The 43,168-nt window shown below is 61.7% G+C and carries 44 protein-coding genes and 1 other RNA gene (1 of these 45 cut by a window edge); 22 read left to right on the top strand and 23 right to left on the bottom strand.

The window, feature by feature from the left end; all coding sequences use genetic code 11:
* Positions 1-345: hypothetical protein (locus BM416_RS30640; protein ID WP_175539099.1), on the top strand; the 345-nt coding region annotated here is incomplete at its 5' end.
* Here BM416_RS30640 and BM416_RS25280 read toward each other — a convergent pair.
* Positions 342-806, bottom strand: a complete 465-nt coding sequence (locus tag BM416_RS25280) for a TIGR02444 family protein (RefSeq protein ID WP_092489848.1) — start codon at positions 804-806, stop codon at positions 342-344. The two genes, BM416_RS30640 and BM416_RS25280, sit on opposite strands and share 4 nt — an antisense overlap.
* A gap of 50 nt (positions 807-856) precedes the next feature.
* On the opposite strand from BM416_RS25280, the gene BM416_RS25275 reads away from it, so the two are divergent.
* The 3 genes from BM416_RS25275 (at position 857) to BM416_RS25265 (ending at position 4,063) form a co-directional block, all read left to right on the top strand.
* On the top strand, positions 857-2,767 hold the full coding sequence (locus tag BM416_RS25275; RefSeq protein WP_065926670.1) for an ATP-binding cassette domain-containing protein: 1,911 nt from the start codon (positions 857-859) through the stop codon (positions 2,765-2,767).
* Positions 2,767-3,339: a mechanosensitive ion channel family protein gene (locus BM416_RS25270; RefSeq protein WP_003176850.1), complete on the top strand. Its 573-nt coding sequence runs from the start codon at positions 2,767-2,769 to the stop codon at positions 3,337-3,339. Before BM416_RS25275 ends, BM416_RS25270 begins: the two co-directional genes overlap by 1 nt.
* Before the next feature lie 91 nt (positions 3,340-3,430).
* A complete protein-coding gene (locus BM416_RS25265) occupies positions 3,431-4,063 on the top strand; it encodes a LysE family transporter (RefSeq protein ID WP_027608340.1) in 633 nt (210 codons plus the stop codon).
* Between the two features lie 135 nt (positions 4,064-4,198).
* Here the strand turns inward: BM416_RS25265 and BM416_RS25260 are convergent, their stop codons facing one another.
* The 4 genes from BM416_RS25260 to BM416_RS25245 are packed head-to-tail and all read right to left on the bottom strand — an operon-like array spanning position 4,199 to position 7,342.
* The gene (locus tag BM416_RS25260) at positions 4,199-4,939 is read right to left on the bottom strand and encodes a penicillin-binding protein activator LpoB (protein ID WP_092489847.1); all 741 of its coding nucleotides are present in this window, start codon (positions 4,937-4,939) and stop codon (positions 4,199-4,201) included.
* A gap of 3 nt (positions 4,940-4,942) precedes the next feature.
* On the bottom strand, positions 4,943-5,530 hold the full coding sequence (lpoB, locus tag BM416_RS25255; protein ID WP_027608342.1) for a penicillin-binding protein activator LpoB: 588 nt from the start codon (positions 5,528-5,530) through the stop codon (positions 4,943-4,945).
* 35 nt (positions 5,531-5,565) lie between these two features.
* A complete protein-coding gene (locus BM416_RS25250) occupies positions 5,566-5,937 on the bottom strand; it encodes a YcfL family putative periplasmic lipoprotein (RefSeq protein WP_092489846.1) in 372 nt (123 codons plus the stop codon).
* 10 nt (positions 5,938-5,947) lie between these two features.
* Positions 5,948-7,342, bottom strand: coding sequence for a COG3014 family protein (locus tag BM416_RS25245; RefSeq protein ID WP_065926668.1), 1,395 nt, complete (start codon positions 7,340-7,342; stop codon positions 5,948-5,950).
* 267 nt (positions 7,343-7,609) lie between these two features.
* On the opposite strand from BM416_RS25245, the gene BM416_RS25240 reads away from it, so the two are divergent.
* Together BM416_RS25240 and BM416_RS25235 are read left to right on the top strand one after the other, a co-directional pair.
* Positions 7,610-9,505, top strand: a complete 1,896-nt coding sequence (locus BM416_RS25240; protein ID WP_092489845.1) for an FTR1 family protein — start codon at positions 7,610-7,612, stop codon at positions 9,503-9,505.
* 1 nt (position 9,506) lies between these two features.
* A complete protein-coding gene (locus BM416_RS25235; protein WP_092489844.1) occupies positions 9,507-9,962 on the top strand; it encodes a YaiI/YqxD family protein in 456 nt (151 codons plus the stop codon).
* A 29-nt stretch (positions 9,963-9,991) separates the two neighbouring features.
* Here the strand turns inward: BM416_RS25235 and elbB are convergent, their stop codons facing one another.
* Positions 9,992-10,657 carry an isoprenoid biosynthesis glyoxalase ElbB gene (gene elbB / locus BM416_RS25230; protein ID WP_027608347.1) on the bottom strand — a complete coding sequence of 222 codons (666 nt, stop codon included), beginning with the start codon at positions 10,655-10,657 and terminating at the stop codon, positions 9,992-9,994.
* Between the two features lie 116 nt (positions 10,658-10,773).
* Between elbB and BM416_RS25225 the strand changes: the two genes are divergently transcribed.
* On the top strand, positions 10,774-12,009 hold the full coding sequence (locus BM416_RS25225) for a sterol desaturase family protein (protein ID WP_092489843.1): 1,236 nt from the start codon (positions 10,774-10,776) through the stop codon (positions 12,007-12,009).
* On the opposite strand, the gene BM416_RS25220 is transcribed toward BM416_RS25225, so the two are convergent.
* Entirely contained in the window at positions 11,990-12,628 is a 639-nt protein-coding gene (locus BM416_RS25220) for a DedA family protein (protein ID WP_092489842.1), read from the bottom strand. The genes BM416_RS25225 and BM416_RS25220 overlap by 20 nt on opposite strands.
* Before the next feature lie 208 nt (positions 12,629-12,836).
* On the opposite strand from BM416_RS25220, the gene hemB reads away from it, so the two are divergent.
* Positions 12,837-13,850, top strand: a complete 1,014-nt coding sequence (gene hemB / locus BM416_RS25215) for a porphobilinogen synthase (protein WP_092489841.1) — start codon at positions 12,837-12,839, stop codon at positions 13,848-13,850.
* Between the two features lie 18 nt (positions 13,851-13,868).
* Positions 13,869-16,094: a polyphosphate kinase 1 gene (gene ppk1, locus BM416_RS25210; RefSeq protein ID WP_027608351.1), complete on the top strand. Its 2,226-nt coding sequence runs from the start codon at positions 13,869-13,871 to the stop codon at positions 16,092-16,094.
* Positions 16,095-16,232: 138 nt separating this feature from the next.
* Here the strand turns inward: ppk1 and ppx are convergent, their stop codons facing one another.
* On the bottom strand, positions 16,233-17,735 hold the full coding sequence (gene ppx / locus BM416_RS25205; RefSeq protein ID WP_027608352.1) for an exopolyphosphatase: 1,503 nt from the start codon (positions 17,733-17,735) through the stop codon (positions 16,233-16,235).
* A gap of 282 nt (positions 17,736-18,017) precedes the next feature.
* Here ppx and BM416_RS25200 point away from each other — a divergent pair, with 282 nt between their 5' ends.
* Positions 18,018-19,199 carry a fimbria/pilus outer membrane usher protein gene (locus BM416_RS25200; protein WP_092489840.1) on the top strand — a complete coding sequence of 394 codons (1,182 nt, stop codon included), beginning with the start codon at positions 18,018-18,020 and terminating at the stop codon, positions 19,197-19,199.
* A complete protein-coding gene (locus BM416_RS25195; RefSeq protein ID WP_139237777.1) occupies positions 19,171-19,716 on the top strand; it encodes a DUF1120 domain-containing protein in 546 nt (181 codons plus the stop codon). The genes BM416_RS25200 and BM416_RS25195 overlap by 29 nt, the downstream gene beginning before the upstream one ends.
* Before the next feature lie 4 nt (positions 19,717-19,720).
* On the opposite strand, the gene BM416_RS25190 is transcribed toward BM416_RS25195, so the two are convergent.
* The 4 genes from BM416_RS25190 to BM416_RS25175 are packed head-to-tail and all read right to left on the bottom strand — an operon-like array spanning position 19,721 to position 22,560.
* On the bottom strand, positions 19,721-20,458 hold the full coding sequence (locus BM416_RS25190) for an amino acid ABC transporter ATP-binding protein (RefSeq protein WP_027608358.1): 738 nt from the start codon (positions 20,456-20,458) through the stop codon (positions 19,721-19,723).
* Positions 20,445-21,095, bottom strand: coding sequence for an amino acid ABC transporter permease (locus BM416_RS25185; protein ID WP_065938033.1), 651 nt, complete (start codon positions 21,093-21,095; stop codon positions 20,445-20,447). Before BM416_RS25185 ends, BM416_RS25190 begins: the two co-directional genes overlap by 14 nt.
* Positions 21,092-21,760 carry an amino acid ABC transporter permease gene (locus BM416_RS25180; RefSeq protein ID WP_092489838.1) on the bottom strand — a complete coding sequence of 223 codons (669 nt, stop codon included), beginning with the start codon at positions 21,758-21,760 and terminating at the stop codon, positions 21,092-21,094. Before BM416_RS25180 ends, BM416_RS25185 begins: the two co-directional genes overlap by 4 nt.
* A 14-nt stretch (positions 21,761-21,774) precedes the next feature.
* Positions 21,775-22,560 (bottom strand): transporter substrate-binding domain-containing protein, encoded by a 786-nt coding sequence (locus tag BM416_RS25175; RefSeq protein ID WP_027608360.1) that lies wholly within the window; start codon positions 22,558-22,560, stop codon positions 21,775-21,777.
* A gap of 255 nt (positions 22,561-22,815) precedes the next feature.
* On the opposite strand from BM416_RS25175, the gene BM416_RS25170 reads away from it, so the two are divergent.
* The 5 genes from BM416_RS25170 to BM416_RS25150 all read left to right on the top strand — a co-directional run bounded on the left by BM416_RS25170 (position 22,816) and on the right by BM416_RS25150 (position 28,047).
* Positions 22,816-23,511, top strand: a complete 696-nt coding sequence (locus BM416_RS25170) for a FadR/GntR family transcriptional regulator (protein ID WP_092489837.1) — start codon at positions 22,816-22,818, stop codon at positions 23,509-23,511.
* Positions 23,512-23,631: 120 nt separating this feature from the next.
* Entirely contained in the window at positions 23,632-23,961 is a 330-nt protein-coding gene (gene trxA, locus BM416_RS25165) for a thioredoxin TrxA (protein WP_015886460.1), read from the top strand.
* A 234-nt stretch (positions 23,962-24,195) separates the two neighbouring features.
* A complete protein-coding gene (gene rho / locus BM416_RS25160) occupies positions 24,196-25,455 on the top strand; it encodes a transcription termination factor Rho (protein ID WP_003176825.1) in 1,260 nt (419 codons plus the stop codon).
* A 157-nt stretch (positions 25,456-25,612) separates the two neighbouring features.
* Entirely contained in the window at positions 25,613-27,079 is a 1,467-nt protein-coding gene (gene ubiD / locus BM416_RS25155) for a 4-hydroxy-3-polyprenylbenzoate decarboxylase (protein ID WP_027608362.1), read from the top strand.
* The gene (locus BM416_RS25150; RefSeq protein WP_092489836.1) at positions 27,079-28,047 is read left to right on the top strand and encodes a CDP-6-deoxy-delta-3,4-glucoseen reductase; all 969 of its coding nucleotides are present in this window, start codon (positions 27,079-27,081) and stop codon (positions 28,045-28,047) included. The genes ubiD and BM416_RS25150 overlap by 1 nt, the downstream gene beginning before the upstream one ends.
* Positions 28,048-28,081: 34 nt before the next feature.
* Here the strand turns inward: BM416_RS25150 and BM416_RS25145 are convergent, their stop codons facing one another.
* Positions 28,082-28,564: a sn-glycerol-3-phosphate transporter gene (locus BM416_RS25145; RefSeq protein ID WP_092489835.1), complete on the bottom strand. Its 483-nt coding sequence runs from the start codon at positions 28,562-28,564 to the stop codon at positions 28,082-28,084.
* A gap of 330 nt (positions 28,565-28,894) precedes the next feature.
* Here BM416_RS25145 and BM416_RS25140 point away from each other — a divergent pair, with 330 nt between their 5' ends.
* The gene (locus BM416_RS25140; protein ID WP_092489834.1) at positions 28,895-31,282 is read left to right on the top strand and encodes a TonB-dependent receptor plug domain-containing protein; all 2,388 of its coding nucleotides are present in this window, start codon (positions 28,895-28,897) and stop codon (positions 31,280-31,282) included.
* Positions 31,283-31,309: 27 nt separating this feature from the next.
* Positions 31,310-31,963, top strand: a complete 654-nt coding sequence (locus BM416_RS25135; protein WP_065926652.1) for a gamma-glutamylcyclotransferase — start codon at positions 31,310-31,312, stop codon at positions 31,961-31,963.
* Here the strand turns inward: BM416_RS25135 and glpT are convergent.
* Complete coding sequence (glpT, locus tag BM416_RS25130) at positions 31,960-33,297, bottom strand: glycerol-3-phosphate transporter (RefSeq protein WP_092489833.1); 1,338 nt, start codon at positions 33,295-33,297, stop codon at positions 31,960-31,962. The genes BM416_RS25135 and glpT overlap by 4 nt on opposite strands.
* A 247-nt stretch (positions 33,298-33,544) precedes the next feature.
* Complete coding sequence (locus tag BM416_RS25125) at positions 33,545-34,522, bottom strand: NADPH:quinone oxidoreductase family protein (RefSeq protein ID WP_092489832.1); 978 nt, start codon at positions 34,520-34,522, stop codon at positions 33,545-33,547.
* Positions 34,523-34,672: 150 nt separating this feature from the next.
* On the opposite strand from BM416_RS25125, the gene BM416_RS25120 reads away from it, so the two are divergent.
* The gene (locus BM416_RS25120) at positions 34,673-35,080 is read left to right on the top strand and encodes a flagellar basal body-associated protein FliL (protein ID WP_027608369.1); all 408 of its coding nucleotides are present in this window, start codon (positions 34,673-34,675) and stop codon (positions 35,078-35,080) included.
* 17 nt (positions 35,081-35,097) lie between these two features.
* On the opposite strand, the gene BM416_RS25115 is transcribed toward BM416_RS25120, so the two are convergent.
* From BM416_RS25115 to BM416_RS25100, 4 genes are all read right to left on the bottom strand, one after another.
* Positions 35,098-36,216, bottom strand: a complete 1,119-nt coding sequence (locus BM416_RS25115; protein WP_092489831.1) for an ABC transporter permease — start codon at positions 36,214-36,216, stop codon at positions 35,098-35,100.
* On the bottom strand, positions 36,216-38,933 hold the full coding sequence (gene rbbA / locus BM416_RS25110; RefSeq protein ID WP_092489830.1) for a ribosome-associated ATPase/putative transporter RbbA: 2,718 nt from the start codon (positions 38,931-38,933) through the stop codon (positions 36,216-36,218). The genes BM416_RS25115 and rbbA overlap by 1 nt, the downstream gene beginning before the upstream one ends.
* Positions 38,930-39,895 carry an HlyD family secretion protein gene (locus BM416_RS25105; protein ID WP_027608372.1) on the bottom strand — a complete coding sequence of 322 codons (966 nt, stop codon included), beginning with the start codon at positions 39,893-39,895 and terminating at the stop codon, positions 38,930-38,932. Before BM416_RS25105 ends, rbbA begins: the two co-directional genes overlap by 4 nt.
* A gap of 136 nt (positions 39,896-40,031) precedes the next feature.
* A complete protein-coding gene (locus BM416_RS25100) occupies positions 40,032-40,481 on the bottom strand; it encodes an EVE domain-containing protein (RefSeq protein WP_027608373.1) in 450 nt (149 codons plus the stop codon).
* 194 nt (positions 40,482-40,675) lie between these two features.
* On the opposite strand from BM416_RS25100, the gene BM416_RS25095 reads away from it, so the two are divergent.
* Positions 40,676-40,825 carry a hypothetical protein gene (locus tag BM416_RS25095; protein WP_092355790.1) on the top strand — a complete coding sequence of 50 codons (150 nt, stop codon included), beginning with the start codon at positions 40,676-40,678 and terminating at the stop codon, positions 40,823-40,825.
* 7 nt (positions 40,826-40,832) lie between these two features.
* Here the strand turns inward: BM416_RS25095 and BM416_RS25090 are convergent, their stop codons facing one another.
* From BM416_RS25090 to BM416_RS25075, 4 genes are all read right to left on the bottom strand, one after another.
* Complete coding sequence (locus tag BM416_RS25090; protein ID WP_092489829.1) at positions 40,833-41,462, bottom strand: 5-formyltetrahydrofolate cyclo-ligase; 630 nt, start codon at positions 41,460-41,462, stop codon at positions 40,833-40,835.
* A gap of 58 nt (positions 41,463-41,520) precedes the next feature.
* Positions 41,521-41,699: non-coding RNA, 6S RNA (gene ssrS / locus BM416_RS25085), on the bottom strand.
* 30 nt (positions 41,700-41,729) lie between these two features.
* Positions 41,730-42,047, bottom strand: a complete 318-nt coding sequence (locus BM416_RS25080; protein WP_027608375.1) for a cell division protein ZapA — start codon at positions 42,045-42,047, stop codon at positions 41,730-41,732.
* Positions 42,044-42,253 carry a TIGR02449 family protein gene (locus BM416_RS25075; protein ID WP_007982902.1) on the bottom strand — a complete coding sequence of 70 codons (210 nt, stop codon included), beginning with the start codon at positions 42,251-42,253 and terminating at the stop codon, positions 42,044-42,046. The genes BM416_RS25080 and BM416_RS25075 overlap by 4 nt, the downstream gene beginning before the upstream one ends.
* A gap of 138 nt (positions 42,254-42,391) precedes the next feature.
* On the opposite strand from BM416_RS25075, the gene BM416_RS25070 reads away from it, so the two are divergent.
* The gene (locus tag BM416_RS25070; RefSeq protein ID WP_092489828.1) at positions 42,392-42,949 is read left to right on the top strand and encodes a YecA/YgfB family protein; all 558 of its coding nucleotides are present in this window, start codon (positions 42,392-42,394) and stop codon (positions 42,947-42,949) included.
* A gap of 21 nt (positions 42,950-42,970) precedes the next feature.
* Positions 42,971-43,168: the beginning of a Xaa-Pro aminopeptidase gene (pepP, locus tag BM416_RS25065; protein ID WP_065938044.1), read on the top strand. The gene runs 1,125 nt beyond the window's last position; the window shows 198 of its 1,323 coding nt (coding positions 1-198); its start codon is at positions 42,971-42,973; its stop codon lies beyond the right edge, outside the window.

Here is a 43,168-nt window from a genome sequence, read left to right as displayed (position 1 = left end):
CCAGCCGCGAAGCCAGTTGCTAAAACCGCTGCTGCGAAACCAGCCGCCAAGCCAGCGGCTAAAACCGTTGCTGCAAAGCCAGCCGCTAAAACCGCTGCTAAAACCACTGCCGCCAAACCAGCCGCCAAACCTACTGCTGCAAAACCGGCCGCCAAGCCAGCTGCAAAGCCTGCTGCTGCAAAGCCAGCCGCCAAGCCAGTTGCAAAGCCTGCTGCTGCGAAACCAGCACCGGCCAAGCCAGCAGCACCTGCTGCTACCCCGGCAGCGACCACCGCTCCAACCGCATCGGCCAGCAGCACCCCTGCACCGGTAGCGCCAAGCACCACCCCAACCAGCGCTTCCTAAGTGCCGGTGATCATGACGCGCAGCTGCTGCAGCGCGTCATGGTCAAGGTTGGCGGCATCCTCAGCCACCAGTCCTTCCAGCCACCTCTGTTGAGTCATCTCCCCTTTCGGCCATGCCTGCGTCAACGCTTCCAGGCGCGTCAGCAATTGCCGTTCGGCATCCAGTTCCAGGGCTTTGACCCGTTCGCGCAGCGCCGCCAGTTGCTCATCCTGCTGCACCATGGCACGCCATTGCACACGCAACTGCCGCAAGGGTTCGATCACCTGCGCCTGCCACGGTCGCGCCAGCTGTTGCAGGGTGCGCATACGCTCCGGCTCAAGTGCCACGCCCCGCTGTTCCAGCCATGCGCCGCAGAGCAACAGGCACACGTCGGCCCCTTGCTCCTGCAAGCGCAGGCAGGCGGCTTCGACGCCCGGGCGGGCGTAAGTCGAGAGAGCAAAGCTCCACAGGTCAGCGTTCATATTCACACCCAAGCCAGCGGCCAACGAAGCTGGTAGACTCCGCCGCCATTATGATCCGACTTCAAAGCCTAACATTACAGCGTGGCCCGCAACGTCTTCTCGAAGACGCCGAGCTGACCCTGCACGCCGGTCACAAAGCCGGCCTGATCGGTGCCAACGGCGCCGGCAAATCCACGTTGTTCGCCCTGTTGCTGGGTGAGCTGACCCCGGATTCCGGGGACTGCTTGCTGCCGGCCGACTGGCGCATCGCCCATATGCGCCAGGAGATCGACACCCTGGACCGCATCGCGATCGACTACGTGCTCGATGGCGACCTGCGCCTGCGCCAGGTGCAACACGACCTGGCCGAGGCCGAGAAAGCCCAGGATGGCGCCGCCCAGGCCCGCCTGCACGCGGAACTCGACAGTGCCGACGGCTACACCGCCGACGCCCGCGCTCGCAAGATGCTCGCCGGCCTTGGCTTCACCAACGAACAGATGGATCGGCCGGTCGCCGACTTCTCCGGTGGCTGGCGCATGCGCCTTAATCTGGCCCAGGCGCTGATGTGCCCCTCGGACCTGCTGCTGCTCGACGAACCGACCAACCACTTGGACCTCGATGCGATCCTGTGGCTGGAGGACTTCCTCAAGAGCTATCAGGGCACCTTGCTGCTGATTTCCCACGACCGGGACTTCCTCGACGCCGTGGTCGACAACATTGCCCACGTCGAACAGAAGAAGATCACCCTCTACCGTGGCGGCTACACCGCGTTCGAACGGGCGCGTGCCGAGCGCCTGGCCCAGCAGCAGCAGGCGTTCGAGAAGCAGCAGGCGCAGCGCGCGCACATGGAAAGCTACATCGCCCGGTTCAAGGCCCAGGCCACCAAGGCCCGCCAGGCCCAGAGCCGGATCAAGGCGCTGGAGCGCATGGAAGAACTGTCGGCGGCCCACGTCGATTCGCCGTTCGACTTTGTGTTCCGCGAATCGGTGAAAATCTCCAGCCCGTTGCTGGACCTCTCGGATGCACGCCTGGGGTATGGCGAGAAAACCATCCTGGAGAAGGTCAAGCTGCAGCTCACCCCAGGTGCGCGCATCGGTTTGCTCGGCCCGAACGGCGCGGGCAAGTCGACGCTGATCAAGAACCTGTCGGGCGAGCTGCAACCCCTGGCCGGTCGTTTGACCCGTGGCGAGAACCTGGTGGTGGGCTACTTCGCCCAGCATCAGTTGGACTCCCTCGACGCCAAGGCCAGCCCGCTGCTGCACCTGCAGCGCCTGGCGCCGACCGAGCGCGAGCAAACCCTGCGCGACTTCCTCGGTGGCTTTGACTTCCGTGGCGCGCGCATCGATGAGCCGGTGCTGAACTTCTCCGGTGGCGAAAAAGCCCGCCTGGCCCTGGCGTTGATCGCCTGGGACCGCCCGAACCTGCTGCTGCTCGACGAACCGACCAACCACCTCGACCTGGAAATGCGCCTGGCGCTGACCATGGCCTTGCAGGAGTTCAGCGGTGCGGTCCTGGTGGTGTCTCACGATCGCCACTTGCTCAAGAGCACCACCGACAACTTCCTGCTGGTAGCGGATGGCAAGGTCGAAGAGTTCGACGGCGACCTGGACGACTACGCACGCTGGCTCACGGATTACCGCCTGCGCAATGCGCCGGTCAGCAACACCCCGGTCAACCCGGACAAGACCGACAAGAAAGCCCAGCGCCAGGCCGCTGCCGCCCTGCGCCAGCAGTTGGCGCCGCACAAGCGCGAAGCCGACAAGCTTGAGGCCGAGTTGGGCAAGGTCCACGAGCGCCTGGCCAAGATCGAAGCCAGCCTGGGCGACAGCGCCGTGTACGAGGCTGCGCGCAAGGATGAGCTGCGCGACCTGCTGGCCGAACAGGCCAGGCTCAAGGTGCGCGAAGGGCAATTGGAGGAAACCTGGATGGAAGCCCTCGAACTGCTGGAAACCCTGCAAGCGGAGCTGGAGGCGCTGTCTTGATGGAAGCCTTGCAACTGCCGTTGCCTGCGCAATGGATCGAGCCTGTATGGATCGGCGTGCAAATCCTGCTGATCCTGCTGGCCGGCTACCTCGCCCAGCGGTTTGTCGCCAAGGGCCTGACGCGCCTGGGTGAGCGCTACCCGTTCCCACCGCAACTGCTGATGCCCCTGCGTGGCGGATTGCGCTGGCTGATCATGGGCAGTGCGTTGATCTTTGTGCTGGGCCGGCTGGGTGTGTCCGCCACGGTGTTGTGGACCGCGCTGTCGGGGTTTGTCGCAGTGGCGGCAGTGGCGTTCTTCGCCATGTGGTCGGTGTTGTCCAACCTGCTGTGCGCGATCCTGATCTTTACCGTCGGACCGTTTCGCCTCGGTGACATCGTCGAGTTGGTGGATACCGTCGACAAGCCCGGCGTGAAGGGCAGGGTAGTGGCAATCAACTTGCTCTACACCACACTGATCGAAGTGGAAGCCGCAGGCACCGACAGCGCCATCGTACAGGTGCCTAACAGTCTGTTCTTCCAACGCTCGGTGCGACGTTGGCCTGGTACCCATGTGTTCCCGGGTGACCGCTAGCGTTTACATCCTGTAAAAATCTATAGCCAGCCTCTGCTCGGCGGAGTTAGCTTAAGGCCCGACAATCGCTGACTCTTCCCCGAGGTGTGCTATGGCACTCGACACGTGGCTGGCCTTTTTCCTGGCCAGTTGGATCATCTCCCTTTCCCCTGGCGCCGGCGCCATCGCTTCGATGTCCAGCGGCCTGCAATACGGCTTCCTGCGCGGTTACTGGAACGCCATTGGCCTGCAACTGGGCCTGGCCATGCAGATTGCCGTGGTAGCGGGCGGCTTGGGTGCCATTCTGGCGGCGTCGTCGACCGCGTTCTATGCGATCAAATGGTTTGGCGTGGCGTACCTGGTGTACCTGGCCGTCAAGCAATGGCGTGCCTTGCCCATGGACATGGCCGATGACGCGGCGATACGCCCGCTCGGCAAGCCGATGGCGATGATGTTCCGTGGTTTCCTGGTCAACGCCAGCAACCCCAAGGCCCTGGTGTTCATGCTGGCGGTGCTGCCGCAGTTCGTGAATCCCCAGGCGCCGTTGCTGGTGCAGTACCTGATCATCGGTGCGACGATGATCAGCGTCGATATGATCGTGATGGCGGGGTATACGGGGTTGGCATCCAAAGTCCTGCGCCTGTTGCGCACGCCCAAGCAGCAGAAACGCGTGAACCGGACGTTTGCCGGGTTGTTCGTGGGGGCAGCGGGTTTCCTGGCCAGCTTGCATCGCGCAACGGCGTAAACCTCGGTACTTGAACGTGTGGGAGGGGGCTTGCCCCGATGGCGGTGTCTCAGCTACAGCTAAGCTGACTGACACCCTGCTATCGGGGGCGAGCCCCCTCCCACATTGGTTTTGTGTTGCCTTGAGGATTACCGTTCAGTGCAAGATCTTCGGCGCTTCATCCCGTGGCAGGTGGTTGTGCGGCACCGGCTGGCCCGGGTCCTGATACCCACCGCCCAACTGCTCCGCCAACTGCCTGGCGACGTCCTCACCCAGCGCCTTCGACACCTCCTTCACCACCCGCGGCCGGTTCAGGCTTACGCGTATGTCGCGGCTGCTCACCAGCTTGGTGTCCTGGCCTTCGCCCATGGCGGTAAACGCCGAGGTGATTTCGTAGGTGCGGGTGTTGATCAGGCTGAAATCCGCCACCAGCGTCAGGCCCAGCACCGCCGAGTAGCTGTTGGTGTGGTCCAGGGCGTTGATGTCCTGGGTGAAGTCGATGTCTGACAGCGTACCGAACAGCACATAGTCCGCGCCCTTGAAGTGACCGGCCTTGATGCGCTTGATCACGTCATAGACGTCACCCTTGGCATCGGCGGTGTAGGGCGTGCCCTGCACCAGCTGGAACTGGCGGGACTTGAGAATCTCGCCCTTGATATCACCGCTGAACTTGCGCAGCTCGGTTTGTTCGATGTAGCTGCTACGGCTCTCGTACTCGCTGTAGTTCGCCGCTCCGCTGGCGTGGTAGCTGCTTGCCTGGAAGTTGTTGCTGGCCGAAACCTGGTGGATGTACTCCTCGACCTGCGCCTGGTAGGCCAGGTCGGTCACCGCGATCTTGGGGGCGGCCGAGGCGCCAAAGGCGCACAACAGGCCGATCAAACCAATCCATGCACGCATTGCCTAGCGCTCCGTGGTCTTGCGGATTTCTTTTTCGTCCATCCATTCGGCCAGGCCGCTCTCGACGTCGATCAGTTGCAGGCTGAACTTGTAGAACACATCCTTGTAGTCCGAGCTGCGCTTGACGATGGAGCTGATGGAGCCTTCCAGGCGGTACTTGGCGGCGACCATGTTGCCGGTCTTGCTGACGCTGGACTTCTTGTACAAGCCGCTCTGGTTCTGCAGCTTGAGTTGGTCGACCTGGCTCTGCATGTCGGTGTTGTCACTGGCGAAGCGTGCGGTGCCCGTCTTCATCAACTGGGTCTTGATCGACGTGGTGATCTCACGGGTGTCGATGTACTCGCTGGTCTTGTTCTTCACGTCATACACCTGCACCACCGGGCGGCCTTGCAGGATGCCGGACTGGGCGAGGGAGCGGGTCATGCTTTCGGCGATCATCTGCAGGTCGGTGGAGCCGAACTCGTTGGTCACCAGTTCCACCGCCTTGGTGTCGCCGTAGCTGATGTTTTTACCCCCCAGTACCGGGGAGGTATTCGCGCAGCCGCTGGCCAGGACGGCAACCACGGCGAGAATCGAGAAGCGTGCAAGCATGGGGAAATCTCTCGGCAGCAAAAAGAATGAACGGTTCAAGGGGTTTTGACTTCAAGGCGGAAGTCCGCGGCCTGGGGCACATTGGCAATGGCGGGCAGGAAGGTCGCCTGGTTGGCGTACAGGTTCAGCACTTTCCAGGTCTCTTCATCGCCCACCGGGAAACCATCTGCGCCCAGCCAGGCGAAGCGGTAATACATCATCTGGTTACTGCTGGTGATGTTGCTCAGTTGCACCTTGGCGGTGAGGAAGCCGTTCTCGCGGGCCACACGAATGGCGCCGATCGCGATGCCCTTGAACTTGCCCATCACCACGATCTTGCTCGCGGCGCTGCCAGGTTCCGGTGGTGGCGGGGTGGCGCAGCCGGCAAGCAGGACCAGCGCCAGTGCGCCGAGGATAAAGTGACGCATAGGGTGCTCCTTAAGGTTGTTTGAGGGCGATGGCCTGGGTTGTCGTGCCGGGCAGCACATGGGCGGCGAGGCCACCGGCGAACACTTGGTTGCCGACCACGCGCAGGGTGATCACCTGGTAGCGCTGGTCGGCCTTGATCGTTACCAGCGTGCCACCCAGGGCGTTGGGCAGGCTGACCTGGTGTTCACCACGCTTGAGGCGCAGGCGCGTGACTTGGGTCATGTCCGGCAGGGTGCGCCAGGTGCGGGTGTCGGCGCCTTCGGTCACGGCCGAGGCGATACCCAGTACCAGGCCTGCCATGGGGTTGGTCTTGTTCAGGTTGTTCTGCGCCACGCCACGGCTTACCGCACGCACGGTGGTGCGCAGGATGATGCCTGGCATGTCGTCACGCAGGGCGCGGCGGGACATGGCCGTGGTGCTGTTGAGCGCCGTGAGGTTCTGTTGCTGGCCGTCGACACCGATCTGGGCAAAGGTCGCTGTGGAGGTGTCGGCCTTGATCACCGGGAACGACAGCGGGGTGATCACCAGGTTGCCATTGATCGGGATCGGCAGCGGCAGGCGGATCGAGTCGCGGGCGGGTGCGAGGCCGCTCTGCACCACGATCAGCACGTCGGTTTCATCGCTGCCGACCTTGGATTTGTCCAGGTCGAGCAGCGCTTTTTCCAGCAGTGGCGTGTTAGGGCGCAGCTCGACGGCCTTGCGATAACCGGGAGCGGCCAGGTCTTTTTCGCCCAGGGCTTCGTAGACGAAGCCGGCCAGGTAATGGCTGAATGCACTCTGGTAGCTGTTCTTCAGGCCGACCACCTCCGGCGCGTCGAGGGCTTGCACCGGGTAGCCGTGCAGGTCCTTGATCTGGGTGGTCACGCCCTGTTGCTCGGCTTCGTCTTCGCGCTTGAGGTATTCCTTGTCGCGCAGGTCGGCGATCACCGCTTCGCGTTCGTGGGTCTTCTTGATTTCGGTGCGTGCGCCGTCGAAGTCGTTCAAGGCCAGCAGGTTCAGGGCCATCTGCGTGGTCAGCATGACTTTTTCGTAGTCATAGCCTTCGTAGCGACGCACCTTGTCATTGGCCAGGAAGCTGCCGAACTGGGAAAGGTATTTTGCGCTGTCGAACTTGACCGACTCTTCCCACTTGTAGACTTGCAGGTCGGCACTGCGCCAGGCGGTCTGGCTGCCGGTCAGGTCGCCCTTGGCCCGCAGCAACTCGCCCTTTTCGAAGAAATACAGCAGGTCTTTGTCTTCGCCGGTGTTGTTCTTTTCCAGCAGGGTCAGGGCGGCGTCGACATTGCCGGTGGCGAGTTGCTGGTTGGTGGCTTGCAGCTCGGCGTCGTAGCTGCGGAACATTGAACAGCCGCTGAGCAAAGTGACTGCCGCGAGCGCGAGCGGAGGTAAGGCGCGAAAAACCATGTCACTTCTTCCCTGAAAGTAGTCAACCAATATGGTTATTCCTCATAAAACCGAGGAATGAAATTCCCTTTCGCACTAACAGGGCGCGGCATTATAAGCATCGTTACTGGCAAAACAATGGCTTTTTGCCTCGTTTGAGCTGGCCAAGATGCCACTAACGCATCTCTCAAATGCCCGTCCTCCCAAACGACAAATCACTAACGCCTTGAGTCAAACCCTTTAACGCTTAACAATGTGTTACTTCGTATTTCCACTTGAGATTCATTCATGATTGCGCCCTTCCGTTTTCTCGCCTGGCTGCTGTTGCCGGCATTGATGTCGTGCAGCTTCAACCTGCAGGCCGCGACTGCCGAGGGCGCTCCACAAGCCCTGCATCTGCTGGACTACATTGGCGCCGACTACCCACCGACGGTAGAGGCGGGCAAGGTGGTGGATGATTCGGAATACCGCGAGCAGGTGGAGTTTCTTGGGGTCTTGCAGGGGTTGGTGGCGGATTTGCCGCAAAAGCCCGAGCGCGCGGAGCTGGTGAAGGGGGTCGAGGAACTGCTGGCGGCTGTCACCGCCCATGCAGACGGCGCGACCGTCGCTCGCCAGGCCCGCCAGTTGGGCGCCAAGCTGGCAGTCGCGTATGAAGTCAGCCAAGCCCCGGCCATCACGCCCGACCCGACGCGCGGCGCACCGCTCTACGCCCAGCACTGTTCGGTGTGCCACGGCACTGCCGGTGCCGGCGATGGTCCGGCCGGCGTGGGGATGACGCCGCCTCCGGCCAACTTGACGGATGCTGCGCGCCTGGATCGCCTGAGCCTCTACGCGATCTACAACACCCTGGGCCTGGGTGTCGAAGGCACTGACATGCCGTCCTTTGCTGACCAACTGGACGACCGCCAGCGTTGGGACCTGGCCACCTACATCGCCGGCTTCACCGCCGACCCGGCTGCGGCGAAAAGCGAGCAGCCCTTCAACCTCGCCGACCTGGCCCGCCAGACGCCCAATGAAGTGCTGGCCGCAAACGGCCCGGCAGCTGCCGCAACCTTCCGCGCCCAGCGTGCGCAACCGCCGCAGGTCAAGCGTGGCCCGGCGCAGTTGCTCGATTACACCGCCAGCACCCTGGACAAGAGCCTCGCAGCGTTCCGTAGCGGTGACCACGAGCAAGCCTATGATTTGTCGGTGGCGGCGTACCTGGAAGGCTTTGAGCTGGTGGAAAGCTCACTGGATAACGTCGATGCCAACGTGCGTAAGGACACCGAGAAGGCCCTGATGGCTTACCGGCAGTCGTTACAGGACGGTCTGCCGATCGAGCAGGTGCAGCAGCGCCTGGACGTGGCCAAGGGCAAGCTCACCGAGTCCGCAGGCTTGCTGGGCAGCGATGGCTTGAGCTGGTCGTTGAGCTACATTTCCGGTCTGCTGATCCTGCTGCGTGAAGGCCTGGAAGCGATCCTGGTGCTGGCGGCGATCCTGGCATTCCTGCGCAACACCGGCCAGCAATCGGCGGTGCGCAGCGTCAACGTCGGCTGGGGCCTGGCGCTCTTGGCCGGCTTGGCCACCTGGGCGTTGGCGGCGTATGTGATTGATGTCAGCGGCGCCCAGCGCGAATTACTCGAAGGCTGCACGGCGCTGTTCGCCAGTGTGATGGTGCTGTGGCTTGGCGTGTGGATGCACGACCGCCGCCATGCCGCTGCGTGGCAGGACTACATCAAGAGCAGCCTGGTGGGCGGCGGTGGGCGTTTCGGTTTTGCGATATTGGCGTTCTTCTCGGTCTACCGCGAGCTGTTCGAAGTGATCCTGTTCTACGAAACCCTGTGGCTGCAAGCGGGCCCGGCCGGGCACAACGCGGTGCTGGCGGGTGGTGCCACGGCGTTGGTGCTGCTGGTGGGCCTGGCCTGGGTGATCCTGCGCGGTTCGGCGAAACTGCCGCTGGCGCTGTTTTTCGGCATCAATGCGGGGCTGCTGTGCGCGTTGTCGGTGGTGTTCGCCGGGCATGGCGTCAAGGCGTTGCAGGAAGCCGGCATCTTCGGCACGCGGCCGGTGGCGTTCTTTGACTTCGACTGGCTGGGCATCCACGCCGATGCGTACTCGTTGAGCGCACAGGCCGTGGCGATCCTGGCCATTGTGGTGCTCTACGGCCGCAGCCGGTTGGCAGAAAAGCAGCGAGTGGCGGCATAACATGCGCGTATGGATCGATGCGGACGCCTGCCCCAGGGCCGCCAAGGACCAGGTGGTGAAGTTCGCCCTCAAGCGCCAGTTCGAGGTTGTCCTGGTAGCCGGCCAAAGCCAGATCAAGCCGAGCTTCTCGTGCGTGAAGTTGATCGTGGTGCCCAGCGGTCCGGACGCAGCAGATGACTATCTGGTGGAGCACGCAGTGCCCGGCGAACTGGTGATCTGCAGCGATGTGCCCCTGGCCGACCGCCTGGTGAAGAAGGGCGTCACCGCCCTCGACCCTCGGGGCAAGGAGTTCAGCCCGGCGAACATGAGCGAACGATTGGCGGTGCGCAACCTGTTTACCGAACTGCGTGAGCAGGGCCAGATGGGCGGTGGACCACCGCCCCATGGGGAGAAGGACAAGCAGGCGTTTGCCAACTCGCTCGACAGGATACTGACGCGGTTAATGCGCCAGTCCTGATCCGTTGGAGAGGGAGCCCGGCATCGCCATTAATCGTTCTCGTGGGTCAGCTCCAGCACCCGGTCCACCAGCTTGTTGATGCCTGAGGCCACTTCACTGATGCTCTTGCCGAGCATATAGGCGGGCGTACTGACCAACTTGCGTGCGGTGTCCTCGACAATGTCTTCCACGCTGCATTCCTGGTGGGTGGCGCCCATCTTGTCCAGGGCGGCGGCAGTGTCGGTGTCGTTGCCGATGGTGCAGGTCACGCCAGGGCCGTAGATCTTCGCGGCCAGGGCCGGCGAGATGCAGATCAACCCCACCGGCTTGCCCGCTTCGGCAAAGGCTTCGGCCAGTTCCAGCACCTGCGGGTTGACGCTGCAACCCGCGCCCTCGACGGCAAAGTTCGACAAGTTCTTCGCCGCACCGAACCCACCGGGTACGATCAGCGCATCGAACTCGTCGGCGTTGGCGTCTCGAATATCCTTGACCTCGCCCCGCGCAATGCGGGCCGACTCCACCAGCACGTTGCGCGACTCGGGCATTTCCTCGCCGGTCAGGTGGTTGATCACGTGCAACTGGGCGATATCGGGTGCAAAACACTGGACCTGAGCACCGCGCTGATCCAGGCGCAGCAGGGTGATCACGCTTTCATGGATCTCTGCGCCGTCGTACACGCCGCAGCCGGAAAGGATCACTGCAATCTTTTTGCTCATGGGCATTTCTCCTGGAGTCTTGGCGTTAAATGTCTACTAATTTGTCACCTGTTGCCAATGGGATCTCGCGCCGCTGCACCTAATCTTGATGTAACAAAAATAGACCGGACCAGACCATGGACTTCGTTCCTTACGCGGTACCGTTTTTCATTGCCTTGATTGTGGTGGAGCTGCTCGCCGACCGTTGGCGTGGCCAGCGCAACTACCGGGTGGCGGACGCCATCAACAGCCTCAGCACCGGCGTGCTGTCCACCACCACCGGGCTGTTGACCAAGGGGGTGGGGCTGCTGACCTACGCGTTCGCCCTCAAGCACCTGGCGTTGATCGAACTGCCTACCCATAGCGTCTGGACCTGGGTATTCGCCTTTGTGTTCTACGACTTCTGCTACTACTGGCTGCACCGGATGGGGCACGAGCGCAATATCCTGTGGGCTGCGCACTCGGTGCATCACCAGAGCGAGGACTACAACCTCAGCACCGCCCTGCGCCAGACCAGCACCGGCTTCCTGCTGAGCTGGATCTTCTACCTGCCCCTGGCCGTGCTTGGCGTGCCGCTGGTGGTGTTTATCAGCGTGGCGTCCCTCAACCTGTTGTATCAATTCTGGGTGCATACCCGGCACGTGCCCAAGCTTGGCTGGTTCGAGTGGTTTTTCGTCACGCCATCCAATCATCGGGCCCACCATGCACAGAACGCTCTCTACATGGATCGCAACTACGGCGGTGTGTTCATTCTTTGGGACCGGCTGTTCGGCACCTTCCAGGAAGAAGACGACAACGAGCCGGTGATTTTCGGCGTGACCACACCCTTGGCCAGCTGGAACCCGCTGTGGGCCAACCTGCAGTTTTATGCACAGCTTTGGCGTGATGCGCGGCGTACCGAAAGTAAGTGGGACAAGCTGCGCATCTGGTTCATGCGCACCGGTTGGCGCCCGGCGGACGTGAAGGCCAAATACCCCGTGGCCAAGCCGGATTTGAGCCAGTTCCGCAAATTCGACGTGCCGCTGGACGTGCGCCAACAGGTCTACATTGCCCTGCAGTTCGCGGCGTATGTGGGGTTTGGCAGCTATTTGATGAATGTCGGCGAGGGCCTGCCCAGTGCAGCGCTGGTTGTCGGCTGGGGGGCGATGGCGCTTGGATTGTTTACCCTGGGGGTGGCCCTGGAGAATCGCCCGAGGGCGTTAAAGGTAGAGCTGATACGCCTGGCGCTGAATGTGCCGTTGGTGTGGCTGGCGCCGGTGATCGGGCTGTGGCCGGCCAGCAACCTGGGCTGGCTGGGCCTGGTGAGCTACAGCCTGCTCAGCGTGATTGGCCTCTACTGTTGCAGGGGCCGGCTTACTCGACTGGTGTCTTAGGCGCTTCTACCGGGACGGGCTCGGTGGCGGCGAGCCGCGCCTTGGCATCGGCACAGGCCTGGCGGGCGATACGGGCGTTCTTGAAGCGGCGGCGCAGCCACAGGCCAAGGCCCAGCAGCAGCAAGGCGCCCAGTACCCACAGCTCGTATTTCTTGACGCTGCCCAGCATGCCTTCCAGCACCGCTCCGAAGTGATAAGCCGCAGCACCCAGGGCCGCCGCCCAGATTGCAGCACCAATACCGTTGAGGATCAGGTAGCGCAGTGGCGGGTAGCCTGACAGGCCGATCGCAACGGGCATTACCGTGCGTAAGCCGTAGACAAAGCGGAAGCTCAGCACCCAGATATCCGGGTGCTTGCGGATATGTTCCAGGGCCTTGTCGCCCATCAATTGCCAGCGCGGCTTGCGCGCCAACAGTTTGCGGCCGTGCTTGCGCCCCATGTAATACCAAAGCTGGTCGCCGGCGTAGCTGCCGAAGAAGGCAACGACCACCACCAGGTTGATATCCATGTACCCACGGAACGCCAGGAAGCCTGCGAGAACCAGGATGGTTTCGCCTTCGAAGAACGTGCCTAGGAAGAGGGCAAAGTAGCCGAAGTCATGCAGAAATTGTTGAAGCATGGTCTGGGTGCTGGCGAAATGAACGCGCAGCCTACGCCTTCGTGAACATTCATGAAAGTATCGAGATGTGTCACGAAGTGAACAATTCCTACATTGGGCGACGAATGCGACTACAGGTCGCATCGTTAAGCACAACTGTCATACCTTCGTCATAATGCCCGCTTATAACTGCAACGCTCGCCCGTGAACCCGGGCTCAGGAGTCTGTCGTGAGCTTTACCCCTGCCAACCGCCTGTTCCCTGCTACCCGCCTGCGCCGTAATCGCCGTGATGATTTTTCTCGCCGCCTGGTTCGTGAAAACGTACTGACCACGGATGATCTGATCCTGCCGGTGTTTGTGCTCGACGGTGAAAATCGCCGGGAAGCGGTAGCGTCGATGCCGGGTGTAGAGCGTCTGACCATTGATCTGCTGCTTGAAGAGGCGGCGGGTTGGGTCGAACTGGGGATTCCGGCGTTGGCGTTGTTTCCGGTCACGCCGTCTGAACTCAAGTCCCTTGATGCTGCCGAAGCCTGGAACCCGGACGGTATCGCCCAGCGCGCCACCCGCGCCCTGCGCGAGCGGTTCCCGGAGCTGGGGGTGATCACCGACGTGGCGTTGGACCCGTTCACTACCCACGGGCAGGATGGCATTCTTGACAAAGACGGCTATGTTCAGAACGACATTACCGTCGATGCGCTGGTCAAGCAGGCCTTGTCCCATGCGGCAGCAGGCGCCCAGGTGGTTGCGCCGTCGGACATGATGGACGGCCGCATCCAGGCGATTCGCGAAGCCCTGGAACTGGCCGGCCACGTCAATGTGCGGATCATGGCCTACTCGGCCAAGTACGCCAGCGCCTACTACGGCCCGTTTCGCGATGCGGTGGGCTCGGCGCTGAACCTGGGCAAGGCCAACAAGGCTTCGTACCAGATGGACCCGGCCAACAGCCATGAAGCCTTGCACGAAGTGGCGGCCGATTTGGCCGAAGGCGCCGACATGGTGATGGTCAAGCCGGGGATGCCGTACCTGGACATCCTTTACCGGGTCAAAGAGGAATTCAAAGTGCCGACCTTTGTGTATCAGGTCAGTGGCGAATACGCCATGCACATGGCTGCAATCCAAAATGGCTGGTTGAGTGAAGGGGTAATCCTTGAATCCTTGACGGCCTTTAAACGTGCCGGGGCTGATGGCATCCTGACCTATTTCGCCGCCCGCGCCGCCCAATTGCTTAGAGAGCAACAATAGCCCTCACAGGAACATTCGATGAATACCGAAGGACTCTCAGAAGTTGCCGTAAAAGACGCTCACCCGGTGGTGGAACAAGTCACCGAGACCCCGCCGGAGCACGAGCCGGCCGCGCCTGTGGTGGTAGCCGAAGCGCCAGCCCCGGCCCCGGTGGCCGCCGTGGTGACCAACCTGGATGACAGCAGCCTGTACATCCATCGCGAGCTGTCACAACTGCAATTCAACATCCGCGTGCTTGAACAGGCACTGGATGAGTCCTACCCGTTGCTGGAACGCCTGAAATTCCTGCTGATTTTCTCCAGCAACCTGGATGAGTTCTTCGAGATCCGCGTCGCCGGCCTCAAGAAACAGATCACCTTCGCCCGTGAACAAGCTGGCGCGGACGGCCTGCAGCCGCACCAGGCGCTGGCGCGCATCAGCGAGCTGGTGCACGGTCATGTGGATCGCCAGTACGCGATCCTCAATGACATCCTGCTGCCGGAGCTGGAAAAACATCAGGTTCGCTTCATCCGTCGCCGTCACTGGACCACCAAGATCAAGACCTGGGTACGTCGCTACTTCCGCGACGAAATCGCGCCGATCATCACCCCGATCGGCCTGGACCCGACGCACCCGTTCCCGCTGCTGGTGAACAAGAGCCTGAACTTTATCGTCGAGCTGGAAGGGATCGACGCCTTCGGTCGCGATTCGGGCCTGGCGATCATCCCGGCGCCGCGCTTGCTGCCACGGATCATCAAGGTACCCGAAGAGGTGGGGGGCGCTGGCGACAACTATGTATTCCTGTCGTCGATGATCCATGCCCACGCCGATGACCTGTTCCAAGGCATGAAGGTCAAGGGCTGCTACCAGTTCCGCCTGACCCGTAACGCCGACCTGGCGCTGGATTCCGAAGACGTCGAAGACTTGGCCCGTGCCCTGCGCGGCGAGCTGTTCTCGCGGCGCTACGGGGATGCGGTACGCCTGGAAGTGGCCGACACCTGCCCGAAACACCTGTCGGACTACCTGCTCAAGCAGTTCAACCTGGGCGAGACCGAGCTGTACCAGGTCAATGGCCCGGTGAACCTCACGCGCCTGTTCAGCATCACTGGCCTGGACAGCCATCCGGAGCTGCAATACACGCCGTTCACGCCGCAGATCCCGAAACTGCTGCAAAACAGCGAGAACATCTTCAGCGTCGTGAGCAAGCAGGACATCCTGCTGCTGCACCCGTTCGAGTCCTTCACCCCGGTGGTCGATCTGCTGCGCCAGGCCGCCAAGGACCCGCACGTATTGGCCGTGCGCCAGACCCTGTACCGTTCCGGTGCCAACTCGGAAATCGTCGACGCGCTGGTAGACGCTGCGCGCAACGGCAAGGAAGTCACTGCGGTGATCGAGTTGCGCGCACGCTTTGACGAAGAGTCCAACCTGCAACTGGCCAGCCGCCTGCAAGCGGCCGGCGCGGTAGTGATCTACGGCGTGGTTGGCTTCAAGACCCACGCCAAGATGATGCTGATCCTGCGCCGCGAAGCCGGTGAGATCGTGCGTTACGCCCACCTGGGCACCGGCAACTACCACGCCGGCAACGCCAAGCTCTATACCGACTACAGCCTGCTGACTTCCGACGATGCCTTGTGTGAGGACGTCGGCAAGTTGTTCAGCCAATTGATCGGCATGGGCAAGACATTGCGCATGAAGAAGCTGCTGCACGCGCCGTTCACCCTGAAGAAGGGCATGCTCGACATGATTGCCCGCGAGACCCAGTTCGCCCTCGAGGGCAAACCGGCGCACATCATCGCCAAGTTCAACTCGCTGACCGATCCGAAGATCATCCGCGCGCTGTACAAGGCCAGCCAGTCCGGCGTGCGTATCGACCTGGTGGTGCGCGGCATGTGCTGCCTGCGTCCGGGCATTGTCGGCGTGTCGCATAACATCCATGTGCGCTCGATCATCGGCCGCTTCCTGGAACACACGCGGGTGTTCTACTTCCTCAACGGCGGCGAGGAGCAGATGTTCCTCTCCAGTGCCGACTGGATGGAGCGCAACCTCGACAAGCGTGTGGAGACCTGCTTCCCGGTCGAGGGCAAGAAGCTGATCATGCGGGTCAAGAAGGAGCTGGAAAGCTACCTCACCGATAACACCCACAGCTGGAGCCTGCAGTCGGATGGCCGTTACGTGCGTAACACACCGACCGGCAACCAGAACCCGCGCAGTGCCCAGGCGACGTTGCTGGAGAAGTTGGGTAGCCCGATTCTGTCGGTGAACTAACAGACAACACGCTCTGAAAATGTGGGAGGGGGCTTGCTCCCGATTGCGGTGGTTCAGTCAAAGTATTCGCGACTGACACACCGTAATCGGGGGCAAGCCCCCTCCCACATTTGTTTTTGCAGTGTTCATGAGATCGGGTTAGCGCAGGTTCAGGCTGAACCCCACCCGCGTCAGCCACTCCGCTTCCTGGGCGAAGTCCGCCTGGGTCAGCTGGTTCTCATCCAGCCAGCCTTTGGGGAATACGACATCCAGGCTGTCGCCGTTGGCGCGCAGGGTCACCTGGGGCATCTGCTGGGTGCCACGAATGTGGTGGAACAGGATCGCAAAGCGCAGCAGCACGCACAGGCGGATCAGCTTGATGCCTTCATCGCCGAACTCGGCAAACTTGTCCTTGGGGATATTGCGACGATGGCCGCGCACCAGCAGGGCGAGCATCTGCTGGTCTTCCCGGGAGAAACCCGCCAGGTCGGAGTGCTCGATCAGGTAGGCGCCGTGCTTGTGGTAGTGGTAGTGGGCGATATCCAGGCCCACTTCATGCACCTTGGCCGCCCAGCCGAGCAGTTCGCGCCATACGCCGTCTTCCAGGTCCCAGTCTTCGGCGACCTGATCGAACGCATGCAGGGCTTTACGCTCCACGCGGGCTGCCTGCTCCTGATCGACGTGATAGCGCTCCATCAGCGAAGTGAGCGTGCGCTCTCGTACGTCTTCATGATGATGGCGGCCCAGCAGGTCATACAGCACGCCTTCGCGCAGGGCGCCGTCACAGTGGTCCATGCGTTGCAGTTCGAGGGCGTCGAAGATCGCCTCGAGAATCGCCAGGCCGGCCGGGAAGATGGTGCGACGGTCGGGCTTGATGCCGTCGAAGTCGATCTTCTCGGCATCCCCCAGCTTGAACAGCTTGCGCTTGAGCCAGGCCAGGCCTTCGGCGTTGACTTCACCGGTGCCATGGCCGCCGGCCTTGAGCGCCAGGCCGATGGCACGGATGGTGCCGGACGAGCCGATGGCTTCATCCCAGGTCAGGCGGTGCAGGGCGTGCTCGATGCTCATTATCTCCAAACGCGCTGCCGTATAGGCCTGGGCGTAGCGCGCCGGGGTGATCTTGCCGTCCTTGAAATAGCGTTGGGTATAGCTGACACAGCCCATCTGCAGGCTTTCACGCAGCAGCGGTTCGAAGCGCTGGCCGATGATGAACTCGGTACTGCCGCCGCCGATGTCCGCCACCAGGCGCTTGCCAGGCGTATCGGCCAGGGTGTGCGACACGCCGAGGTAGATAAGGCGTGCTTCTTCACGGCCGGAAATGACTTCCACCGGGTGACCGAGGATCTCCTCGGCGCGACGGATGAATTCGCCCCGGTTACGGGCTTCGCGCAGGGCGTTGGTGCCGACGATTCGCACGGCGCCCAGGGGCATGCCGTTGATCAGTTGGGCAAACCGCTTGAGGCAATCGAGCCCGCGTTGCATGGACTCTTCATTGAGCTGGCGCTCATCGTCGATCCCGGCAGCCAGTTGCACTTTCTCTCCGAGCCGCTCAAGGATGCGGATTTCGCCGTTCTGGGCCTTGGCCACGACCATGTGAAAGCTGTTGGAGCCCAGGTCGATGGCGGCGATCAGGGACAGATTCTTGGCTTGGGATTGCGGCATGGTTTGGGGGTCTCGGTCGATAACCTTGCCATCGTGCCACGATCGACCGCTGACGCCAACGCGTAGCGCCAGAGGATTTCTAATCAGCGCCTCTGCGGAAATCGCCGATGCGGGTTGTAGGAAGTATTCATGACAGTTGTATTGCAAAGTTAACCGATGCCGTAGTCCTTATTTTTAGAGGCCTTTATTTGCGGGGGGGGGGTGGTGGTTAATTCCTACGCGGTTTTGTATTAGTCCTCCGGGTTGTTATTTCAATTCGCACCGTAATTGCTCCGATGCGTAATGTTTCTTGCCGAGTTGCCCAGCACGGTATTGAACCTGCGTCCGGGCAACGAAGAAGTGTCGATCGTCGTTCCAGCCCAAGCGATACGTGAGCCGCAACACGGTACTGGCCATTTCGCCCGAGGGGGAACGGCGGGCCTGCTCAACTACGACTTGCAAGGTATTAACAGCCATTCACGAGAGGCCAGGGGCCGTTTTCTATCGGCGTCCACGGAGGTGGGCGGGTTTGCGGTCGGATACACCCGTGCTGCGAATTTCAACAGCCGCACTTCCCAGCATGTCCACGCCTCCTGGAACAAGAATTTCAAGTATGCCAATGTCGGGGTTAGCGTGGACTCGCAGGTGGGCACTTCCGGCAATAACAAGGACGACGATGGGGTCGGTATTCGATTGCAGGTCAGTGCTCCCTTGGGAGGTGATCGTTCGCTTACTTCCACCGCCAGGCGTCAAGGAAGTCGCGCGAGTATTGGTGCGGCTTTCAATGAGCGCGTCGACGACACGCTCAATTATGAACTTCGCGCCGACAGCGACCTGGGCGCGGCCGCACGGCATGCGCTGGGCGGTTCCCTCAACACGACGTCCCGTTATGCCCAACTGGGCCTGGGCATCAACCGGGACTCGACCAACATCAGCTATAGCGGGCAGTTGCAAGGCGCGGTTGTGGCTTATTCACCGTACAGGGTCGAGGATACGTTTGGGGTTGCGTCAGTCGGCGATATTTCGGGCGCGCGCATCACCACGCCCCAGGGGCCTGTATGGACTGACCGATGGGGAATGGCGGTGATACCCGGTTTGCCTGCCTATCAGGCCAGTCTTGTCGAGGTGGAAGGCAAATCCCTGCCGCGTCAGGTTGACATCAAGAACGGTATTAAGACCCTGGAGGCTGGGCGAGGCTCGTTCAGCACGGTCGACTTTGAAGTGGCGAAGGTCCGGCGGGTGCTGTTGCGCGCCGTCGATCAAAGTGGCCAGCCGTTGGCCAAAGGCGCTTCGGTCCTGGCCGCAGACAAGACATTCCTGACCACGGTTGTCGGAGATGGCCTGATTTTCCTCAACAACATCGACGCGCCACAAGCCCTGACCGTGTCATTGCCGAACGCGACCTCCTGCACACTGCAACTCGACCTGTCGGAAAAAAACGATGATGGCCAACTGTATGAAAACACCGATGCGGTCTGCCACTGAAGGTGCCCTGGTGTCAGGGGCCCTTGCGGTGGTGGTAAGCCTGTTGACGGTTTTTGAGGCTTCGGCTTCTGAGTGCCGGCTATCAGTGAGCCAGCCACAAATTGATTACGGGCTTCTGCGCCCCGTTACAACGCCCGAGCCTCGCGGGATTTTCCTGGGTAAGCGCATGGTGCGTCTGAACGTGGTGTGTTCAGAGGCTACGGTGATTGCCTTGCGTTTTGCCGATGCCCAAGGTTTCAGGTTTGGTCGGGAGGGACGGTTTGATCTGACGCTGCTGCAGCCACTGCTGGATGGACAGGCGATAGAGTTGGCGCCGATGCACAACCGAGCCGAGCGCAGTGGTCAACTGCGGCCTGACCAGGCGCTGGTGGTGCTGAAGGCTGGGCAACCTGCCAGCGGGCGGGTCTTTTCTGCGCAGGTGCAGGTCGACACCTATCTATCGAGCGCCACCCCTCCAGTCCGCGATAAAACGTTGCTGGAGGGTAGCGGTCGTTTTGAATGGGTACCCGGCGGCTGATCGATCAGGCGTGCGCTTCGGTAGTGCCGATGAAGTTCGCCAACTCAGCAGTCTGCGGGTTGGCAAACAACACCTTCGGATCGCCGACTTCATGCACCTTGCCCTGGTGCATGAACACCAGCTTGTCACCGACTTCCCGGGCGAAGCGCATTTCGTGGGTGACCATGATCAGGGTCATGCCGTCCTTGGCCAGTTGGCGCACCACGCTGAGTACTTCATTGACCAGCTCCGGGTCCAGGGCCGAGGTGATTTCATCGCACAGCAGTACCTTGGGCGACATGGCCAGGGCGCGGGCGATGGCAACACGTTGCTGCTGGCCGCCGGACAGGCGATCGGGGAACGCGTCGAATTTCTCGCCCAGCCCCACGCGTTCCAGCATTTGCCTGGCCAGTTGTGCTGCCTTGGCCTTAGGCACTTTCTGCACCACTTGCGGTGCGAGCATGACATTTTCGCCCACGGTCAGGTGCGGGAACAGGTTGAACTGCTGGAACACCATGCCGACTTTCTGCCGCAGGCTGCGCAGGTCGGCGCGGGCGGCGTCGAGGTATTCGCCATCCACCTCGATCACGCCGTCGTTGATCGATTCCAGGCCATTGAGGGTCCGCAGCAAGGTGGACTTGCCCGAGCCGCTGCGGCCGATGATCGCCACGACCTGGCCTTCTTCAACGGTCAGGTCGATGCCCTTGAGGACGTGGTGATCGCCGTAATACTTATGCAGGGCGGAAATTCTAAGCAGAGGCATGCAGTCTCCTTTCCAGGTAGCGCGCACTGAGGGACAAGGGGTAGCAGAGCAGGAAGTAACCGAGGGCCACCAGGCCGTAGACCATGAAGGGCTCGAAGGTGGCGTTGGCGAGCATGCCGCCGGTCTTGGTCAGTTCGGTAAAGCCGATGATTGAAGTGACGGCGGTGCCTTTGACCACTTGCACCGAGAACCCAACGGTGGGCGCCACGGCAATGCGCAGGGCTTGTGGCAGGATCACGTAGCGCAGTTGTTCAAGCGGGTTCAGCGCCAGGCTGGCCGATGCTTCCCACTGGCCATGGGCGATGGAGTCGACGCAGCCGCGCCAGATTTCGGCGAGGTAGGCGCTGGTGAACAGCGTCAAGGCGATTGCGGCCGCCAGCCAGGGCGAAATATCCACGCCGAGCAGGGCAATGCCGAAAAAAACCAGGAACAGCTGCATCAACAACGGGGTGCCCTGGAACAGTTCGATATAAGTGCGCGCAACATTGCGCGCGAATGCCTTGCGGCTGATGCGCAGGGTCATCACCAGCAAGCCGATCAGGCCGCCGCCGATAAACGCCACGATCGACAGCAACAGCGTCCACTGCAGGCCCGTAAGTAGGTTGCGCACGATGTCCCAGAAGGAAAAATCACTCATCGGCTGTTCCTCATCACAAAGCGGCGGCCGATCCAGTTGAGCAACTGGCGAATCATCAACGCCATGCACAGGTACACCAGGGTGGTCAGGGCATAGGTTTCGAACGCGCGGAAATTGCGCGACTGGATAAAGTTGGCGGCAAAACTCAGCTCCTCGGTGGCGATCTGCGAACACACCGCCGAACCGAGCATCACGATGATGATCTGGCTGCTCAGGGCCGGCCACACCTTGCCCAGCGCCGGCAGCAGCACCACATGGCGAAACGCTTCGAAACGCGTCATCGCCAGCGCGGCGGCGGCTTCCAGTTGCCCGCGCGGGATGGCCTGGATGCCGGCGCGGATGATCTCCGTGGAGTAGGCCCCCAGGTTGATCACCATCGCCAGTACGGCTGCTTGCCACTCGGTGATTTTCAATCCCAGGGAGGGCAGGCCGAAGAAGATGAAGAACAACTGCACCAGGAACGGCGTGTTGCGGATCAACTCGACATACACCCCGAAAAACCAGGCAAAGGGCTGGATCTTCCACGCCCGCACCACGGCGCCGACAGTGCCCAGGGTGACGCCCAGGATTGCGCCGATGGCCGTCAGCTCAAGGGTGAACAGCGCGCCGCGCAACAGCAGATCGGTATTGGCCAGCACCGGCACAAAGTCGAATTGATAGGCCATCAATCAGCTCCGCTTCAGAGATCAGCAGGCAATGGCTCTTTGAGCCACTGCATCGCGTTCTTTTCCAGGCTGCCGTCAGCCTTGGCCGCGACCAGGATCTGGTTGACCTTCTCCAGAAGTGCCGGCTCGTTCTTGTTCACGCCCACGTACACCGGCGAGTCCTTGAGCTTCACTTTCAGCGCCGGCACGCGTTTCGGGCTGCGTTCGCTGATCGCCACCATGACCACGTTGCCGCTGGCGATCAGGTCGACCTGGCCGGCCAGGTAGGCAGCGATGGTGGAGTTGTTGTCTTCGAAGCGCTTGATGGTGGCTTCCTTCGGCGCTACGGCGGTCAGCTCGATGTCTTCGATGGCGCCACGGGTCACGCTGATGGTCTTGCCCTTGAGGTCGTCGGTGCTGCTGATGGCGGCGTCAGGCGGGCCGAACACGGCCAGGTAGAACGGTGCGTAGGCCTTGGAGAAGTCGATGACCTTTTCGCGCTCGGGGTTCTTGCCCAGGCTGGAAATCACCAGGTCGACCTTGCCGGTGGTGAGGAACGGGATGCGGTTGGTGCTGTTGACCGGGGTCAGCTCCAGCTTGACCTTGAGTTGGTCGGCCAGCAGTTTGGCGGTGTCGATGTCCAGGCCACGGGGCTTCATGTCGGGGCCGACCGAGCCGAAGGGCGGGAAGTCCTGGGGCACGGCGACCTTGAGGGTGCCACGGGCGACGATATCGTCCAGACCGTTGGCCTGGGCGGGTGCCTGGCTCAGCATCAGGCTGGCAAACAGGGCAGTGAGCAGGGCGCTGCAGCGCTTGGTCATGGCAACTCTCCGAGAAGGGCGAAGGAATTTTCTGGATTTGCTCAGTGCACAGCCCATGCCAGTACTGCGCGGATCGTCTGCGAGGCGCGAGTTTGTTGAGATGCCGTGGTCTTACTGGTCTGAACAGTTGTGCGGGTTTTCGCACCCTTTTCGAGCGTCGGTAAAACTGCGCGAGCCCCTTTGGGGCGTGGCTTGCCGTGGCTCCTGAATAGCTTTACAACTAGCCGCTCTGTTGACAAAAACCTTGAGTTTTTTATGAATTCCATCGCCCAAGCCGTACCGGAAGCGGCCCTGCAGGCCATCCGCAAACTGATCAAGGAGCAAGGCTTCAGGCCGGGCGATGCACTGCCGTCCCAGCGCGACCTGGCGGTGCAATTGGGCGTCAGCCGGGCGTCGCTGCGCGAGGCGCTGTCGTCCTTGAGCGCCTTGGGTGTGGTCAGTGTGCAGCCGGGCAAAGGTGTGTTCGTGCAGGCGGTGGAGGATGCGCCGGGCTTTGCCTGGCCTTTTGCAGCCCAGGCCACGCCGCTCGATATCTTCCAGTTGCGCTATGCGCTGGAAGGGTTTGCGGCGGGTTTGGCGGCGGTCACGTTGACGATCGATGAGCTGGACAGCCTGGAAGACAACGTCGAGGCCATGCGCAAGGTGCTCAAGGCCGGCGACTTCGAAGCGGCCGCACGGCTGGACTTCGAATTCCACCAGCGCATCCTGCTGGCCAGCGGCAACCAGGCGATGGTGAGCATCCTGAGTGCCAGTGCCGAGGTGTTTCTGGAAAGCCAGAAACTACCGTTCATCCGGCCGGAGCGGGCCATGGAAACCTGGCAGGAACATCGAAAAATCCTGCGCGCCCTGGCCCGGCGGGCCAGTGCGTCGGCGCAGAAAACCATGCAGGAGCACGTACGCAACGCGGCGTTGCGCACGGGGATTGCCTTCGTGACTCCCGTGACGCCCTGAGTCGGGCTATGCGCAAACTCATGCGCCATCATAGGAAGACTCAATCAGAGGCGGCTTCCTGAACGGGGGAAGGGCGGCTATGATGGGCAACGTTTTTTTGCTTACAATCCGGAGACATCCATGAGCAACGATCTTATCAAGCACGTCACCGACGCGACCTTTGAGGCCGAAGTACTCAAGGCTGCTGGCCCGGTGCTGGTTGACTACTGGGCTGAATGGTGCGGCCCTTGCAAAATGATCGCTCCGGTCCTGGACGACATTGCAACCACCTACGAAGGCAAGCTGACCATTGCCAAGCTGAACATCGACGACAACCAGGAAACCCCGGCCAAGCATGGCGTGCGCGGTATTCCTACGCTGATGCTGTTCAAGAACGGCAACGTCGAGGCCACCAAGGTGGGTGCGCTGTCGAAGTCCCAGCTGCAAGCTTTCCTCGACGCCAACATCTAAGCGTCGTCAAAAAGCCCCGCAAATAGCGGGGCTTTTTCGTGAAACAGGGCTAGACGCTCCGAAACTCAGGTGGTACATTCGGCCCCGCACTGGTTTCTCCACTGCCCCCTGCAAGCCGTCGCCGACGCATTCCTTTTCGATTAGTACGCGATCCTGTCGCCTTCTCCGCGGCGCGGCCTCATTAAGCCAAAAGCTTAATTTCCCCCCCTCCATAAATGATTACGTCATTCCTATATGAATCTGACTGAACTCAAGCAAAAGCCGATTACCGACCTGCTCCAACTGGCCGAAGAAATGGGCATAGAAAATATGGCCCGTTCGCGCAAGCAGGACGTGATTTTCTCCCTGCTGAAAAAGCACGCGAAAAGCGGCGAGGAAATCTCCGGTGATGGCGTGCTGGAGATTCTCCAGGACGGCTTCGGCTTCCTCCGCTCTGCAGACGCCTCCTATCTCGCCGGCCCAGACGACATCTATGTCTCCCCGAGCCAGATCCGTCGCTTCAACTTGCGCACCGGTGACACCATCGTTGGCAAGATCCGCCCACCGAAGGAAGGCGAGCGTTACTTCGCCCTGCTCAAGGTCGACACGATCAACTTCGATCGTCCCGAGAACGCGAAAAACAAGATTCTCTTCGAGAACCTGACGCCGCTGTTCCCGACCGTGCGCATGAAGATGGAAGCCGGTAACGGTTCCACCGAAGACCTGACCGGTCGCGTGATCGACCTGTGCGCCCCCATCGGCAAAGGCCAGCGTGGCCTGATCGTCGCCCCGCCGAAAGCCGGTAAGACCATCATGCTGCAGAACATTGCAGCGAACATCGCACGTAACAATCCTGAAGTTCACCTGATCGTATTGCTGATCGATGAGCGTCCGGAAGAAGTCACCGAAATGCAGCGCACCGTGCGCGGCGAAGTGGTTGCCTCGACGTTCGATGAGCCGCCGACCCGCCACGTGCAGGTTGCCGAAATGGTGATCGAGAAGGCCAAGCGCCTGGTCGAACACAAGAAGGACGTGGTGATCCTGCTCGACTCCATCACCCGTCTGGCCCGTGCCTACAACACCGTGATCCCGAGCTCCGGCAAGGTGCTCACCGGTGGTGTCGATGCCCACGCCCTGGAGAAACCGAAGCGTTTCTTCGGCGCCGCGCGGAATATCGAAGAAGGCGGCTCGCTGACCATTATCGCCACCGCACTGGTTGAAACCGGTTCGAAGATGGACGAAGTGATCTACGAAGAGTTCAAGGGTACCGGCAACATGGAACTGCCCCTGGACCGTCGCATCGCGGAAAAACGCGTGTTCCCGGCGATCAACATCAACCGCTCCGGCACCCGCCGCGAAGAGTTGCTGACCGCCGACGACGAACTGCAGCGCATGTGGATCCTGCGCAAGCTGCTGCACCCGATGGACGAAGTGGCAGCCATCGAGTTCCTGATCGACAAGTTGAAAACCACCAAGACCAACGACGAGTTCTTCCTGTCGATGAAACGTAAGTAATAACGACGTTTCAGGTCCGAAAAAATGGCGCCCCCAGGGGCGCCATTTTTTTTGTGTCGGTTTTTCGGTCCCTGCAACGGCCAAATGCACCTCGATAAGCTGCCAGCAGCCCTCAGAGCAGGTAGGATGTACGCCTATTTTACGGGTGGCATGGTTAATGAAATTCAAGGATCTTCGGGATTTCGTGCAGCAACTTGAGCAGCGCGGAGAGTTGAAACGTATCCAGATGCCGATTTCACCGGTGCTGGAAATGACTGAGATTTGCGACCGCACCTTGCGTAACAAGGGCCCGGCGCTGCTGTTCGAGAACCCGACCGGCTTTGACATACCGGTGCTCGGCAACCTGTTCGGTACCCCCGAGCGTGTGGCCTTTGGCATGGGCGCCGAGGCGGTCAGCGAGTTGCGCGAGATCGGCAAGCTGCTGGCGTTCCTCAAGGAACCCGAGCCGCCCAAGGGCTTGAAGGATGCCTGGTCGAAGCTGCCGATCTTCCGCAAGATCATTGCCATGGCACCCAAGGTGGTCAAGGACGCGGTGTGCCAGGAAGTGGTCATCGAAGGCGATGATGTCGATCTGGCCATGCTGCCGGTGCAAACCTGCTGGCCCGGCGACGTCGGCCCGCTGATCACCTGGGGCCTGACCGTCACCAAGGGCCCGAACAAGGACCGCCAGAACCTGGGGATCTACCGCCAGCAAGTGATCGGCCGCAACAAGGTGATCATGCGTTGGCTGAGCCACCGTGGCGGTGCCTTGGACTTCCGTGAATGGTGCGAGAAGCACCCGGGCAAGCCGTTCCCGGTCTCCGTGGCCCTGGGCGCCGACCCTGCGACCATCCTCGGCGCCGTGACCCCGGTGCCCGACAGCCTGTCCGAATACGCCTTCGCCGGGTTGTTGCGTGGCAACCGCACCGAGCTGGTGAAGTGCCGTGGCAACGACCTGCAAGTGCCGGCCACCGCTGAAATCATCCTCGAAGGCGTGATTCATCCAGGCGAGATGGCCGATGAAGGCCCGTACGGCGACCACACCGGCTATTACAACGAAGTCGACAGCTTCCCGGTGTTCACCGTGGAGCGCATCACCCATCGGATCAAACCGATCTACCACAGCACCTACACCGGTCGGCCGCCGGATGAGCCGGCGATTCTGGGGGTGGCGCTGAACGAAGTGTTCGTGCCGATCCTGCAGAAGCAATTCCCGGAAATCACCGACTTCTACCTGCCGCCGGAAGGCTGTTCATATCGCATGGCCATCGTGACCATGAAGAAGTCGTATCCCGGCCATGCCAAGCGGGTCATGCTGGGTGTGTGGTCGTTTTTGCGACAGTTCATGTACACCAAGTTCGTTATCGTCACCGACGACGATATCAATGCCCGGGACTGGAACGATGTGATCTGGGCCATCACCACGCGCATGGACCCCAAGCGCGACACGGTGATGATCGATAACACGCCGATCGACTACCTCGACTTCGCGTCGCCGGTGTCGGGGCTGGGCTCGAAGATGGGCCTGGACGCTACCCACAAATGGCCGGGTGAAACGACCCGCGAGTGGGGCCGGGTGATCGTCAAGGATGAGGCCGTCACGGCACGTGTCGATGCGATTTGGAAAGAATTGGGAATAGATTGATGCGTGTAACCCTGCAACCTTCCGGCGCCGTGCTGGAGCTGGTCCCCGGCGAGCGAATCCTCGAAGGCGCGCGCCGCCTGGGATACGAATGCCCCCAGGCGTGTCGCAATGGCGTGTGCCACGTGTGCGCCGCACTGCTGGTGGAGGGCCGGGTGCAGCAAGCCGGTGAAGTGCGCGACCATGGCGAGTTCTACACCTGCATCGCCGAGCCGCTGGAAGATTGCGTTGTGTTGTGGGATGGCGTGCTGGCGCCGGGAGAGTTGCCGTTGCGCAAGTTGTCGTGCCAATTGAGCGAGTGCGTGGAAGTGGGTGGCGATGTGTGGCGCGTGCGCCTGCGGGCCCCGGCGGGCAAGGCGGTGCGTTACCACGCCGGGCAATACCTGATGATCGAGCGGGAGAATGGCGAGAAATCGGCGTTTTCCCTGGCCTCTGCGCCCCACGCCGGTCGCGAGCTGGAACTGCATGTACTGGCCCGCGAGGACAGCGCGCGCAACTTGCTCGAGCAACTGCAGCGCAACCAGATGGCGCGCATCGAGCTGCCATTTGGCGACACCCACCTGGCCGAGTTGCCGGACGGGCCATTGGTGCTGATCGCCGCCGGTACCGGCATGGCGCAGATGCACAGCCTGATCGAGCATTGCCGCGCTTCCGGCTTCAAGCACCCGGTGCACCTGTACTGGGGTGTGCGGCGCCCGGAAGATTTCTACGAGATCGAGCACTGGGACCAATGGCGGCAACTGCCCAACCTGTTCCTGCACAAGGTGGTCAGTGACCTGTGCGGCTGGGAAGGACGCTGCGGCCTGCTGCATGAAGCGGTGTGCGAAGACATTGCCGACCTCAAGGCGGTGCATGTCTACGCCAGCGGTTCACCGGCGATGATCTACGGCACGCTGGATGCGTTGGTCGACGCCGGCATGGACGCACACCAGATGCGCGCCGACGTATTCGCCTACGCCCCGCGGCCCTGACGCAACCGAACGGTGCAACGGGGCATGCGCACGCTCAGAATCGTACTCCGGTCGTCACCATCGCCGCATTGAACCCCAGCAGCACCAGTTCCGCTGCCACCGGCCCGTAATGGGTGCCTACCGACGGGATGATCACCGGCGCCACGCCGAAACGGTTCAGGGGGATCTTGTCACGGTATTTGCCGCGATAGCCCTGGATCGCCCCGCCTGTGACCTTGAGGTACACCGCAGAGTCGGCCATCTCATAGCGCTTGCCTGCATAGGCGTAGTAAGAGCGCTGGCTGAACGAGTTGCGAAACGTCGCCCCGCCATACACCAATCCTGATGCCTCATTGCGCTCCAGGCCGATCAGGTCCTGGTTGTTGTTGTGGTCTTTGTCCGGCGCGAAGTGCCGGGTATAGACGCTGGTCTGCGCGTACCAGAAGCCTTTGTCGTCCTCGGCAGGCAGTGTTTCGCCAGCCAGTGCGGTGGTGGCCTGGGCCAGGAACAGCAGGCCTGGCAGTCGAAATTTCTTCATGGGTGCGACCTCGATAGGCGGTTTGATGGGCGGCTAGGTGGGTCGTGGACGTGCGCGCCAGTTTGACGGCATGGCGTGCTCCCAGGCTGAACCGGGGCTGAAAGTAGCCGGATTGCCCTGTGCAATCCTGACGAAAGGGGCATCGGGCTTATGCATTCGCTTATGCTTTAAAGGTATTTAATTTGTTACATAAATATCTTTAAGCTATATCTCAACGGACTACCGATTTTCTTCCAATAACCATTAACTGACCGCCACCGCCCGCCAGCCGGATCGATCTTGCGAACTCAGAACACTGACGTTCTGATTCTTGATTCAAAGGGGAGCGGTATGGGGAGCTACACGCAACACGCGCTGTACACAGCGATTTTGTCGGCTAATTTGCTGGCCGCTGTGGGCTTCAATCCTGTCCGGGCGGCCGAAGCGCCCGCCACCGATGCACCCAAGCTCGACACCGTGATCGTCACCGGCACCCGCGCCCAGGAGCGTACCGCCAGTGCTTCGCTGTCTCCGATCGATGTGATTTCCGGCGATAGCCTGCGCAGCACGGGCTCCGATGAGTTGGGGGCGGTGCTGGCGCGCCTGATTCCGTCGATCAACTTCCCGCGCCCAAGCCTGGTGGATGGTGCCGAACTGGTGCGCCCTGCGCAGTTGCGCGGCCTGTCACCCGATCAGGTGCTGGTGCTGGTCAACGGCAAGCGCCGCCACACCAGTGCCTTCGTCAACCTGGGCGGCGCGGTGGGCCGTGGGTCGGCACCGGCGGACCTGAACGCGATCCCGCTGTCGGCGGTGGACCATATCGAAGTGCTGCGTGACGGTGCTTCCGCCCGCTACGGCTCGGATGCGATTGCGGGGGTGATCAACGTGATCCTCAAGCACGCCGACCATGGCGGTTCGATCTCCACCAAATTCGGCGAATACAAGAAGGGCGATGGTATCCAGCGCAATGTCAGCGGCAATACCGGCCTGGCACTGGGCGACAACGGTTTTATCAACCTGTCGGCCGAGGGCGCCGATAACGATTACACCAACCGTGCCGGTAAAGACTTCCGGCCTGGCAGCGTGGGCTCTACCACTTACGGCCAGCAGGTGTTCCGCCAGGGTGAGCCGGCCACCAATGAAGGCAAGTTCCAGTTCAACTCCGAATATTCCTTCAACGATGCGGCCGAGTTCTACACCTTCGGCGGCTACAGCAAGCGGCGCGGCGAGACGGCGGCGTTCTACCGGGCGAGCAATGCGTCCAACAACATCCCGGCGCTCAACCCCAACGGTTACCTGCCGCTGATCAAGGGCAACCTTGAAGACACCTCGTTGGTGGTGGGCCTGCGCGGTTTGCTGGCCTACGACTGGCATTACGACCTGTCGGCCAACTATGGCAAGAACCAGTACGCACTCAGCACCGAAACCATCAACACCTCCCTTGGCCTGGCCACACCGCGCAAGTTCGACAACGGCACCCTGAGCAACGACCAGAAGCAAGTCAGCCTGGACCTGTCCCGCGAGTTCGACGTGGGCTGGCTGCCTTACCCGGTGTCCGTGGCGTTTGGCGGTGAATACCTGCACCAGGGTTATGAAATCGAGGCGGGCGAGCCGGCCTCCTACTTCCAGACCGGCAGTTCCGGACTGGGTGGTTTCCGTGATGCCGACGCGGGCACCAGCACGCGCCACAACTGGGCCCAGTACCTGGACCTGGAAACCAACTTCACCGAAAAACTCAGTGCCTCGGCGGCGGTACGCCACGAGGACTACAGCGACTTCGGCTCGAATGTCAGTGGCTCGCTCTCAGCCCGTTATGACTTCACCCCGCAGGTGGCCGTGCGCGGCAGTGTTTCCAACGGTTTCCGCGCGCCGTCCCTGGCCCAGCAGAACTTTGCCTACACCTCATCGCAGTTGATCGGCAGCACCATCCAGGAGGCCGGCACGTTCCCGGCCAACAGCCAGGTGGCGCGTTTGCTCGGCGCCGAAGATCTCAAGGCCGAGAAGTCGCGCAACTACAGCCTTGGGCTGGTGCTGGAGCCGGCCGATGACCTGACGGTGACGGTGGATGTGTACCGCATCGACATCCGTGACCGTATCAGCCTGTCGTCCAACCTCGGCATAAACGCGGCGACGCGCGCCTATTTGCAGGCCAACGGTGTCGGCAATATCGACTACACCACCGCCCGCTACTTCACCAACGCCACCGACACCAGCACCGACGGCGTCGACCTGGTCGCCAACTATCGTTACCAGTTCGACAGCGGCATCCGCTGGAACAGCACCGTGGGCTACAACTACAACCACACCAAGGTGACGGACGTGAAGGCCAACCCGGCTATCCTCGACAGCCTGGGCGCGAACCTGGTGCGCGTGGACCGCCGCGAGCGCATCGGTTTGCTGGGGGATACCACGCCGCAGCACAAGCTGAGCCTGGGTAACGACTTCACTTACGGCCATTGGGCCCTGCACAGCAACCTGGTGCGCTATGGTGAATTCACCAGTTACCAGGCGGACAAGGTCAATGACCAGACCTTCAAGGCCGCCTGGGTGCTGGACCTGTCGGCGGACTACAGGCTGAAGAACTGGACCTTCACCCTGGGCGGCGACAACGTCACCGATAAATACCCGGAGAAGGTCAACGCCTTCGCCAGCAGTGGGGGCAATCTGGCCTATAGCACTTTTTCGCCGTACGGTTACAGCGGCGCGTTTTATTACGGTAAAGTTGCTTACAACTGGTAACACACAGGAGGCGCACCGCTTTTCGCCATGACCGCCATTGAATCCGATCTTCTGCAATTGGCTTACCCTCCGCGGCTCGATCTGGGGCCGCAACTCACTCACGAACAGTTAATGAGCTCGATGCAGGCCACCATGGGCCGGCACAAGGGTGGACCGGTCTGGCTATTTGCGTATGGTTCGCTGATCTGGCGCCCGGAATGTTCGTCGACAGAGCGGGTGCGGGCACGGGTCCACGGTTATCACCGGGGTTTGTACCTGTGGTCCCACGAGCATCGGGGCACGCCGGAGTTGCCGGGCCTGGTCTTTGGCCTGGATCGCGGGGGCTCGTGCAGCGGCTTTGCCTACCGCTTGCCGGAAGATCAACTGGAGGCTTCGCTTTACGCCTTGTGGCAGCGCGAGATGCCTTACCCGTCCTACCGGCCGCACTGGCTCAGCTGCCGTCTTGAAGATGGCAGTCAGGTGCAGGCGTTGGGGTTCGTGTTGGAGCGGCACTTGCCCAGCTACGCCGGAAACTTGCCCGATATCGTGCTTAACCATGTGCTGCAAAGCGCTTGCGGGCGTTACGGCACCACTCGCGATTATGTCGAGCAGACCGTCAACGCCCTGCGTAGCCACGCCATGCCAGACAAGAATCTGGAGGCGCGGCTCAAGCGTTGTGCCAAGGATTGCTCAGGCGATTAACGCGCCGAGCTGACGCTGTTGGTGTGCCACAGCGTTGGGATCAGGAACGCGATGGCCAGCAGGCATGCGCCGATCAGCAGCACGAAACCACCGTCCCAGCCGAAATGGTCCACGGTGTAGCCCATGGCCGCACTGGCTGCCACCGAACCGCCCAGGTAGCCGAACAGACCGGTGAAGCCCGCAGCCGTACCGGCGGCTTTCTTCGGTGCCAGTTCCAGCGCCTGCAGGCCGATCAGCATCACCGGGCCGTAGATCAAAAAGCCGATCGAGAACAGCGCGATCATGTCGACCATCGGGTTGCCCGGCGGGTTGAGCCAGTACACCAGGGTCGCCACGGTCACCAGCGCCATGAACACGATGCCGGTCAGGCCACGGTTGCCACGGAAGATCTTGTCCGACATCCAGCCGCACAGCAGCGTGCCCGGAATACCTGCCCACTCGTAGAAGAAGTACGCCCAGGACGATTTATCCACCGTGAAGTGCTTGGCTTCCTTGAGGTAGGTCGGTGCCCAGTCCAGTACGCCGTAGCGCAGCAGGTAGACGAACACGTTGGCGAAGGCGATGTACCAGAGCATTTTGTTGCGCAGCACATACTTGACGAAGATTTCCTTGGCGCTGAATTCGTCTTCGTGGCTGGCGTCGTAGCCTTCCGGGTAGTCGTTCTTGTATTTCTCAATCGGTGGCAGACCGACCGATTGCGGGGTGTCGCGCATGGTGATGAAGGCAAACGCCGCCACCGCCAAGGCCACCGTGGCCGGTACATAGAACGCCGCATGCCAGTCGTTGAACCAGGCCATGCCCAGCAGGAACAGCGGGCCGATCAGGCCGCCGCCGACGTTGTGCGCCACGTTCCACACCGACACCACGCCGCCGCGTTCTTTCTGCGACCACCAGTGCACCATGGTCCGGCCACTGGGCGGCCAGCCCATGCCCTGGGCCCAGCCGTTGATGAACAGCAAAATGAACATCATGGTCACGCTGGACGTCGCCCAAGGCGCGAAACCGAAAATGAACATTACCCCGGCCGATACCAGCAGGCCGAAGGGCAGGAAGTAACGCGGGTTGGAGCGGTCGGACACCAGGCCCATGAGGAACTTGGACAGGCCATAGGCGATCGCGATCGCCGACATCGCCAGGCCCAGCTCACCCCGGGTGTAACCCTCGTCGATCAGGTAGGGCATGGCCAGGGAGAAGTTCTTGCGCAGCAGGTAATACCCGGCATAACCGAAGAAAATACCGGCGAAGATCTGCCAGCGCAGCCGTCGGTAGGTACTGTCGATTTTTTCTTCAGGCAGAGGCGCCTGGTGTGCGGCAGGACGAAAGAAAGCAAACATTCAAGAGCTCCAGATTTCTTGTTTTGACTGCGGATGCGAATGTTACAGTTTCGTTACCGAAAATAGCATTGCCTCTTATCTGCAAATACAGGAAATGAGAGTAGGAGCATGTTCTCTTACGAACAGCGAAGATCAAATGTGGGAGGGGGCTTGCCCCCGATAGCGGTAGGTCAGCCAGCTTATCTGTAGCTGACCCACTGCCATCGGGGGCAAGCCCCCTCCCACATTTGATTGCATTTCAGATTGGTCAGCGGGTCTGGACGACGACCTTGCCTACCGCCCGGCGCTGCCCGAGGTCATTGATCGCCTGGGCAGCCTGTTCCAGCGGATACACCTGCGACACCAACGGCTTGAGCTTGCCCTCACCGTACCAAGTGAACAGTTGCTGGAAGTTCGCCGCATTGTCCTGGGGCTGGCGCTGGGCAAACGAACCCCAGAACACCCCGACCACCGCCGCACCCTTGAGCAGCGCCAGGTTCACCGGCAGCTCCGGGATGCGCCCGCTGGCAAAACCCACCACCAGCAGGCGGCCATTCCAGGCAATGGCGCGAATGGCCTGGTCAAACAGGTCGCCGCCCACCGGGTCGTAGATCACATCGGCGCCGTTACCGTCGGTCAGGCGCTTGATCTCGTCCTTGAGGCTGGCTTCGCTGTAGTTGATCAGTTCATCGGCGCCGGCGGCCTTGGCCACGGCGAGTTTGTCGGCACTGCTCGCGGCGGCGATCACCCGCGCACCCATGGTCTTGCCGATTTCCACGGCGGCCAGGCCCACGCCGCCGGAAGCGCCGAGCACCAGCAGGGTTTCGCCGGGTTGCAGGTTGGCGCGTTGTTTCAGTGCGTGCATGGAGGTGCCGTAGGTCATGCTGAAGGCGGCGGCGGTGTTGAAGTCCATGCTTGGCGGGATCGGCAGCACGTTGTAGCCCGGCACCGCGACCTGTTCGGCGAAGCTGCCCCAGCCAGTGAGTGCCATGACCCGGTCGCCGACTTTCAGGTGGCTGACCTTTTCCCCGACTTCGCTGACCACCCCCGATGCCTCGCCACCCGGCGAGAACGGGAAGGGCGGCTTGAACTGGTATTTGCCCTCGATGATCAGGGTGTCGGGGAAGTTGACCCCGGCGGCATGCACGTCGAGCAGGATTTCGTTCTTCTTGATCGTGGGGCTCGCGACGTCTTCCAGCACCAGGGTTTCGGCGGGGCCGAAGGCTTTGCACAGCACAGCTTTCATCGGGCTATTCCTTTTGGTGTCGTGGCCGATAAGTGTAGGAGGGTAGGCCTGTGGGTCAACGAGCATGCTCGGCCCTGATAAGTCGCCATAAGCTTGTGCTCTGCCTTGCTAGCGTTATGCTACCCGGCAACCGAATGTGAGGAATGAACTGTGAAAGCGTGGATCCTATTGATGCTGGCCCTGACCTTGCCGATGGCAGCCCAGGCCGAAGAAGCCAAAGAAGGCGAGGCGCCGAAGGTCAGCTATATCAGCCTGAGCCCGCCGTTCGTGGGTAACTACGGCCTGGATGGCACAGCCAAGCTCAAAGTGTTCAAGGCCGACATCGCCCTGCGCGTGACCGGCGAGGAAGCCGCCAAAGCGGTCAAGGCCAACGACGCATTGATCCGTAACCAGTTGGTCGCGCTGTTCACCCAGCAGACCAACGAGGCCATGAGCACGGTCGACGGCAAGGAGAAGCTGCGCCAGGAAGCCCTCAAGCAAACCCAGCAAGTGATGAACGACGAGACGGGCAAGCCCATGGTGGAAGACCTGCTGTTCAATAACCTGATCATTCAGTAATCAGCCTGGCTTGCGGTTCAGGAAGCCAGGCTCTTCCTGAACCGCGCCAACGCCACCGCAAAAAACACCAGCCCGATCCCCGCCAGCGCCAGCAAGTCCGGCCACACCACACTCACCCCCGCATCGCGAAACAAAATCGCTGCGCTCAGGCTCACAAAGTGCGTCGACGGCGAGCCCTGCATCACCCACTGCAACCACTCGGGCATGCTGTCCAGCGGCGTGCTGCCGCCTGATAACAGCAGCATCGGGATAATCACCGGGATCGCCAGCAAGCCGAACTGCGGCGTCGAGCGGGCGAGGGTGGCGAGGAAGATCCCCAGTGCCGTACTGGCAAACAGATACAGGGCAGTCACAAACAGGAACAACCCCAGCGACCCGGCCAGCGGCACGCCGAGCAGCCCTTTGACCACCACCTCCAGCGATAGCCAGGTGCACAGCACCACCACCAGCATATTGCTCCAGATTTTCGCCAGCATGATTTCCAGTGCGGTCAGCGGCAGTACCAGCAGGTGGTCGAGGGTGCCGTGCTCGCGCTCACGCAGTAATGCGGTGCCGGTGAGCACGATGGCCAGGATGGTGATGTTGTTGACGATCTGGATCACGGCCAGGAACCAGCCGCCCTCCAGGTTGGTGTTGAACAGTGCTCGGGTCGTGAGCAGCGCGGGCGCCTGGCGGGTGGCGTCGGTTTGCCCGCTGTAGTTGAGCAATTCGCGCTGGAAGATCCGCCCGATATAGCCCGCGCCCATGAACGCCTGGCTCATCGCCGTGGCGTCGACGTTCACCTGCACGCCAGGCTGGCGACCGGCCAGCAGGTCGGCCTGGAAGTTGGCCGGCACGTTGATCACGAAGGTGTACTGGCCGCTGTCCATCACCTTGTCCAACTGGTCATAGGCTAACGGCGCCGGTGCTTGGAACTCGGGCGGTTGCAGCGCCTCGGCCATCTGCCGGGAGAGCGCGCTGTGGTCTTCATCGACAAACGCCACGCTGGCGTTGTGCACGCCGATCACCGAGCCGGCGGCGGGCATGTAGATGGCGACGGTGAAGGCGTAGAACAGAAACAGCAGCAATACGCTGTCGTGACGCAGGCTGGTGAGTTCCTTGATGCCCAGCCGGAAGATGTGTGCGAGCTTGTGCATCAGGCCTCCTGCTTCTTGAGCATGACCAGGCTCAACCCGGTGAACCCGATAAAGAAGCCGAACAGCGCCAGGCATTGCGGCCACAACTGGCGCAGATCCAGGGCCTTGGTGAAGGTGCCCACGGCAATATCCAAAAAGTGCCCGGCCGGAAACAGTGCGCCCATCAAGGCGGCGGCGCCCTCCAGGGACGAGCGCGGCACGATCAGCCCGGAAAACTGGATGGTTGGCAGGCTGGTGATGATCATGGTGCCGAGGATCGCCGCGATCTGGGTGCGGGTGAACGCGGAAATCAGCAGGCCCATGCTGGTGGTGGCCAGCACATACAGCAGCCCGCCAAACGCCAGCGTCAGGCCGCTGCCCTTGAACGGCACGCCGAACAGCCAGCGATTCATCGCCACCAGCAGCGCCAGGTTGACCAGGCTCACGGCCAGGTAGGGAGCCTGTTTGCCCAACAGGAATTCCAGGCGTGTCAGGGGGGTGGCGTAGAAGTTGGTGATCGACCCCAGTTCTTTCTCGCGCACGATGCCCAGGGCGGTGAGCATCGCCGGGATAAACGCCAGGATCAGCGCCATCACGCCGGGGCCGATGGCATTCACGCTGACCACGTCCTGGTTATAGCGAAAACGGGTTTCCAGTTTGGCGGCTGCCTGGGTGCTGCGCGGCAGGCTGCTCAGTTCGGCCAGTTGCTGCAGGTTGCCTTGGTGCACCGCCTCCACATAGTTGCGGCTGGTTTCCGCACGAAACGGCATGCCGCCATCGAGCCACGCGGCCACGGTGGGTTGGCGCCCGGCATAGAGATCGCGACCAAAGCCGGGCGGGATCTCCAGGGCCAGTTTGATTTCCGAGCGTTGCAGGCGTCGGTGTAATTCGGGGGCGTTTTGGATCGGCGCCTGCTCGGCGAAGTAGCGCGAGCTGCGGAAGGCTTCCAGATAGGCGCGGCTTTGTGGCGTCTGGTCCTGGTCGTAGACGGCGAAGGCGAGGTTTTCCACATCCAGGGAAATGCCGTAGCCGAAGATCACCATCATGAACATCGCACCGAGCAGGGCGAAGGCCATGCGTACTTTGTCGCGCAGCAGTTCCTTGCCTTCGCGGCTGGCCACGGCCAGCAGGCGAGACAGGCTGAAACCACGTTTGCTGATGGGCGGCGCATGGGTTTCGCTGACGGTTTTGGCCGACGTGGCGGGTTCGGCATCGCCTTGGGCTTGCTCAAGGCAGATGACGAACGCGGCTTCCAGGGTGTCGCCGTTGAATTGCCGTTGCAGTGCGTCCGGTGTGTCGCAGGCCAGTACCTTGCCGGCATGCATCAGGGAGATGCGGTCGCAGCGCTGGGCTTCATTCATGAAGTGGGTAGACAGGAATATCGTCACCCCTTGTTCGCGGGACAACTCGATCAACAGCCGCCAGAAATCATCCCGCGCCGCTGGGTCGACGCCCGAGGTGGGCTCATCGAGGATCAACACTTCCGGGCGATGCAGCACCGCCACGGCCAATGACAAGCGTTGGCGCAGGCCGAGGGGCAGCTCCCCGGACGGCTGCTCGGCCACTTCACCGAGGTCGAAACGCTTGATCAGCTCATCGATGCGCGGGCCGCTGTCGGCCTTGGGCAAATCGAACAGTTGCGCGTGCAACACCAGGTTCTGGCGCACGCTCAGCTCGCCATACAGCGAGAAGCTTTGCGACATGAACCCTACGCGCTTGCGGGTGGCCAGGTCCTTGGCGTTCACCGGGTTGCCCAGCAGCGTGGCGCTGCCTTCGGTGGCCGGCATCAGCCCGGTGAGGACTTTCATGGTGGTGGTCTTGCCACAGCCGTTGGAGCCGAGGAAGCCGAAGATCTCGCCACGGCCGATGGCAAAGCTGACCTTGTTCACCGCCGTGAAGTCGCCGAAGCGCAGGGTCAGGTCGTGGGCTTCGATGGCGATATCGGTGTTGGCGTTTTCCCTTGGCGGGATCACCAGGGGTTGGTTGTCGTGGGCACTGTCGCCCTGGAAGTGGGTGAAGGCCTCATCCAGTTTGCCGCTGGGGGTCGCTGCCGCCAGTTCGCTGCTGAGCCCGTCGGCGATCAGCTGGCCACGGTCGAGCATCAGGCAATGTTCGAACTGTTCGGCTTCTTCCATGTAGGCGGTGGCCACCAGCAGCGTCAGTTGCGGACGCTCGCTGCGGACGGTCTCCACCAGTTCCCAGAAGCGCCGCCGCGACAGCGGGTCGACGCCGGTGGTGGGTTCGTCGAGGATCAACAGGTCCGGATCGTGGATCAGCGCGCAGCACAGGCCGAGCTTCTGCTTCATGCCGCCGGAGAGCTTGCCGGCCGGCCGCTCGGCGAAGCGCGCGAGGTCGGTGGCCAACAGCAGGTTGTGCATGCGCTGGTCGCAGTCGGCGTTGGACAGGCCGAACAGCGTGGCGAAGAAGCGGATGTTTTCGCTGATGGACAGTTCGGGGTACAGGTTGCCGCCCAGGCCCTGGGGCATGAAGGCAATGCGCGGGTATAGGCTGTTGCGGTGGCGACGGTCCTGGATGGAGCCGCCGAGCACTTCCAGTTGGCCGTCCTGGAGCTTTTTAACCCCGGCGATCAACCCCAACAGGCTCGACTTGCCCGCTCCATCCGGGCCGATCAGTCCGCAGCGGGTGCCGGTGGGCAGGCTGAAGGCGATGTCGATCAAGGCCTGCTGCTTGCCGTAACGGTGGTTGATGGCGGTGGCGTGCAGCGCCAGGCCGGTCATTGCAGGTTGGCCGGCCAGTCGATGTCAGCCATGCGCACGTAGCCGGCGCCGGGCATCCCCGGTTTGGCCTGGGGCACGGCGCTGGGTTGGGTCAGGCGCAGCTTGACGCGAAACACCAGTTTCTGGCGTTCGTCGCGGGTTTCCACTTCCTTGGGGGTGAACTGCGACTTGGCAGCAACAAAGCTGATTTTCGCCGGCAGCGGTTGCTGGGGCAGGGCATCGAGCAGGATACGTGCGTCACTGCCCACCGTCAGGCGGCCGGTGACGGAGGCGGGCAGGTAGAGGTTCATGTACTGATCCTCGGGATCGATCAACAACAGCACGCGCCCGCCGGCACCGAGGACCTCGCCGGGCTCGGCCAGGCGCAGTTGGATAATGCCGTCGATGGGCGCGCGCAGGCTGCTGTCATCGATTTCGCTGGTCAACTGGGCGACCTGGGCCTGGGCAGCACCGATGGCGGCCTTGACCGAATTGACCTGGGCTTGCGCGGCGATCACGGCGGCGTTGCCGGTGTTCTGGCGGGCCTGCTGCTGGTCGATCAACTGGCTGCTGGCAAAGCCGCGCTTGTACAGTTCCTGGGTACGCTTGAGTTCCTGGTTGGCCAGCAGTTGCTCGCTTTGGCGCAGTTGCACATTGGCCTCGGCGGCGGCGAAGTTTTCCCTGGCGCGCAGCACTTCGGCTTCGGCCTGGGCGCGCTGGGCTTCCAGGGTGCGGGTGTCCATGCGCGCCAGCAACTGGCCCTTGAGCACCTTGTCACCTTCATCCACCCGCACCTCGGCCAGGCGGCCGGGGATCTTGGCGGCGATCTGCACTTCGGTGGATTCCAGGCGGCCGTTGCCCATGCCCAAGCCTTCGGGCAGGCGATCCTGGGTGGACTTCCAGTAACCGAAGCCGCCGGCGGCGAGCAACAAGGCAATCAACAAAGCGGCAAACAAGTGGGAGGAGCGGGGCGTGATCGACATGGGTGCATCCTGCGGCGTTAGCGTCCTAGTTTGACCGAGGCAGCCCGAGGGGCGTTGATGCCGGTCAAATGAAGCGCAAGCCTAACCCGGTTCAGGTGCAGATGCATGCGCCGGGAGCGTGACCGCAGGGTTCTGGTCAGCGCAGTGCCAGCACCGCTGCCCATTGTTCTGCCGTGACCGGCATCACGGACAAGCGACTGCCTTTTTGTACCAGGGGCAATTCGGCGAGGGCGGTTTGCTGTTTCAGGTAGCCCAGGCCCAGCACCTTGGGAAAGGTCTGGACGTGCGCGACGTTGATCGCACTCCACGGGTTTTTCTCCGGGGTGGCCTTGGCGTCGAAGTAGTGGCTGTCCGGCTCCAGCGCGGTAGGGTCCGGATAGGCGGCCGCGATGATCTTGCCGATGCCGGCAATGCCGGGCTCGGGGCAACTGGAGTGGTAGAAGAAAAATTGGTCACCCACTGCCATGGCGCGCAGGAAGTTGCGTGCCTGGTAGTTGCGTACCCCGTCCCAGCGCGCTTCGCCCAGCGTTTCCAGGCCGTTGATGGAGAGTTCGTCGGGCTCGGATTTCATCAGCCAGTAGGCCATTTTTGCGCTCCTGAAAAAGCAGTGGGCAAGTTGTCAGGCAATTTGATGACAAACCGACAGTCGGTTGGCGTCAAGGTTTGCGTGTTGGTTCACGTTATCGGAGAATGCCGGGATTTTAAGCTTGACGCAGCTGCAACGGACTACTTTGGAACGTTGTTGTCATCGTGTACGAGATGCCTGAAGGGGGGCAATCGATGCAACGTAAACCGGATTTACTATGGATATTGGTGATTTTGTTTGGTCTGGGCGTCGTGACCACCGGGTATGCGCAAAGCTTGTGGTCGAACAAGACCGATGCGCCAGTTGAACTGACTCAGCAGCAGCCGCAACCCTTCAAGCGCTGACCCTTCTTCAAGACGCCGTAGCTTCCTGCGGCGTTTCTGCGACATACCACTGCCTGTCGGTAACGGTGCCAGCCAACGGCACATCCCAGCTGGCCTGTGCCAATCGATCGACCTTCTGACATTCATGGGCCAGGCCCAGCAGCGCCGGCTTGCGCCAGCTTTTGCGGCGTGCCAGGTAGGCGAGGCTGCGGTCGTAGAAACCGCCGCCCATGCCCAGGCGGCCACCGGCATCATCGAATCCCACCAACGGCAGCAACACCAGATCCAGCGCCCACACCTTGCGCTGGCGCCTGGCATTGACCCGTGGCTCCAGAATGCGAAAGCGATTGGGCAGCAGCGTTTCCCCAGGCTTCACGCGCTGGAACACCATCTTGGTCCGTGGCCAGGCGCTGAGCACCGGCAGGTAAGTGGCCTTGCCCCGGCGCTGTGCCGCACGCAGCAGCAGGCGCGGATCGATTTCACCGTCCGTCGGTAGATACAGGGAAATATGTTTGGCCCGGCGAAACAGCGGGTGCTGTGCCAGTTGCCGATACAGGCCATGGGCGGCCTGGCGCTGCTCGCTCGGCGTGAGGGCGCGGCGGGCTTTGCGCAACATGCGTCGAAGGTGCGGACGGGAAAGCGGCGCAGGTTCGTTCATGGTTTTTCGGCTCATAAAACAATGCCAGTCCGGGGACTGGCATTGAGTTCTGGAATTCAGGCTCCCCGACAGAGCCGCTGTCGACTCAGCCCTTGAACCCGAAAGTTCAAGGTGGAAGAAGCAGTAGGCTTTAAGGCTTTCCGTCTAGCGGACATGCACACCAGCCCAACGTGCAACTTCCAGGGTAGTGCGAATCGGCTCCGGGACATCGCCGACTGGCAAGCACGCCAGGGAGTGGGGCGAGTATACCTTAAACAGTCGCGGCAATCAGCCCTTGGGTTGCTCTGTGTCGCTGGAAAGCACCAGGTCCACGCGTTCGAGCAGGTCGCGCACCTGCTCGCGCGTCGAGCCGCTGGCCTGTACGTCAGGGCGCTCCTGCTTATGCAGCAGGTCGTGGGTAATGTTCAGGGCGGCCATTACGGCGATGCGGTCGGCACCGATGACTTTGCCGCTGCTGCGGATTTCGCGCATCTTGCCGTCCAGGTAGCGGGCGGCGCTCACCAGGTTGTTGCGCTCTTCCTGGGGGCAGATGATTGAATATTCTTTGTCGAGGATCTGCACGGTGACGCTATTGCTTGAACTCATGAGTCTTGCTCCAGGGCCTTCAGGCGCGAAATCATCGATTCGACCTTACGCCGGGCGATTTCGTTTTTTTCAATGAGGTGAGCGCGTTCCTCGCGCCAGGTCTTTTCCTGAGCTAATAGGAGTCCGTTTTGACTCTTAAGTTGCTCGACCCGAGTAATTAGCAATTCGAGTCTGGCCATCAGCGCTTGCAGGTCGGTGTCTTCCATTGGGTTCCACTGGATTTGTCTGATGAATGGCAACTGCAGGATAAACGATCTGACGCCCTCGATAGTCTTGGTACGTCTGCCGGTGCTAGGATACAGCGCTCCATTCTAGACATTGCGCCGTCTGGCGCCTAGCTCACCATGCCCATTCAGAACTCCCCGTACGATGCTTTTTCCAAACTGCTGAGCACCAGCGGCCATCCTTGCTCGCCCGCCGAGCTGCATGGCGTGCTGCTCGGCCGCAGTTGCACCGGTGTTGGCTTTGATGCCGACAACTGGCTGGCCGATGTGGCCGAGCTGCTGGAAACCGAACCGACCGAAAACGTGCGTAACGCGCTGATCGGCCTGCAAGAGATGGTCAAGGGCGAACTGACCGGTGATGACGTCACCGTGGTCCTGCTGCTGCCGACCGACGATGCACCGCTCCCCGAACGCGCCGCCGCACTGGGCCAATGGTGCCAGGGCTTCCTCCACGGTTTCGGCGTGAACGCCGGCGGCCTGGAACTGAGCACCGACGCCAAGGAAGTGCTGCAGGACCTGGCGGCCATCTCCCAGGTGCAAGATGCCCTGGAAGAGTCCGAAGACGGCGAAGGCGACTACATGGAAGTCATGGAATACCTGCGCGTCGCGCCGTTGCTGCTGTTCACCGAGACCAGGAAGTCCGCTGAGCCTGCTGCACCCAAGCCTTCGCTGCACTAAGAAAAGGAAGCCCATCTGCCCATGATCCATATCCCCAAAGCGGAATACACCCGGCGCCGCAAGGCGCTCATGGCGCAGATGGAACCCAACAGCATCGCGATCCTGCCGGCTGCCGCCGTGGCGATCCGCAATCGCGATGTGGAGCACGTCTATCGTCAGGACAGCGACTTCCAGTACCTGAGCGGTTTCCCCGAGCCGGAAGCGGTGATCGTGCTGATG

The organism is Pseudomonas sp. NFACC42-2 (genome assembly GCF_900116055.1).
Taxonomy (GTDB): Bacteria; Pseudomonadota; Gammaproteobacteria; order Pseudomonadales; family Pseudomonadaceae; genus Aquipseudomonas; species Aquipseudomonas marginalis.
Note: the sequence above shows the minus strand (reverse complement) of the source record. Positions and strands in the feature narration are given on the sequence as shown.

Bases quoted from the DNA above. Each gene is read 5' to 3' on its own strand.
- BM416_RS25175 (WP_027608360.1), bottom strand. From the start codon at position 22,560: ATGACCAAGCGCTGCAGCGCCCTGCTCACTGCCCTGTTTGCCAGCCTG.
- BM416_RS25145 (WP_092489835.1), bottom strand. From the start codon at position 28,564: ATGAAGAAATTTCGACTGCCAGGCCTGCTGTTCCTGGCCCAGGCCACC.
- BM416_RS25100 (WP_027608373.1), bottom strand. From the start codon at position 40,481: ATGGCCTACTGGCTGATGAAATCCGAGCCCGACGAACTCTCCATCAAC.
- BM416_RS25220 (WP_092489842.1), bottom strand. From the start codon at position 12,628: ATGCTTCAACAATTTCTGCATGACTTCGGCTACTTTGCCCTCTTCCTA.
- ubiD (WP_027608362.1), top strand. From the start codon at position 25,613: ATGAAATTCAAGGATCTTCGGGATTTCGTGCAGCAACTTGAGCAGCGC.
- glpT (WP_092489833.1), bottom strand. From the start codon at position 33,297: ATGTTTGCTTTCTTTCGTCCTGCCGCACACCAGGCGCCTCTGCCTGAA.
- BM416_RS25240 (WP_092489845.1), top strand. From the start codon at position 7,610: ATGATTGCGCCCTTCCGTTTTCTCGCCTGGCTGCTGTTGCCGGCATTG.
- lpoB (WP_027608342.1), bottom strand. From the start codon at position 5,530: ATGCTTGCACGCTTCTCGATTCTCGCCGTGGTTGCCGTCCTGGCCAGC.
- trxA (WP_015886460.1), top strand. From the start codon at position 23,632: ATGAGCAACGATCTTATCAAGCACGTCACCGACGCGACCTTTGAGGCC.
- BM416_RS25250 (WP_092489846.1), bottom strand. From the start codon at position 5,937: ATGCGTCACTTTATCCTCGGCGCACTGGCGCTGGTCCTGCTTGCCGGC.
- BM416_RS25135 (WP_065926652.1), top strand. From the start codon at position 31,310: ATGACCGCCATTGAATCCGATCTTCTGCAATTGGCTTACCCTCCGCGG.
- BM416_RS25125 (WP_092489832.1), bottom strand. From the start codon at position 34,522: ATGAAAGCTGTGCTGTGCAAAGCCTTCGGCCCCGCCGAAACCCTGGTG.
- BM416_RS25235 (WP_092489844.1), top strand. From the start codon at position 9,507: ATGCGCGTATGGATCGATGCGGACGCCTGCCCCAGGGCCGCCAAGGAC.
- BM416_RS25225 (WP_092489843.1), top strand. From the start codon at position 10,774: ATGGACTTCGTTCCTTACGCGGTACCGTTTTTCATTGCCTTGATTGTG.
- BM416_RS25075 (WP_007982902.1), bottom strand. From the start codon at position 42,253: ATGGAAGACACCGACCTGCAAGCGCTGATGGCCAGACTCGAATTGCTA.
- elbB (WP_027608347.1), bottom strand. From the start codon at position 10,657: ATGAGCAAAAAGATTGCAGTGATCCTTTCCGGCTGCGGCGTGTACGAC.
- BM416_RS25070 (WP_092489828.1), top strand. From the start codon at position 42,392: ATGCCCATTCAGAACTCCCCGTACGATGCTTTTTCCAAACTGCTGAGC.
- BM416_RS25185 (WP_065938033.1), bottom strand. From the start codon at position 21,095: ATGAGTGATTTTTCCTTCTGGGACATCGTGCGCAACCTACTTACGGGC.
- BM416_RS25280 (WP_092489848.1), bottom strand. From the start codon at position 806: ATGAACGCTGACCTGTGGAGCTTTGCTCTCTCGACTTACGCCCGCCCG.
- BM416_RS25105 (WP_027608372.1), bottom strand. From the start codon at position 39,895: ATGTCGATCACGCCCCGCTCCTCCCACTTGTTTGCCGCTTTGTTGATT.
- BM416_RS25265 (WP_027608340.1), top strand. From the start codon at position 3,431: ATGGCACTCGACACGTGGCTGGCCTTTTTCCTGGCCAGTTGGATCATC.
- BM416_RS25270 (WP_003176850.1), top strand. From the start codon at position 2,767: ATGGAAGCCTTGCAACTGCCGTTGCCTGCGCAATGGATCGAGCCTGTA.
- BM416_RS25200 (WP_092489840.1), top strand. From the start codon at position 18,018: ATGTTTCTTGCCGAGTTGCCCAGCACGGTATTGAACCTGCGTCCGGGC.
- BM416_RS25090 (WP_092489829.1), bottom strand. From the start codon at position 41,462: ATGAACGAACCTGCGCCGCTTTCCCGTCCGCACCTTCGACGCATGTTG.
- BM416_RS25170 (WP_092489837.1), top strand. From the start codon at position 22,816: ATGAATTCCATCGCCCAAGCCGTACCGGAAGCGGCCCTGCAGGCCATC.
- BM416_RS25180 (WP_092489838.1), bottom strand. From the start codon at position 21,760: ATGGCCTATCAATTCGACTTTGTGCCGGTGCTGGCCAATACCGATCTG.
- BM416_RS25275 (WP_065926670.1), top strand. From the start codon at position 857: ATGATCCGACTTCAAAGCCTAACATTACAGCGTGGCCCGCAACGTCTT.
- BM416_RS25195 (WP_139237777.1), top strand. From the start codon at position 19,171: ATGAAAACACCGATGCGGTCTGCCACTGAAGGTGCCCTGGTGTCAGGG.
- BM416_RS25260 (WP_092489847.1), bottom strand. From the start codon at position 4,939: ATGCGTGCATGGATTGGTTTGATCGGCCTGTTGTGCGCCTTTGGCGCC.
- ppx (WP_027608352.1), bottom strand. From the start codon at position 17,735: ATGCCGCAATCCCAAGCCAAGAATCTGTCCCTGATCGCCGCCATCGAC.
- BM416_RS25150 (WP_092489836.1), top strand. From the start codon at position 27,079: ATGCGTGTAACCCTGCAACCTTCCGGCGCCGTGCTGGAGCTGGTCCCC.
- rho (WP_003176825.1), top strand. From the start codon at position 24,196: ATGAATCTGACTGAACTCAAGCAAAAGCCGATTACCGACCTGCTCCAA.
- BM416_RS25245 (WP_065926668.1), bottom strand. From the start codon at position 7,342: ATGGTTTTTCGCGCCTTACCTCCGCTCGCGCTCGCGGCAGTCACTTTG.
- BM416_RS25115 (WP_092489831.1), bottom strand. From the start codon at position 36,216: ATGCACAAGCTCGCACACATCTTCCGGCTGGGCATCAAGGAACTCACC.
- BM416_RS25140 (WP_092489834.1), top strand. From the start codon at position 28,895: ATGGGGAGCTACACGCAACACGCGCTGTACACAGCGATTTTGTCGGCT.
- BM416_RS25190 (WP_027608358.1), bottom strand. From the start codon at position 20,458: ATGCCTCTGCTTAGAATTTCCGCCCTGCATAAGTATTACGGCGATCAC.
- BM416_RS25095 (WP_092355790.1), top strand. From the start codon at position 40,676: ATGCAACGTAAACCGGATTTACTATGGATATTGGTGATTTTGTTTGGT.
- ppk1 (WP_027608351.1), top strand. From the start codon at position 13,869: ATGAATACCGAAGGACTCTCAGAAGTTGCCGTAAAAGACGCTCACCCG.
- rbbA (WP_092489830.1), bottom strand. From the start codon at position 38,933: ATGACCGGCCTGGCGCTGCACGCCACCGCCATCAACCACCGTTACGGC.
- BM416_RS25080 (WP_027608375.1), bottom strand. From the start codon at position 42,047: ATGAGTTCAAGCAATAGCGTCACCGTGCAGATCCTCGACAAAGAATAT.